Origin of the sequence: Streptomyces sp. NPDC005761 (assembly GCF_040630635.1) — a bacterium.
Taxonomy (GTDB): Bacteria; Actinomycetota; Actinomycetes; order Streptomycetales; family Streptomycetaceae; genus Streptomyces.
The window spans coordinates 169804-227474 of sequence record NZ_JBEXXX010000009.1; the positions used below are offsets into that span (position 1 = coordinate 169804).

Sequence of the window (57671 nt, forward strand, 5' to 3'; positions counted from 1 at the left end):
GTTGACGTCTTTGTGCCGGCCGGCGTCGTCCAGTGCCGCCGCGACGTTCAGGACGGCTTGTCTGTCCACTCGCTCGGTGACGCTGATCAGTATCGCCTCGGCTGCGTCGTCCAGTCCTGCCGTGCGACAGGAGGTGACGGCCTCAACGATGCCAGGGGCGGAGTAGGAAGCGCCCGCCTGCCACAGGAGGAAGCCGGCTTCGTGTTTCTGGCCATCGGCCAGGTATCTGGCCACCAGCTTGGTTTCCGGCCAAGTGAGCTCTGCTGATTCTGTGGGGCGCCGGTCCCCCTCGCGGAGGGGGACCGGCGGCGCGGTGTGTTCCTCTGGCACTGAAATTTCGCGTCGCCGGGAACGGCGGCGCAGGCGTCGTGCCCGTGCCAGCCCGGGATTCGAGACGATGCGGGAAGCCGGCTGTTGGGTGGGCGTCCCCAACTGCTCGGTAGTCGCCGGATAGCCGACGGTGCAGCACGCGCAGTGCTTCGTCTTGGCATCGAGGCGGAGGCACAGAAGGTCTTCCAGGGTGTGAGGCAGGGGACCGTTCCCGGCGGTGGCGGCGTCCTTCTCTACCGTCGCGTAGAAGCCCCGCAGAAGCGATTCGTCGGGGATGCGCCCGGCATTGAGGTGGTTTGAGAGGGTCGTCGGCTCCTGGCAGGCATCCTTCGCGATCTGCGCCTGAGTGCGCGGGCTGCATTCCCGGATCTCACGCAGTGCCTCCGTCAGGGCGCGGTGGGCGGCGCCGATGTGAGGCGGCAGCTCTTTCCAGTTTCTGCGGTTCACGGTCAGGCAGGCCTTCCGTTCACTTTGTGGTGCGGAGCAGACGCTAATTCTGTCGGAACCGAGGGTTCTTCGGGAGCGCGTGGATGTTTTCCGTACGGCCTCGAAACCTTGCGGGACCTGGCGTGATGGGACGTCAGGGGGCCAAGGTGGAGATGTCCGCAAAAGGACCAGCCGCCTGGCACTCGTGGATTGCCATGCACCTGAAGCGAAGGGGCCTCTGGATGACTCTGCCGTCCTGGCAGGACGAAAAACTCGGAACGATGAAGCGCGCAGCGCTGTGGCTGGTGACTGTCGTGGGGGAGGGCAGCATCTTCACCAAGGAGGAGCTCAAGAACGCACTTCCTGGCGTCAGCCAGGTGGATCGCCGGGTCCGTGAGCTTCGGGACCACGGCTGGAAGATCGACACTCACCGTGAGGACGCTCGTCTGGGGCAGCACGAGCAGCGGTTCGTCGCGCAGGGGCAGCCTGTCTGGATCCGCGGCAAGGGGACCAGGGCCAGCTCGTCTCTGACGGAGACCCAGCGTCGGAAGGTTCTGGCCCGTGACGGTCACCGCTGCCGGTCGTGCGGGATCACGCCCGGCCAGACGTACGCCGGCACTTTCGAGTCCGCTCAGATCGACATCGCACGGCGGAGCGTCAAACTGCCTGACGGATCCACTGGCGTGCAGCACATCGCTGAATGCAACCGCTGCCGTGTGGGCGGGCGCTTCCTGGAAGCCGACCTGAAAGCTGTGCTGGACGGCATCTCCAAGCTGAGCGGGCTGAACCGGCAGACCATCATGGGCTGGGTCGCTGCCGATGAGCGCGAGTTCAGCGTTGTTGAGCGGCTCTGGTCCGACATTCGCACGCTGCCGGCGGAGTCGCGTGACGAAGTCCGCAAGGCCCTCGGGCTTCCGCCTGTCTGACCCCGGCTTCGGCTGTTGGCGGGGTCGCTGTAAACGGGCGATCCCGCCATGAGTTGAGATGAACCCTTGAGGATGAGGAGAGAACGGACCGTGACTGAGAACGCCAGGGACTTCGGCCTGCCGCCGCACGCCGCCAAGAACAGGGTGACTGTCGAAGAGCGCCTTCTGGACGCGGCCGCCGGCGGCGGGCTTCAGGAAACCCTGACGATCGAGTGGCGTACGAAGCCGGAGGTGGTGCAGGTCATCGATATGCCGGTGGACTCGCTGTACTACAACCCCGGAACGCACAGGATCCAGGCGCAGCGGAGTTACGATCCGCGGTTGGACCGTCGGCTCGACGAAGACCCGTGGAGCGACGAAAGCCAGGACTACCTGGACAGCCTCCTGAAGGCCGAACCTTCCGATCCTTCCAAGCGGGACAAGGATTTCGACGCGCTTCAGCAGAGCCTCAAGGACTTCCGGCAGAACGAACCGGGGCTGATTACCCGTGAGGGTATTCTCGTCAACGGCAACACCAGGGCCGCGGCCCTGAGGGAGCTCGGGGTAGCCGAGATCAGGGTGGCCGTCCTGCCGGAATCCTGCACGTGGGCAGACATCAACCGCGTTGAGCTGTCCTTGCAGCTGCGCCACGACACCCGCCGCCCCTATTCGTACATCAACCGGCTGCTCACGATCGACGAGCAGGTGGAGGCTGGCCGCCCGTTGAAGGAGGTCGCGCGGGACTTCCGTATCAGGGAATCAACGGCTGATCAGGACTTGTGGGTGCTGAACTGCCTACGAGACCTGACGGAGAGGTCATCTGCAAATGGCGTGCAGCTCAGGCTGCTTGATTTCGAGGATGCCCAGGAGCGGCTGCGCGAGGTGCATCGCGCCTATGCCAAGGAATCCAAGGCCAACATGGAGAGGGCTGAGCTCCTGAAGGAGACCCGCCTTGCCGCCATCGTGATGAACTTCTCCAAGACCGATCTCCGTCTCATCGAACCGGACTTCCGGGACCGCTACCTGGAGACCCGCCTGCCCGAGGAACTGAAGCCGGCGTCGACAGCTGGTCCCGGGCGGGTAATTCCCGGACTCAACCGCGCGGTGAGAGCCGAGGTTCCCCAGGTGGCGGCGGCACGGGCGTTCACCGACTCGGTTCTCCGGGCGAAGGCCGTGGTCAAGGCGAAGGCGGGCAAGGTCCCTGCGGCCCAGCAGGAAGAGGCGTCAGCCCTGTTCGACGCCGCGCACAGCGCGGTCGAGCGAGCGCTTGAGCCGGCTGGCAAGGACGCCCGTGTCCGAAAGCGGAAGCAGGCTGCCCCCGACCGCCTCAACGACGCGTGCGAGGACATCGACCAGTGCATCACCGACATGGTTCTGGCCAGCGCGGCGAACAACCTCGATGAAGAAGCCCTGGACGAGGCCGTTCTCAAGCTGAGGGCGACCTTGACGAGGCTGGCCCAGGCCACCGCCCGGACCATCCAGGTGCCCGGCGATGGAGTCGAGTGGCTTCGTGACGCGGTACAGCAGGACCCGTCGTGATCATGGCGTCTGATGAATCGTCCCTGCACATCGGCCTGGACGTAACGAGGACCAAGGCCGTCCTTCGGGTGGGAGAGCCCTACCGCTCCGATCTGACGCGGCTTGCGGCCCGGTTCCCTGGCGGCAGTCCCCGAGGCCGTCTCGCACTGGAGATGGACCTCGATGACTTCCTCGTGGGCGTCGACGCGCTCGCGGACTGGCCGCACCCCGACTCCGTGGTGTGGTCGGACGAACTCGGCTCCCTGGTCGGGGAGGTCCTCGACGATGCTGATCGGGCTGAGGAACAGCTCCGCTCGCCCAGCCCGGCCGAGGGCTGGGACGACAGCGCTGTGGCAGCGGCGCTTGGCCCGGGCTGGTGCGCTGGCCTCACGGAGTTCCAGCGACGGGATATCGCGCGTCTGCTGTCGCTGCGGCACGGTGCCAACTTCAGTGTTCCTGGTGCCGGAAAGACCCGTGTGGGCCTGGCCGTGTACGCCGCCATGCGTGAACGTGGCGAGGTGCGTCGGCTTCTGGTGGTCAGCCCCAAATCGGCGTACGAGTCATGGCTTTCGGAGAGCGGGTTCTGCTTCAAGCAGCCGCCGCACACGGTTGTGATGGACAAGATCCCTGATCTCAGAGCCGAGATCATGATCGTCAACTACGAACGCCTGGACCGGTCGCTGGCCGCGCTGGCGGACTGGCTGAGGGGCGCACCGTCCATGATCATCCTGGATGAGGCGCACCGGATGAAGCTCGGAGCCCGTGGAACGTACGGAAGCGCCTGCATGGCACTTGGCCCCCTTACCCGCCGACGCCTCATCCTTACCGGGACGCCCGCCCCGAACGGGGCCCGGGACCTTGAGAATCTCCTGTCCTTCGTGTGGCCCGGCCATGGACGCAGAGTGGTGACGCAGGCTGTTGCCGGCGGCGATCTCGCATACGCGAGCTCGGTGCTGCGGCCCCTGTTCACGCGTACGACGAAGAACGAACTGGGCTTGCCCCCCTTCGAGACGCGGATCCGGCGTCTGAGGATGCCGGAAGTGCACCGTGAGGTGTACGACGCGCTTGTGGGACGGTTCAGCGCGCGGGCGGAGGCGTCGCGGGATGACTTCGACGCGCTGGGCAAGTCCATGCTGCGCCTGCTCATGGCGGCAACGAGCCCTGCGCTGCTCATCGAAGGCGAGAGCCGCTACGAGCCGCTGACATACCAGGTGCCACCGCTTGAGGTACCGGAAGGGGGGTCGCTCTACGCGCTCATGAAGAATCTGCCCGCCCATGAGTTGTCCCCGAAGTACAAGGAAGCACTCAGCATCGTCGCGACAAACGCCGCGATGGGGAGAAAGACCCTTGTGTGGACGACCTTCGTGCGCAGCATCACCACGATGGAGCGCCTGTTCGCGGCGTACGGGCCGGCGGTTGTGTACGGCGGAACACCTGACCGGGAGGAACAGATCAGACGGTTCCGTGAGGACCCCGACTGCCATGTCCTCCTGTCCAACCCCGCCACCCTTGGTGAAGGGATCAGCCTGCACCACGTCTGCCATGACGCCGTCTACGTCGACCGCGACTTCATGGCGGGGCGATTCCTGCAGAGCCTTGATCGGATTCACCGGCTTGGGCTGGCCCCTGACACCCAGACGCGTGTCACTGTTCTGGCGGTCGAGGGCACGATTGACGAGGTGGTGGCCATGAGGCTTGAGGAGAAGCTCGAGTTCATGGGCCGGATCCTCGACGACCCTGCCGTGCAGCAGCTCGCTGACCTGGTGGATGAGCCCTCCGGCGCCGCCGGCATGGATATGGCGGACGTCCGAGCCCTGCTGGAACACGTCGATGCCGTCGCTGCCCACTGAGGCGACGCGCCGGGCGGCGCTTCGATGGCTGACTGAACTGCGCGTGGCTGGGGTTCCACGGGTGCGGGCGCTGTTCACGCACCACCCGTGGTATGCGGATCTCACGCCGGCCCAGTACACCGAAGGCCTTGCCTGGCTCAGGCGGGCTGGCATGGTGACCGCCGCAGGCCGACCCGTCGTGGATGTGGGGGACTGTGGGGTGATGGATGGCGGAGGGCAGGCAGCGGTTCCCCGTGTTCTGTGGAGCCAGGAGGCGGAGGACGCGAGGCGAGCTGTCGGGGCCGCGGGTGAACAGGCGCTGCTCCGGCTGTTCCGCGATAACGGGATATCGCATGTCAGGCATGTGGCCGCAGAGTCCGATGCCTACGGATACGACATACAGGCTGCGAGGTCTGTATCGGAGCGGGTGCACATTGAGGTGAAGTCGACCACCGACCCGACCCGTCTGGTGATCCATCTGTCGCGGCACGAGTACGAGGTGATGTCGCGCGACGAAGACTGGTGCCTCGCCGCTGTTCTTGTAGGCAGGGACGGGAGCGCGGTGAACGTGGCCACGGTCAGCAGACAGTGGCTTCACTCGGCTGTCCCCGCCGACCAGACGACGCGCGGCCGTTGGGAGTCGGTGCGTGTCGATGTGCCGGCCCATGCGCTTACTCCAGGGCTGGAGACGCAGGCATGGCGGCCGCTGGACGGCGGTGTGCTGCCTGTGCGCCCTGTTTGGAACTGTCCGCCGGCGGCGGGTGGTATTGAGCGTGGCGGGTGGTCAGCTGGGCAGGAACAGCATTCAGCCTGAATTAGCTCGCACGTTCGATTACAGTCCTCTGTGTGTCTGCCGTGAGTTCTGAGTCGTCAGCCAGGGTCCTGCCATGCGGTCCAGGGATCGCCAGGCCTCGGGCCCGGTAGGCTCTGTCAGTATCGCATTTCAACTTTGGCCCGAAGGGGCTGGCCGGCAGACTCGGCCGTGTGGCCCGCGAGGTCCCGTCGCGAGGCGGAGGTCTTCGCTGCCCATCCGTACGTACAAAGAGGAGACCGGAGCCGATGGGCCTCCAGCCGCACCAGGAAGGCCCGATGGGTCCAAGTGACGACGTGCTGACCTCGATTGAGATCTGCGCGGGGGCGGGCGGACAGGCCATCGGTCTCCACAGGGCGGGTTTCAAGCACCTGGCGCTCGTGGAGATTGACTCACATGCCTCGGAGACGCTCCGGCTCAACATCGGCAGGCTGGCGGAGTGGCGCTGGGAAAAGAAGTACTGCGACGTTATTTCCGGTGACGTCAATGACTTCTCCCCCCTTTCTTCCGAAGAAAAAGAAACAGATGTGAAGAAGGCCCAGGGGTACCTGGGGAAGCCGCTCGCCAAGGGTGACCTTCACCTACTGGCGGGTGGAGTTCCGTGCCCGCCCTTCTCGCATGCGGGAAAGCAGCTTGGCAAGGATGACGAGCGTGATCTTTTTCCGCGAATCCTTGATCTTACCGACGAGCTTCGCCCTCAGGCGGTGATGATCGAGAACGTTCGCGGAATCAAGGACGCGAAGTTCGACGAGTACCGCACATACATCGAGGCTCGTCTTGAGGGCGGACCGGCCAAGCACCCCGTTACCGGCGTCTCCGAGGAGTTCGAGGGCCTGGGCTACCGGGTCTGCGAGTGGGAAGTGCTGGAGGCCAGTGACTTCGGTGTTCCGCAGCTGCGCCCCAGGGCTGTACTGGTGGCCATCCGCGCCGATGTGCTGGGGGATCTCAAGTTCGTATGGCCGACGGCCACAGGGGCTCCCAGGAGTGTCTTCCAGGCGCTGGAGAAGTCCATGAAACTCAGGTATGCGCCATACCTGAAGCAGGGCGGAGAAGTCGCGGACCTCGCGAGGAAATGCCTTGAGCGGTGGAAAGAAATGGCGCAGGGTGCGGAGAGCCGGAAAGATTTCGGCGTGGCCCCCACTCTCGTCGGCGGATCAAAGAAGCACGGTGGCGCAGATCTCGGCCCGAGTCGCGCGAAGGCTGCCTGGAACGCCATGGGAGTCTCTGGTGTTGGTGTCGCTAACACGTACGCGGAAAGCGTCGAAAAGGACAGCCACGTGCGGGATCTCTTCAGGCCAGAAGGGCCGATGCTGACCGTTGAACAGGCGGCGATCATCCAGGGATTTCCGGAGAACTGGGAATTCCATGGCGGGAAGACCGCACGCTACCGGCAGGTCGGCAATGCCTTTCCACCGCCCGTCGCGGCCGCAGTAGGCCAGGCCATCGCGGACGTACTGCGCGCCGCCCACGAGCGTGACCGCGTCGCGTCGGAGTCGCTCGCCGGACTACCTGGACAAGCGCCGTCGGCGCTCACGGACCGTGTCGACGATCCTCAGGGCGCACACGTCTGAGTCCTGGTGCTCCCAGAACCGCAGGACCAGCCAGCCCGCCTCGGTGAGCTGCTGGTCGGTGTCGCGGTCCCGGGCCACGTTCCGGGCCACCTTGTCCGACCAGTAGCCCGGGTTGGTCTTGGGAGCGACGTAGTGCTCGGGGCAGCCATGCCAGTAGCAGCCGTCGATGAATACGGCCACCTTCGCCGGACGGAAGACCAGGTCTGCCGTCCGGCGAAGGTCCGGCAACGGCCGTGCAGCGACCCGGTACCTCAGGCCGTTTGCATGCACGAGCCGCCGGATGAGCCGTTCCGGCTGCGTGTCACGGCTGCGGATTGCCTGCATGTTCCTCCTGCGCGACGCAGAAGAGGCCCACGAACCGTCTGGCGGGGTCCAGTCTGTGGGCTCAGGCACCGCAGTCACTCCAGAATCATCGTCATGGCACTTCAATAGTGGCTTCGCCGCGGCGGGACGAGTCGACCGCTCGGAAGCGAACGTAGGGTACCGACTCTGCTGAGGCGCTGGCGGCCGGGATGAATGCGGCTGCCAGTACCACGTTGGCCGGATCGATACTGCCGCCAGTGACGAGCCCCGCGGGATTGCCGAGATCAGGGTCGACCACCGGATAGAGGAGCACAGCCCCACGGCGCGGCCTGTGCAGCTGGGAAGCGAAGGGGTCGTCATCGCTCAGCGGGTGCAGGCCCGCGATCCGCTCAGCGGACTGGCGGTGGGATACACCAGAGATGCGGTTGAACATGCCTCGGGCGTTCCGCTTGCGCTGTACGAGCGTGACGGGCGATGTTCCGAGGATGCTGGCTGCCACGCTGGTCGGCCCAGAGGTCTGGGGGAGGATCAGCGTCCAGTCATCGGTAGCGCAGCCAGCGTCGCTAGCATCCTTGAGATATGCCAGGTGGGGAGCGAAGAGGTCCGGGCGGCCCCAGGCAAGACCGCTCATGATGCCGAGCAGCTGAGTGTGGCTGAGAACTGCTGTCTTGGCTGGATAGCGGGTATAGCTGCCCTGGGCATCGGCGGAGAGAGTGACGAAGACAGAGAGGTCTTGACCCAGAGCCTCCAGAGCAGGCCGCCATACCTCCGCGTTGTGCCTCAGCTCCCCCACCCCCGTCGGGTAAGCCGTCGGCTCCACCCACTGCCCCGGCGACCTGATCTCCACCAGTTCTGCGTTGAACATCTTGTTGCGCGCCGCCGGCCTGAGCCAGGACAGGTGCTGGGAGACCAGCGGGGGGATCTGGGCCGGGGTGACCTGGGGTTTGCCGTCCACCAGGGTGGAGTACCGGGACAGCTGGGCCCGGAACGTTTCTTCGTCGCGGCAGATGGCCTCGAAGGCCTCGTACAGGTCGACCGTCCTCGACTTGCCCAGCGCTTCCTCGCGGCCGATGTACAGGCGGACCAAGTCGCGGTAGCCGGGACGGAAGCCGAACCAGCGGCCCATCTGCATCAGGGTGTCCGCCTGCTGGGTGGTGCGGCGGTAGTACGTCACCGTGAGGCCCTCGACCGTGAAGCCGCGGGAGAGCTTGGTGCCGCCGACCAGGATCTTCCACACGTGCGGGGTGCGGTCGAAGTCGAGTTCGGGCTGGGCGTAGTCGCGTTCCGTGTCGCCGTTGACCACGAGTACCGGGGTGCCGCCGGAGTTGATGAGCTGGCGGGCGCGCGAGACGTGGGCCTTGAGCTCGTCGTACGACTTCGGCGTGGGCAGGGTGTCGTCCGCGAAGCGGTGGAAGTCGGAGGCGAAGAGCGTCGCCAGGCGGTCGTGGCCCTGCTGGCTCGTGTACGCCGCCCGGTGCCACATGGAGTTGATGCGCAGGGCGAGGGCCGCGTGCTCGGCCATCCGGACCGACTCGTGGACGAGCATCGTGTGGTGGCGGAACGGTTCTTCGTCCACGCCGTGGTCTACGCGGTACAGCTTGAGCGCGCCGGTGAGGACGAAGGCGTCCAGGGCCTCCTGTAGGCGGTCGCCCGTGTCCTCGTAGATGCCGCGGATGTGCGTCTCCGCCGCCGCGCCCTTCGCCGATTCGAGGTCGTGGAAGTCCTGGACGCCCATGTAACCCGTGGGACGAGGCAGCGAGATGAGGAAGTTGCGGGGGAAGATGTCCGCCCCGTCGCCCGGGTCGACGAAGACGTTGGCGAAGGGGGTCGCGGTGTAGCCGACGTACTGGGCGCGCGGCAGCAGGGTGAGCAGCTGGGAGATCTGGCTGTTGATGGCCGTACGGGCCACCTTGCCGTCCTCCCACTTCTTCGGGTCCGTGGTGTTGACCGAGGCCTGGTCCGACTCGTCGTCGATGATCAGTGCCGGGATCTCGGAGAGGATCGGGCCGATCTTCTTGAGGTCCTTGATGAGCTTGGACAGTACGGACTTGTTCTTCTTCACGACCATGACGCGGGCGGCCGCGTGGTGCAGGTTGGCCGGGTCGTGGAGCGGCAGGGTGCGAGCCTGCTTCTCGAACTCCAGGGCTCGGATGCCGTTCAGCAGGCTCTTGTAGTCGTCGTCGCGGGTGGTGAGGCGTTCGATGTCGAACGCGCCCAGGGTGGACGGGCGGCCGCCGTGGCTGACGAACTTCGCCGGCCAGTCCGCGTCGTCCTGGTAGTCGATGCCGACCAGGGCGTCGGGATCCGCCGGGTCGGCGCCGCGCAGGATGTTCTCCCGGCCGATCAGCTCCATGTCCAGGCGGCGCTGCGTCTGGCCGCGCAGGAGGTTCAGGGTGCCGCCGAGCACGATGACGAGGCGGTATCCCGCGTCGATGGCCTTGGCCGTGACACCCGTGAAGTTGGCCGTCTTGCCGGACTGGACATAGCCCACGACGAGGCCGCGGGAGCCGTAGGCCTCGGTCCTCGTCGGGTCGGAGAGCCGCTCGACGACGGCGTGGCTCGCCTCGTCGAGACCGGCGACCGCCTCGTCGGGCCAGCCCTTCCGGCGCAGGAGCTCCTCGTACGACTTCCAGTAGAAGGAGCGTGCGGCCGCGGCGTCGCGCGAGTACCAGGACGTGAACTCCTTGCTGATCACCGCCGGGCCGGGCTCCTTGAACACCGGGACCGCACCGTCGAGTGCCTTGCGCAGATCGGCGCCGAATCCCAGCCGGTCGTACGTGTCCGAGCGGCGGGCGTCGGTCCGGGCCGGGGCGGGCGACCAGTCGGCCTGTTCCGCGAGGTCCCAGGTGGTCAGAGCGCGGTGCCAGAGGGCGGTCAAACCGTCACCGGGGTCCGCGGCCAGGATGCGGTCGCGGAAGTGGCCGAGGGTTGTGTCGGCCGGTTCCTCGGCTTCCGAGAGCACGAACGCCAGCTTGGCGAAGGGCTTGGGTCCCCGTCGCATCGCGGCCAGCACATCGCCGTGCAGGGTGAACAGGTGATCGGTCATGACGTCGCGGCTCTCTCAGGTGGGAACAGGGCGGATGAGGGGCGTTTCAGCGATCGAGCTCGCAGCGCGCCGCTGTCACGAGGACGCTGTTCCACAGCGCCACGTTGTCGGTGTGGACGGCCCGGACCCGTTCCTTCTGGAAGATCTCGTTGACCATGAGGTAGAGCATGCTCTTCACCACGGGCGCGTCGTTCAGGCCCCCGCGGCGGCCCCCGTTCAGCAGTTGTCGGTACTCCTTGTTGAGCCGCACCTCCCTCTGTTCCCGGTCGAGTTCGAAGAACACGTCCGACGGCAGCGTGTCCCAGCGGAAGGCGATCGGGTCCTCGCCCTCCAGCTCCGGAAGCTCGTCGCGCAGGGTGCGCCGCAGCTTGGGGTCCATGCCCTTGCCGGCCGGGAGGACGGCTTTGCGCTGCGGTTCGGTCGCGCGTCTGGCGGCTTCGCGGTACGTGGCCGCCGCCTCCTGCACGTACGCACCGAAGGCGTGTCCCTCGCCGTCCACGGCCTGCTCCAGGCCGCGGGCGAACGCGGGCGTGACCGTCACGCCGTCCTTCTTCACCGTGAGGGCGAAGACGTCGTTCGGCTCGGACGGCAGATCGACGATGATCCGGGCGAGCGCGAGGTGCCCCTCGGGGCTGCGGGTGCTGTTCCAGCCGCCCGCCTGGACGAGCCGGTCGTTGCGGTAGATGTAGAAGCCCTGGCGTTCGGCGAGCGGGCCGATGCCGCGGTAGCTGACCAGGGGCGACTTCGGCGGCCAGATGTGCGCGGTGAGTGTTACCTCGCCGACGCCCTGGACCGGTGCTGTGTACGTCCGGGGGAAGCCGGCCCGGCCCGGCACCCGGTAGCCGAACGGGTCGATCGGCTCGACGCCCCGGTGGTCCAGCTCCTCCTTGGTGCGGACGTCCTCGACGACGATGTCGATGTTGAAGTCCTCACGGGCGAGGAACCGGTGGAGGTGGAGGCCCAGGTGGGTCTCTAGCTTCTCGATCGCGTCGTTGAGGAAGCGGTCGGCCTGGCCGCTGGTGACGGTGTCGAAGGCGCGCACCTTGTCCCAGCGCACGATCGTGCCCTGCCACTCGATGAGGCCGTCGTAACGGTCGACAAGGTCCTGGCAGTAGCCGGGGTCGACGATGTCGCATGTGAAGTCGGCCTGGGCGCGGGCCGTCAGCCAGCGGCGGCCGGTGGACGGGCTGCGTTTGGTGCGGCTGATGACGGTGAGCGAGTCGGCGTGCGAGAGGGAGGCGGCCTTGAGTCCCGCACCGAAGTGCCCGAGGGCGTCGTCCTCGTAGTTCTGGCGGCCGCCGACCGTCATCGCGGTGTCCAGAGCCGCGTCGTCCATGCCGCCGCCGTCGTCGATGACGAGGAGACTGACCAGGCGGTCGTCGTCGCGCAAGAAGCTGACGACGACGTTACGCGCCCCCGCGTCGATGGAGTTGTCGACCAGGTCGGCGATGGCCGCCTCGAATCCGTACCCCTGATGCGTCAGCGACTCGACGTAGCGGGCGGCGGGCGGGAGCCGCTTGGATCCGGTGGTGGGAACCTCGAACTGCCAGTCGGCAGAAGGCTGATACGGCGGCATGAAGACTTCCTCGCGCACACAGAGCTGAGACCTGCGTGGGGAGGTGTGGCCCTGGAATGAGTGTTGGGCTGTGATGATATTGCAAAGGTCGGACAGTGGGGAATCCCGATGACAAAAGCGCTGACGCCTGCCGTCTCAAAGCTGCCTCTGCCCCCCGAACCACGCCCGGCACTCCGGCTGGTTCGGCCGGACGATGAGCAGGATCGCCAGGATGAGCCAGACCAGAACCAGGATCAGGATGGGTGCGAAGGCCCACAGGAAGGCCGTGAAGGCCAGGGCCACCCAGCCATAGGCGATGGCTGAATTGCGCACGTTGGGGTGGCGGGTCGGGAACTTGAGGGCGGTCAGGATGCCCCAGGCGGCCACCGCCAGGATCAGGATGCCCACGAAGACGACCGTGCCGGAGTGTTCCTCTCCGGTGGACCGGCCGGCGTAGAACGACGCGTCTTCCTCGCCCCAGAGGGACTTGGCGATGGCGACGCTGTTGGTCACCAGGGCCAGGCCGAGGATCGCCTGGAGACCGCCGATGACCATCATGAGGGCGCGCAGGCTGCTGACCGGGGCGGGCATCTGACCCCCGGCCGGAGGCGGGTGGCTGCCGAAGCCTCCGGGGCCGGGCGGGTGCGGGGGGCGGGGCGGGCCGCCGGGGCCGGGGTTTCCGTGTGCCCGGGGGCGTTGGGGCTGAGGGTTGCTGTCCGGCGCAGCCGGGTCGTCCGTGCCCATCCGGTGGCCTTCCCCCGAAGCGATCCCTGGTTCAGGAGCCATGGTCGGGGGAGGGGGCGCCATTGGCCAGGGGTAAGTCGGCCAGGTCCAGGGGTTACGCCGCTGGTCCCCCGGCCAACTCCCGTACGTACCCCACCCCCCGCTCCCCGCCCAGCACGGGTTCCTCTCCTGTCGGGACGAACCCGGTCCGGGTCAGGACCGCGCGTGAGGCGGTGTTGGTGGCGGCGGCTGCCGCGCGCAGCTCCGTCAGGGCGTACGTCGTGGTGCAGAGCGTGAAGAGCTCGCGGACCGTGGCGGTCGCCAGGCCGCGGCCCGTGGCCTTCTCGGCCAGTCGGAAGCCCAGTTCGGCCGAGCCGTCCGCCACGTCCACCAGGTTGAAGCGCCCCAGCACCTCGCCGTCCGCCGCCACCAGCACGTGGAAGTGACAGGCACCGGTTGCCTGTTCGGCGAGGCGCTCCGCGAGGTGGGTGTCGAAGTGCGTGAAGTAGTCGTCGCCGCGGTCCGGCACCGAGGCCGCGAAGAAGGCGCGGTTCTCCTGCTCGAACGTGAGGAGGGCCGGGGCGTGGCCGGGGCGCAGGCGTTGGAGCTCGGGCATGACGCCAAGGTATGCAGCCGGGCCGGACCGTTCAGCTGCTTCTCGATGTTCGTCGGCGGGGGTTCGCGGCCGGGGCTTCGCGGACCGCGCGGGCCGGAGGGGCGGGCGACCTCGTCGAAGGCGGTGAGGATGCGGGGGAGTCCGGGTGCTCGGGCCGGTCTGAGGCGAGAGGTCAGCGGGCGGCGGTGACCGTCGTCCGGGTGCGTGGCAGCCGGAAGCAGTGCGGTACGCGCGCCGACTGCCGGACCGGGCCTACGGGTGGTCCCGCACGATGATCTTTCCGGTGTTCTTGCCGCGCAGCATGCCCAGGAACGCGTCCACGATGTGCTCGAACCCGTCCACCACCGTGTGGTCCAGCCCCAGTCGGCCGCTCTGCAGATGGGGGACCGCGAACTCGTACAGCTCGTCCTGCAGGGCGCGGTAGTTGCTGACCAGGAAGCCTTCCATGCGGAGGCTCTTCTCCACGATGTCCGCGTAGTTGAACTGCGGCGGGGGTGCGTCCGGGGTGTTGTAGCGGCTGATGGTGCCGATCCGGACGATGCGTCCGAACTCGCGCAGCGCGCCCACCGCGGCGGCCAGTTGTTCGCCGCCGACGTTGTCGACGAAGACGTCGATGCCGTCCGGTGCGGCCTTGGTGAGGAGTTCGGCGGCGGGGCCGTCGTGGTAGTCGAAGGCCGCGTCGTAGCCCACCTCCCGCTTCAGGTGCTCGACCTTGGCCGCCGAGCCCGCGCTGCCCACGAGCCGGCCGGCGCCCAGCAGCCGGGCGAACCGGCCGGTGGCGGTGCCGACGCCGCCGGCTGCGGCGGAGACGAAGAGGTCGTCGCCCTCGCGGAGCCGGGCGATGCGGGTGAGGCCGACGTAGGCGGTCAGGCCGGTGCCGCCGAGGACGCTCAAGTAGGCCGTCAGCGGGACCCCGTCGAAGCGGGGGAGTGTGCGGATCTCCTCGGGCCGGACCACGGAGTGCGTGCGCCAGCCCTGCCGGTGGAACACGATCTCGCCCTCGGACAGCTCCGGTGTCCGGGTGGCGACGACGCGTCCGAGAGCACGGCCCTCGAGCGGTGTGTGGAGCGCGAAGCCGCCCGGCACGTCGTCCATCATCTCGCGGTGGTACGGGTCGACGGACCAGTAGAGGTTCTCCACGAGCGCCGTGCCGACCGCGGGATCAGGGATCGCGGACTCGACGAATGCGAAATCCTCGGTGGTGGGGAAGCCGTGGGGGCGGGCGGTCTGCTGGACGGTGATCGCGTGTTCGGTCATGACGGGACCGTAGGACGGGAATGGAGCCCCTGGGCAGGCGGTTGGGCTCATGTGTCCCCCCGTTCCATGAGCAGCTCTCATACCCTGAGGTGAGCGTCCTGTGGCCCGCACGATCGATGCCGATCTCGCTCCGCACGAACTGCGCGTTCTCGTGGCGGTCGCGGACGCCGGCGGTTTCTCGGCCGGGGCCGAGGCGCTCGGCCTGACCCAGTCGGCGGTCTCCCACTCGGTGCGCGGGAGCGAGCGCAAGGTCGGCGCCGTTCTGTTCGAACGCGGCCGCAGTGGTGCGACACCCACTCCCGCGGGGGAGCAGGCGGTGTCACATGCGCGCCGTATCCTGCGGCTGCTGGACGTGCTCGTCACCGAGGCGCGCGGAGCCGCACGGTCCGGGGCGACGCAGGGGCCGGAGGGTTCGCTGCGGATCGCGGCCTTCCGCAGCACCGCACTGCACCTGCTGCCGCCGGTCCTGGAGCGGTTGCGCGCCCGGTATCCCGGGATCGAGCCGCAGGTACGGATCGTCCGCGAGCTCGGGCGCGGCACGGCGGGAGAGGTGGCCGACGGGCGGTCGGACCTCGCCATAGCCACCTTGGACGGAGCGCGGCTGCCGACGGGGCTGGTGGCGAGCGGACTCTTCGAAGAGAGCTACTCCCTGGTGCATCCGGCCGGACATGCGGCTCCGCGCTCGCTGCCGCTGGTCGACTGGGTCGAGAACTGCGGCTCGTACACCCGCGCCTGGTGGGACGCGCAGGACTGGATCCCGAAGGCCACGATCGAGGCCGAGGACGACGGAGCAGTGCTCTCGCTCGTGAGCGGGGGGCACGGAATGGCGATCATGCCCGCGCTCTCCCTGGTCGGAGCATCGGACTCGATCGAGATCACTGATCTCGGTCCGGAGCGTCCGACGCGCCGTGTCGGCTATGTGACCACCCCGGAGCTCGCCGGCTCCGCCGTCGTGCGCGCTCTGGTGCGGGAGCTGCGGGCCGCCGGTACCACCATCTGACGGACCTGCGGGCCGGAGGCTCCGCGCTCTGACGGGGCGAGCGGGCCTCCCCCTCCACGGCCTGCGGTCAGAGCTGAACGCGGTTGACATGGCGGTCGGTTGTCCGCCGCGGCCCGGGCAGACGGTCTGCCGCCGCCCGGGCAGACGGGTCTGCCGCCCCTTCAGGTGCGGGGACCCGTGCCGCGCGTACGCGGCTGTCTCGGCACGGGGAAAGGGCGCCCTCGCGAGTGATGCGGGCACGGGCGTTCCCGCTACTCGGACCGGAGGTTGCGGTTGCGGGTACGTGCCCGCACCCGCAACCGGGGACCGACGTCCCGCTACGCGCCCCCGTGGCAGTCCCGGTACGAGCGCCCCGTCCCGCACCAGCACGCCGCGCTTCTCGCCGGGGGCCAGGGGACCGCGCGGCCGCGGGCCGCCAGGGTCGTCGCGTACTGGGGGAGCAGGTCCGGGTCGGACGGGGAGGCGGCCTCGGAGGCGGCGAACGCCTCGTACGAGGGGACCGTGCCCGTCACGATGCCGAGGTTCGGGGTCCCCGTCGCGTGCAGGTCGCGCAGGGCCGCCTCCAGGCGGGCCAGGTGGTCCGGGTGGGAGGCGTACTCCGTGGCGAGTCCGGGATACGCGGTGAGGAGCTCGCGCAGTTCGGGCTCCGGCCAGTGGAGCACCGCCACCGGGAACGGGCGGGAAAGAGCCGTGCGGTACGTGCCCAGTTCGGCGCGGAGGCGGGTGATCTCGGCCCGGAGCTCGCCCGGGTCCGAGGAGCCCAGCGCCCACAGCCGCTTCGGGTCGTGGAGCTCGTCCAGCGGGACGGCCGCCGTGTGGAGGGTGTCGGCGAGCTCGTCCCAGGCGTCGTGCCTGACGCCCATCAGACGGCGTACCCGGTGGCGTCCGGTCAGCAGCGACTGGGTGGCGTACGGGACTTCCTCGCCCGGAGCGATGAGCAGGGTCAGGGCGGTGGAGAAGTAGTCGTGGGCCGCTTCGAGCTCGTCGTGCGCTTCGAGGGTCTCGGCCGCGATCTCCCAGGGGGCCGCCTCCGGCGGGGCGGCCGCGCGGATGCCGTCGATGATCGCGCGGGCCTCCGCCTCGTGGCCGTACTCCCACAGGTTGGCCGCGTTGAGCGCCTTGACCAGGTGGGGGTGTTCGGTGTCGGGGTCGCCGAGCAGCGAGTCGTAGAGGGTGGTGGCGCGGGCGCGGTCCCCGGCGAGTTCCAGATGGGCCGCCGCCTGGAGGAGCAGCGGTTCGTGGTCCTCGGGGTACTGCGCCGCGGTGCGCAGCAGGCGCTCGGCTTCGGTGGTGTGGTCGGCAGGCGTGTCGGGGCGCATGGACCACACGGTACTGCTGTACGGCCGCGGGGCGGAGGGATGTTCCGGCTCCGGCCGGTGGCGCCGGCAGTGAGCCTCGTTACGGCTCTGGAGAGTTGCCGGGCTTGGCCCTATCGTGCGGCCCGTGCGGCAGCGGATACGTGAGCGGATACCGGTGGTGGTGCAGCGTGACGCGCGCGGGAGACGGCTGGCCGCGCGCGGGCTGTGGACGGGCGCGGAGCTGGCGGTGACCCTCGGCGTCGTCCTGCTGCTGCTCGTCGCCCATCAGCTGTGGTGGACCAACCGGCAGGCCCGCGCCGAAGCCGCCGGCACCGTGCAGGCCCTGCAGCGGGACTGGGAGGAGCCGGAGGTGGCAGGGGAGGGGCCCGCGGATCCGGCGGGGGCGGTGGAGGCCTCGCAGGAGCCGGCGGACGGCAGCCCCGCCGTGGCGGAGGAGGGGGGCGGAGAACGGCCCGCCGCCGCGTCCGCGCCCCGCCGGTCCCAGGCGTACGCCGTCATCCGCATCCCGCGCATCGGGCTGACCGCGCCGGTCGCCCAGGGCATCAGCAAGCACGGCGTCCTGGACAAGGGGTACGTCGGTCACTACCCGCGGACCGCGCAGCCCGGCGGCTCCGGGAACTTCGCGCTCGCCGGGCACCGCAACACCCACGGCGAGCCGTTCCGCCACATCGACCGGCTGCGTGCCGGCGACCGGATCACCGTCGAGACCCGGGACGCCGTGTACACGTACACCGTCGACAAGACCCTCGCCCGGACCCTGCCGGGCGACAGCGGGGTCATCGCCGCCGTGCCGCGCAGCAATGCGAAGCCGTACGTGGGCTACCGGGCCGCCGGGTCCTATCTGACGCTGACGACGTGCACGCCCGAATTCACCTCCCGTTACCGGCTGGTGGTGTGGGGGAAGCTGAGCGGCGTACGGGAGCGCTGATCACCGGGGAGAGGTCGTAAGGTTCTCTGACGTGCTCAGACGACGTCCGCAGTTGTTGTGGTTGCTGGTCCCCTACGTGCTCTACCTGGGGGCGCTGCCGTTCGTGAACCGGGTCGATCCCGTCGTTCTCGGGCTGCCGTTCCTCTTCTTCTGGCTGCTCGGGGCGACCCTGCTCACGCCCGTCGCCGTATGGCTGACCAGGCGGGGTGACCGCCGGTGAACGCCGCCGTCGCGACCTCCGTCTTCGGCGTCTTCATGGTCGCGACCGTGGCTCTCGGCCTGCTCGCCGTGCGCGGCCGGCGCGGGCCGGAGGGCGGCGGGCTCGCCGAATGGTCGGTGGGCGGGCGCAGCCTCGGGACCGTCTTCATCTGGGTGCTGATGGCCGGTGAGGGCTACACCAGCTTCAGCTACCTCGGTGCCGCCGGCTGGGGCTACAACTACGGGGCGCCCGTTCTCTACGTGGTCGCGTACATGTCGTGCGGTTACGCCGTCGGCTACGTCGTCGGGCCCATGCTCTGGGCGTACGCGCGCAAGCACGGCCTCGTCGGGATCACCGACATGGTGGCGCACCGCTTCGGGCGGCCGTGGCTCGGCGCACTCGTCGCCGTCCTCGCGACCGTCTTCCTGCTTCCGTACATCCAGCTCCAGATCACCGGCATGGGCGTGGTCGTCTCGACGATCTCCTACGGCGCCATCAGTCTGAACTGGGCCTACTTCATCGCCTTCGCCGTCACCACCGGCTTCGTCGTGGTCAGCGGGCTGCGCGGCAGCGCGTGGGTGTCCGTGCTGAAGGACGTGCTGGTCATCGCCACCCTCGGATTCCTCGCCGTCTACGTGCCGATGCACTACTTCGACGGGTACGGGCCCTTCCTCGACCGGCTCGTCACGGAGAAGAGCGAGTGGCTCACCTTTCCCGGGCACGGGGACAGCGGTCTCGGGCAGGCCTGGTTCATCACCACCTCCTTCCTCAACTCCCTCACCGTCGTGATCTTCCCGACGACCGTCGCCGGGTACCTCGGCGCGAAGAACGCCGACGTGCTCCGGCGCAACGCGATGTGGCTGCCCGCCTACAACGTCCTGCTCTTCGTTCCGATGCTGCTGGGCATGGCGGCGCTCTTCGTCGTCCCCGGGCTCGTCGGGGCCGAGTCGAACCTGGCGCTCTTCAAGCTCGTCGTGGACTCGCTGCCGGCCTGGTCGGTCGGGATCATCGGCGTCGCGGCCGCGCTCTCCTCGATCGTGCCCATGGCCGTCTTCATGCTGGTCATCGGCACGATGTGGGGACGCAGCGTGCTCTCCCTCGTACCGCGCTGGGAGCAGCGGCAGAAGGGCGCGGCGCAGCTGGTCGTCGTGGTCGCGGGGGGCCTTGCGCTGCTGCTCACGTACACCGCGCCGAACACTCTGGTGCGGCTCTCGCTGATTTCGTACGAGGGCATGGCGCAGCTGCTCCCCATGGTGCTGCTGGGGCTGATGTGGCGTCGGCTGACCCTGCTCGGGGCGATGAGCGGGCTGGTCGTCGGGGTGGGTGTGGTCTGCGGCTTCGTGTTCACGGAGAACGACCCGGTGTGGGGCGTGAACGCCGGCATCGTCGCGCTGGGCGCCAATCTGGCCGTCGCGCTCGCGGTGACGTACGCCGGTCCGCGCGAGCACGACGAGCGGCCGGACGACGAGGTGCTCGCGCGGGACGAGATCGGTGACGACGAGGAGCTCGTCCCGGCGGGATGAGTGCGCGCGGTCAGGTCCGCTCCCGCAGCGGGCGTCCGCGTGGGGGAGTCAGGTCCGTTCCCGCAGCAGCAGCACGCTGACCGTCGCCACCAGGGCCAGCCCCACCGACAGCAGCATCGCACCGTCCGCGCCGGAGCCCGTCGTCGCGATGGCGATCGTCAGGGCGACGCCCGCCGAGGAGCCGATGTACCGGGCGGTGTTGTTCGCGCCCGAGCCCATCGCCGCCCGCTCGTGCGGCACCGATTCGATCGCCAGCCGGGGCAGCGCGGCGTTCAGCAGTCCGCTGCCGGCACCGGACACGACCAGGGCCGGGAGCAGCCGGAGCCACACCGTCGTGTCCGGATGCCCTCCGGCGTCCAGTGCGCCCAGCAGGGACACCACACCCACCGCGTGCAGGAGGAAGCCGGCGGCCAGCTGGTGGCGGGCCGCCACCCGGCCCGTCAGCCGGCGCGACTGCAGGGCCACGACGAACCCCGTGCCCGACCAGAGGAGGAACAGCCACGCCGCGTCGATCGTCGACAGCCCGAGCGCCCGCTGGAGCAGCGTCGGCAGGAAGCTGAACAGGCCGATCACCGCGAGGCCCGTGAAGAGCCCGCCGGCCGACGAGGCCAGGAACGTGCGGCTGCGCAGCAGCGCCGGATCGATGAGCGGGGCCGCCGCCCGGCGCTCCACCGCGAGGAACACCAGGGCCAGCGCGAGGGAGGCGAGCAGCAGCAGCCCGACGGGGGCGCGCAGCCAGCCGTCCCGGCCGAGCGTCAGCGCGGTCAGGAGCGCCGTCATCGCCGCCCCCAGCACCGCAGCGCCCGCCAGGTCCGGGCGTCCGCCGCGCGGGGCCCGGGACTCGTCGAGCGTGCGGAAGGCGAAGGCCGCCGTGAGGAGCGCGGCGAGGCCCAGTACGGCGTACGTCAGCCGCCAGTCGATCGAGCCGAGCGATCCCGCCAGCAGCGGGCCGAGCGCGATTCCCGCGCTCACGAACGCGCCCCAGATCCCCGTCGCCCTGATCCTGGCGGCACCGGCCGGGAACGCCCCGACGAGCAGGCCCAGGCTGGTGGCCAGGATCGCGGCGCTCGCCGCGCCCTGGGCGACCCGGGCCAGCGTGAACGTCAGGGTGTCGGTCGCCAGGGCGCCGAGTCCGGTGGTGAGGCCGAGCGCGAGCGTGCCGATCAGGAACAGTCTGCGCCGGCCGTAGTCGTCGGCGAGGCTGCCCGCGACCAGCAGGACGACGGCGAGACCGAGCGGGGTGCCGTTGAGCAGCCAGGCCTGGCCGGAGGGCGGGGTGGCCAGGGCGGCCGAGATGCCGGGGAGCGTCGTCATCGGCGCGGTGTAGTTCATCAGCGCCACGGCGGTGGCCAGGGAGGTGATCGCGAGGGTCGGCCCGGGGCGCGGGTGAGCGGCAGGCGGTGGGGTGGTCGCCGGTGGCGCGGGGCGGGGGCGTACGGGCTGGGCCATGGCATCGCTCCGGGGTTCGCCGGGGTTCGCGCGGGCGTCGTGCGTGCGGGCCACGGGTGCGCGCCACCCCCCGGTAGGTTCGGTGAATGAACTCATGTCGAGGATGCTGACGCTAGCACGTCAGGTTCATTCATCGAACCGTGGAGGAGTAAAGTGATCCCCATGGCACTCGGCAAGGACTACGTGAACCAGCAGTGCTCCATGGCCCGCGCACTCGAAGTGGTCGGCGAGCGCTGGACCCTCCTGGTGGTGCGGGACGCCTTCTACGGCGTACGCCGGTACAACGACTTCCTCGTGCACCTCGGCATCCCACGCGCCGTCCTCGCCACCCGGCTCCAGTCCCTCACCGAGGCCGGAGTCCTGGAGAAGCGCCGCTACCAGGAGTCGCCGCCGCGCGAGGAGTACGTCCTGACCGAAAGCGGCAAGGCGCTCTGGCCCGTCATCGGCACCCTCGGGGTGTGGGGGCGCGACCACCTCCCCGGCACCCTTCCGATGCGTGTCTTCGTCCACGCCGACTGCGGTACGGAACTGAGCGCGTACGGCGCATGCCCGGCCTGCTCCGTGCCCGTACCGCCCGAGGACATCGAGATGAGGCCCGGCGACGGGCTCGACGCGCACGCGGACGATCCGGTCAGCCGTGCACTGCTCACGCCCCGCCGACTCCTGAGGCCCCTGGAAGTCGATCGTGTATAACGGATAACGGTCGAAGTGCCGCGCCACCACGCGGCCACGGGAGAACGGAAGGGGGAGGAACCATGGACGCACGCGCCATGAACCGCGTGCGCGGTGGCCTCACCCGCGTCCTGCGGCCCGCCGGACTCCTGCTCTTCTTCCTCACCGAGGTCCTCCTCGCCGAGGGCGGCAGCCTCTCCGCAGCCGTCGCGCTCGCCGCCACCGCGGCCGCCGGCACCGCGCTCGTCGCCTGCTCGGTCATCAGCGCACGCTGCGCCGCCCCGGTGCCCCGCACCCGGGTCCGTACCGCCATGCGCGACCGGGAGAAACGCACCGCGTTCCTGCCGCAACGGGATCCCGACGCCAAGGGGCGCCGACGCCCCCGAGCCCCCGGCCACGCCCTCCTGACGGCCGCGTAGGGCTCGCCCCCTCCCTCCTTCTCCCGCCCGGATGCGTACACCACCGTGTGCGCGGACGGGAGCGGGCGCCCCGCGCGGATCGTCATGCCGAAGCTGATCCACTCCCGGCACGACGAGACCCCCGGAGGGCTCATCCATGTCCGCCTTCATGTCCGCATTCGCCAGCCTGGTCGGCGCGCTCGCCGACGCGCTCCACCCCCTCTTCCAGAACGCGTCCACCGCCGCCGCGATCGTCCTGTTCACCGCCCTCGTACGACTCGCCGTGCATCCCCTGTCGCGGGCCGCGGCGCGCGGACAGAAGGCGCAGCGCAGGCTCCAGCCGCAGATCGCCGAACTGCGCAAGAAGCACAAGAAGAACCCCGAGCGGATGCAGAAGGCGCTCATGGAGCTGCACAAGGAGGAGAAGGTCTCCCCGCTCTCCGGCTGCCTGCCGAGCCTCCTGCAGATGCCGGCCTTCTTCCTGCTCTACCACCTCTTCTCCAGTACGAAGATCGGCGACGAGGCCAACGAACTCCTCGGCCACCAGCTCCTCGGCGCCCCGCTCGGCGAGCGCTGGCGCGACGCACTCGCGGACGGCGGGATGTTCGGGGCGCAGGGCCTGGTGTATCTGGGGCTCTTCGCGATCGTCGCCGCCGTCGCCACGTTCAACTACGGGCGGACGAAGCGCCAGATGGCCGCCAACCCCGTCACCCCGGCCACCGGCCCCGACGGGCAGCCGGTCCCGGGCATGGGTGCGATGACCAAGGTGATGCCGCTGATGTCCTTCTTCACGCTCTTCACCGTGGGCTTCGTGCCACTGGCCGCCGCGCTGTACGTCGTCACCAGCACCACCTGGACCGCGATCGAGCGGGCCTACCTGTACCGCGACATGCCGGCCGCGGGCGCCGCCATGGCCACTGCGGCGTAAAGGAGCCGACGAGTGCGCCGGTCCAGTGTGTGAACAGGGTCTTGCAGAGTGATCGGATGTCTTGGAGGATCGGACAAGCCTGCGATGGCCGCAACCCATCCGACGGGCCCGATCGAACCAAGGGAGAGAGACCGTTGAAGCTGCTTCGTGTGGGTACGGCGGGCGCGGAACGACCGGCGCTGCTGGATGAGAACGGAACCCTGCGTGACCTGTCGGGAATCGTCACCGACATCGACAGTGCGCTGCTCGCCGACGAGGACGCGCTGGCCCGGGTACGGGCCGCCGCGGCCGCGCCGGGAGAGCTGCCCGAGCTCGACGCCGAGGGGCTGCGGGTGGGTCCGCCGCTCGGCCGGATCGGCAAGATCGTGTGCATCGGGCTGAACTACCACGATCACGCCACGGAGACCGGCGCCCAGATACCGGGCGAGCCGATCCTCTTCTTCAAGGCGCCGGACACGGTCGTGGGCCCCGAGGACACGGTGCTCGTGCCGCGCGGCAGCGAGAAGACCGACTGGGAGGTCGAGCTCGCCGTCGTCATCGGGCGCACCGCCCGGTACCTGGACTCCGCGGAGGACGGGCTCGCGCACGTCGCCGGATACGCGGTGGCGCACGACGTCTCCGAGCGCGCGTTCCAGATCGAGCGCGGCGGCACGTGGGACAAGGGCAAGAACTGCGAGACGTTCAACCCGCTGGGTCCCTGGCTGGTGACGGCCGACGAGGTCGCCGACCCGCAGGCCCTGCCGCTGGAGCTCTGGGTCAACGGCGAGCTGAAGCAGGACGGCACCACGGCCGACCAGATCTTCCCGGTCGGCGAGGTCGTGCGCTATCTCAGCCACTTCATGACGCTCTACCCGGGCGACGTGATCAACACCGGTACGCCGGCGGGGGTGGCGATGGGGCAGCCCGAGCCGAAGCCGTACCTGCGGGCGGGGGATGTCGTGGAGCTGGAGATTGCGGGGCTGGGGCGGCAGCGGCAGGAGCTGAAGGGGGCGTAGGGGGCCTCTGGTCCCGGGTGCGCCCGGGGGCCGCTTCGTCCTCGACCGCTGGACGGGCCGGGTAGGACGTCCTCAAGCGCCGGACGGGCTGTGAAAGATGTCCTCGAGCGCCGGACGGGCTTGCTTTTGCCGATGGTGCCGAGCGCGTAGAGGTCGGAGGGGTGGGCGCTGCCTGATGGCGGTGCCCGCCCCTCCGGTGTGTCAGCCGTTGATCTTCGTGGCGAACTGCTCCAGTGCCTCGACCACCAGTGCGTGGTCCTCCGCCTGGGGCAGCCCCGACACCGTGACCGAACCGATGACGCCCGCGCCCTCGACCGCGATCGGGAACGAACCGCCGTGCGCCGCGTATGTGTCAGGGTCCAGTCGCGAGGCCTCGTCGAAGGTCGTGCCCTTGGCCCGGAACCGGGTCCCGACCAGGTAGGAACTCTCGCCGTACCGCTCGACGACCTTGCGCTTGCGCTCGATCCACGCGTCGTTGTCCGCGCTGGAACCGGGCAGCGCGGCATGGAAGAGCTGCTGGGCCCCGCGCCGGATGTCGATCGCGACCGGGGCGTGCCGCTCCCGGGCCATGGCGACGAGCAGGCCGCCGAGCGCGTACGCGTCGTCGTAGCCGAAATGCGGCAGGGTCAGCCTGCGCTCCTGGGCGATCAGCTCGGAGATGGTCGGAGCGGTGGGGTTCATGCGGACTGCTCCTCGGTGGCGTGAGCGGTGGTCGATACGGACGCGGAGGCCGTGGGCAGGGGGACCGTGACGCCGTCGCGGGCCGAGCGGCGGGCGGCCTCGAGTACGTCCAGCGCGGCGGCTGCCTGGAGGGCGGTCACCGGGTTCTCGCCCTTACCGCGCAGCGCGTCGGCGACCGCCGCGTAGTACGCGGGGTAGTCGCCCGGCAGCGTACGGACCGGGGTGCCGCCGCCCGTGAGCGGGGACTCGCCCGAGCCGAGCCGGCCCCACAGGTCCTCGTCCTCCACGCCCCAGGCCGTGTCCGCCGTCGGGCGCGCGCCTTCGCGCAGGGCCGCCTCCTGGGGGTCGAGGCCGTACTTCACATAGCCGGCGGTGGAACCGAGCACCCGGAAGCGCGGGCCGAGCTGGGCCGTCGTCGCACTGACGTAGAGATGCGAGCGGACCCCGCTGGTGTGGGTGATCGCCAGGAACGTGTCGTCGTCGGCCGCCGCGCCCGGACGGCGTACGTCCGACTCCGCGTACACCTGGGCCGCCGGACCGAACAGGACGAGCGCCTGGTCGACGACATGGCTGCCCAGGTCGTACAACAGCCCGCCGATCTCCTGCGGATCGCCCGACTCGCGCCAGCCGCCCTTCGGCTGCGGGCGCCACCGCTCGAAGCGCGACTCGAAGCGCTGGACCTCACCCAGCTCACCGTCCGCGATCAGCGAACGCAGGGTGAGGAAGTCGTTGTCCCAGCGGCGGTTCTGGAAGACCGAGAGCAGCAGCCCACGCTCCTGCGCCAGGGCCGCCAGCTCCCGGGCCTCGGCAGCCGTCCCCGCGACCGGCTTGTCCACGACCACCGGCAGGCCTGCCTTCAGCGCGGCCGTAGCGAGCGGTACATGGGTCTTGTTCGGCGAAGCGATCACGATCAGGTCGAGCTCGTCCGCACGCGGCCACAGCTCCTGCGGCGAGGCGGCGAACCGCACGGCGGGGAACTCGGCGCGGGCCTGCTCCCGGCGCTCCTCGTTCGACGTGACGACCGTGTCCAGGACGAGGCCCTCGGTCGCGGCGATCAGCGGGGCGTGGAAGACGGAACCCGCCAGGCCGTAGCCGACGAGTCCGACGCGCAGGGGGGTCGGGGCCGTACCGGAGGTCTCGTGAGTCGCGTGGGCAGTCATGCCTTCCACTTTGGCAACGCTGTTGCCAAAGTGCAAGCGCGGGAGACAATGGGTCCGTGAACAGGACCAACAGCGGCGCGAACCTGCCGACACTGCGCAGCCACAACGCGGCGCTCGTGCTGGACCTGCTGCGGGCGGCGGGCGAGCGCGGCATCAGCCGGCTCGAACTGGCCGGGCGGACCGGGCTCACCCCGCAGGCCGTCAGCAAGATCACCGCCAGGCTGCGTGCCGAGGGCCTGGCCGCCGAGGCCGGGCGCCGCGCATCGACGGGCGGCAAGCCGCGCACCGTGCTGCGGCTGGTGCCCGACGCCGGCCACGCGGTGGGGCTCCACCTGGACCGCGACGAGCTGACCGTGGTGCTCGTCGACCTCGCGGGCACGGTGGCCGGGAGCCGTACCGCTCCGCTGGACCTCGGCGCCCCGGCCGACGAGGTGCTCGCGGCGGCGGCCGGGGCGGTCGCGGCGGTGCGGGGCGACCGTGCGCTGCCGGTGCTCGGGGTGGGTGTCGCCGTACCTGGACCGCTCGACCACCGGGGCGGGGTGCTGCACCGCGTCACGGGGTTTCCGCAGTGGGACGGCTACCCGCTCCGGGACGAGCTCGCCGCGCGGACCGGGCTGCCCGTCGTCATCGACAAGGACACCAACGCCGCCGCCCTCGGGCTCGCCCTCCAGGCCCCGGACCCCGCCGACTTCGCCTACCTCCACCTGGGCACCGGCCTCGGCTCCGGGCTGGTGCTCGGCGGGGTGGTGCACCGAGGGGCCAGGACCGGAGCCGGCGAGTTCGGCCACCAGACCGTCCAGCTGGACGGCGTCCGGTGCAGCTGCGGCGGGCGGGGCTGCATCGAGGCGCTGTGCCTGGCCGCCGTCGGCCGGGGCGACGTCGCCGAGGCGGCACGGGTGCTCGGGACCGGCGCCGCCAACCTGGTCGGGCTGCTCGACATCGACCGGGTGGTGCTGGGCGGACGCACGGTCGCGGCCGACCCCGACGCGTACGTCCGCGGGGTAGGCGCGGTGCTCGACGAACGGGCCCGGCGCGACGGGGCCGGCGGGGCGCCCGTACCGGTCGTCGCCGCCGGCGGCGGGGAGCAGCCGGTCGCAGAAGGGGCGGCCCAGCTGATCCTCGCCCCGCTGTTCGGCCGCGTGGGGGGTGCGGACCCGCAGGGGGACGGGGGCCCGTCCGGGGCCTCCCGTCCGGATCGTGCCGGGGCCGGCCACGCACACCTGTCCGGCCTGATCCGCACGGAAGAACCCGGGGCCTCCCGCGCGGAACTGGGCTGATCGAGCGTTTCCCGGCGGCCGGCCGCAGGACTCCGCGGCATGTCGGTGGCGGCCCGTCAGCACCTCCGTGGCAGCGTCGCTCCCAAACCGGTGAACTCCGGGGCCCGGGGCGAGCCGACCATGTCCGCGAGAAGCGAAGGCTGCCCCACGATGCCCCCCACACCGCCCCCGGCGAACTCTTCCCCCGAACCCTCCGTCCCCGCGCGCCCTCCGTCGCCGCCGCCCCCCGCGGGCAGCCGGCCCCGGCACGGTCTCGCGCTCGGACTGGCCGCGGCGAGCGTCATGCCGGCCGTCGTGCTCGGCGGCACCGCGGCCGCGTCCGCCGCCCCGCAACGCAACACCGCCACCACCCCGGCGTCCGGCCTGGCCCCCGCCTCCGCACCCGGCTCCGTCGCCGCCGACCGACGACCCGCCTGCGGTGACCCGGGGGCCGCGGACTTCCCGATCGGCACCCGGATCCACGGTGGCCCGGAGACCTACGCCTCCGGCGGCGGCTACGGCACCTGGTTCCTCGACCTGACCAACACCACCGCGGAGTCCTGCCGCGCGATCCACCCGGTCCTGGTCCTCACCGACGAGGACCGCGCCCTGACCTCGGACCAGATCCAGCTGGAGTTCTCCGAACGCACCCATCCCGGTGTCGAACACCGCGTCAGCTGGGAGACGACCGACCGCGACGAGCACATCGGCGTCTTCGGCGGCGAGGGCGACGACTCCTTCCCCGGCTTCACCGTCCCCGCCGGCCGGACCGTCACCGTGCAGGTCAGGCTGGCGTTCACCTCCGACACCAGCCCCGGCCGGATCACCGCGAACGCCGCGATCGTCCAGCGGCAGCGCACCGACAGCGGTACCGGGAGCCAGGGCCTCGACGGGGAGTGGGTCGGTGAGTCCGAGGACTACCCGTTCACCGTGGTCGAGGACGACGGCAGCGGGACCGTCACGGACGACGACCCCGCCGAGGAACCCGGGGAGACCGAGGAGGCCGGTGAGGTGGGCAAGGAGAAGGAGAGCGACAGCGTCACCGGCCGCGTCCCCGCCAGGCCGGACGCCAGTCCCACCACCGGCACCACCGGCACCCGGCGCCCCGTCGCGCCCGGCCTCGACCCGGCCGCGGTCCCGGAACTCGCCGCCACCGGTTTCTCCGTACCGGTTCCGCTGCCCGCCCTCACCGTCGCCGGCCTCCTGATCGGAGGCGGAGCCGTCGTCATCAGGGCCCGCCGGACCCGCCGCGTCCCGCGCTGAACGAAGATCGGCTCCTGGTGCCCGGCCCTTCCCCCGCCCATTGCCCGACCCCCTAAAATCGGGGGCGTCGGCGCTGCACAACGCGGTGCCGCCGGCGTCCCCGCACCTGGCGTACGGCAACTGGAGTCCCACATGGCAGAGCGCAAGCCGATCTCGTCCTGGCTGACCGACATGGACGGAGTCCTCATCCACGAGGGGACGCCGATCCCCGGCGCGGATGCCTTCATCAAGCGGCTGCGGGACTCGGGGCTTCCCTTCCTGGTCCTCACCAACAACTCGATCTACACCGCCCGGGACCTGCACGCCCGGCTCAGCCGCATGGGCCTCGACGTCCCCGTCGAGAACATCTGGACCTCCGCGCTCGCCACCGCCCAGTTCCTGGACGACCAGCGGCCCGGCGGCACGGCCTACGTCATCGGCGAGGCGGGGCTCACGACCGCGCTGCACGACATCGGCTACGTCCTCACCGACCACGAGCCCGACTACGTCGTCCTCGGCGAGACGCGTACGTACTCCTTCGAGGCGCTCACCAAGGCGATCCGGCTGATCAACAACGGGGCGCGGTTCATCTGCACCAACCCCGACGAGACCGGCCCCTCCGCCGAGGGCCCGCTGCCCGCGACGGGCTCCGTCGCCGCCCTCATCACCAAGGCCACCGGCAAGGCCCCCTACTTCGCGGGCAAGCCCAACCCGCTGATGATGCGGACCGGGCTCAACGCGATCGGCGCCCACTCCGAGTCCAGCGCCATGATCGGCGACCGGATGGACACCGATGTGCTGGCCGGTCTGGAGGCGGGCATGCAGACCTTCCTGGTGCTGACCGGACTCACTACGGTGGCGGACATCGACAAGTACCCGTTCCGGCCGTCCACGGTCGTCGAATCCATCGCCGACCTGGTCGAACTCGTCGACGTGGGCTGACCCGGCGGGGGCGGGGGAGCGGGCAGGTACGGCCGCCTCCCCGCACTCCACCGGCCCAGCGCGGGCCCCTCTGCGGATGCGAGATGCCGCGGCACGCGTGAACCTGCCATTAGGAGGTTCACGATGCGTTCAATATCCCTCACGTTCTGTGCCGCCGCGGTGGCCGCGGCGACCCTGATGCCCGCTTCCGTCGCACTGGCCAACTCCGACTCGGACCACGACGACTCACGGTCCCGGGCCACGCTCTCCGTCTCCCCGTCCTCCGTCTCCCCGGGCGGCGAGGTCGACCTGGAGGTCGACGGCTGCAAGGGCAAGGAGGCCAAGGGCAGCTCCGACGCCTTCGTCTCCGAGGCGCGCTTCTCGCCCGGTGGCGACAGGACGCTCTTCGCCGAGGCCCGCGTCCGCTCGGACGCCGAGCCCGGCGACTACGACGTCCAGGTGGTCTGCAAGGACGACAAGCACACCAAGGCGTCCGCCGTGCTGACCGTCGTCCACCGCAACCGGCCCATGCCGCTGGCCCCGGTCCGGGCGGGCGGTGGCGGCACGGCCGTGCTCGCCGACCAGGCCCAGCAGGACGGTCCCGGCACCGTTCATGCCGTGGTCGGCCTCGCCCTGGCCGCCGTCGCGGCCGTCGCCGTCGCCTTCCGCAGCGTGCGACGACGCCGCCCGGCCACCGACTGACGTGTCCGCCTCGGACCGCTCGGCGGGGCACGGCAGGCTGCTCACCGGAGTGGCCTGGGCCGTACTCCTGCTGGGTCTGTGGCTCTGGGGCCGCGGCATCACCGGTGGCTCCGGCGCCAGTTCCGCGCCGACCACCGGCGACGTCGCAGCGGTCGGCCGACCGCTCGGCGTGCCGCTGCCCCCGGCCCACGACCCGATCGAGGGCGTCGCGCCGAGCAGCGTGGAGATCCCGTCGATCGGGATCCGGGCCCCCGTCGTGTCCCGGGGGCTGGACAAGGACGGGGCGATCGAACCGCCGTCCTTCGACACGCCCCAGACGGTCGGCTGGTACGGGGCCGGCGCCGAGCCCGGTGCCAAGGGCCCGGCCCTCTTCGTCGGCCACGTCGACACCGAGACGAAGCCGGCCGTCTTCTACGGGCTCAGCGCGGCCCGCCCCGGCGCCGAGGTCGAGGTGACCCGGACCGACGGCACCGTCGCCGAGTTCACCATCGACGACGTCCAGGTCTTCACCCGCGAACGCTTCAACGCGCAGAAGGCCTACGGCCCCCGCAAGGACGGCCGGGCCGAACTCCGGCTGATCACCTGCGGCGGCACGTACGACCGTGAGTCGAAGTCGTACACGGCGAACGTGGTCGTCTCGGCCTACCTCACGGGCGAGAAGTCGCGGGAGGAGGCACGGGAGCAGGCCCTGGAGCGCGCGACAGGTGAGGCGGGCGCGCCGATCGGCGGCTGACGCCTTCGGTATCCGGCCCGGCCGGCGCCCGGTTCTCCGGGCGCCGGCCGGGCCGGTCCTCGACCGCGGGGCGCGGGCCGCGGGAGTGGCCCGGCGCGGACACGGGAGGTCGGTGGCGTCCGGGTCCGCCGCACGACCCACTGTAGGGGCGCGAACTGCGGCTCCCCAACCAGTTTCTGACGTTACGTCGATAATCGGTCACGCTCCGCACGCGGACAGGCCGGGCAGAGCGTGGTGAACCCGCCGTAACAGCTCTTCGACGATGTCGTGAGGGGCCGGGCCGGTCCCGGGCCCTGTGCCAGGATGGACGGCGATGCGACAGTGCACCGCCGTCGCAGTCGAGGGGGAGTGGATGTACGGCAGCCACAACGGCCGGTTCGACATGCGAGGGGTGGGCGTGGCCGCGGCGGCCGCCGCACTGCTGCTCGCGGGATGTACCTCTTCCGGCGACGGCGACGGGGAGAACCACGCCGGTTCCGGCGCGGGCGGGAACCCGGCCGCCATCGGCCAGCAGCCCAAGGGCACCGACCCGTACTGGGTCAACCCCGACGGGAACGCGGCCGAGCAGGTCGCCCGCTACACCGGGGACGGCAAGGAGAAGGAGGCCGCCCTCATCCGCCGGATCGCGCGGCAGCCGGTCGGCGAGTGGATCGGCACGGACAATCCGGAGGAAGAGGCGAAGGGCTTCACGGAGGCCGCCGAGAAGGCCGACCGGGAAGCCGTGCTGGTCCTCTACAACATCCCGCACCGCGACTGCGGACAGTTCTCCAAGGGCGGCGCCGCCGACGGCGACGCCTACCGCGCCTGGCTGGACAGCGTCGCCAAGGGCATCGGAGACCGGGGCGCGACCGTGATCCTGGAGCCGGACGCGGTGCTGCACCTGGTCGACGGGTGCACCCCGCAGGAGTTCCACGAGGAGCGCTACGACCTGCTCAAGGGTGCGGTGGAGCGCCTCGGCCAGCTGCCGGAGACCCGTGTGTACCTGGATGCGGGCAACGCGGGCTGGCACACTCCGGACGCGTTGTTCCAACCGTTGCAGCAGGCGGGCATCGGCGCGGCCGACGGTTTCGCGGTCAACGTCTCCAACTTCCAGACCACCGCGGTCAGCAAGGAGTTCGGCAAGCAGCTGTCGGCGAAGGTCGGCAACAAGCCGTTCGTGATCGACACCAGCCGCAACGGCAACGGCCCGTACACCGGCGGCGCCCCCGAGGAGAACTGGTGCAACCCGCCGGGACGGGCCCTCGGCGAGCCGCCGACGACGTCCACGGGCGAAGAGCTGGTCGACGCCTACCTCTGGATCAAGCGGCCGGGCGAGTCCGACGGCGACTGCCGGGGCGGCCCGAAGGCGGGCGACTGGTGGCCCGAGTACGCGCTGGGGCTGGCCCGCGGCACCGAATAGGAGCGTCCTGCCCGGTGCCGCGGTGCAGCCCTCAGGGCACCTCCACCCAGGTGCCCTCGGACGGCGTGCCCTTGTCGTCGGTGACGAACAGCATGTACCAGCCCGAAGGCACCAGCGCCCGGTTCCCGGGCACCGTCACCGAGATCCCGCCGTCGGTCTGCTTCAGGTCCAGCGCCACGGAACGCTGGTCGGTGTCCGTGACATGGGTGACCGCGCTCGGCCGCATCAGCTTCGCCGACTTGATGGACGAGGCCTGGTTGCTGGTGAACACAGCCGTGCTCCCGCGCTCGATCCTCTTCGGTCCGGCGGTCAGCTCGGGCCGTGAGTCGCGGTACAGGTACGGCGGGGTGTAGATCTCGATGCGCTGCTCGAAGACACCCGGCCGGGTGCCGGCCTTGTCGGAGTAGAGCGAGTCGGAGCCGAAGATCATGACCCGGCCGTCGGGCAGGAGCACGGACCCCGAGTGGTAGTTGCGGCCCACCGCCGGGTCGGCGACCCGCTGGTAGGTGTCCGACTTCGCGTCGTACAGCCGGGCCTGCAGCACGTCGGAGCCACCGCGGCCGCGGTAGTCGTTGGAGCCGCCGGTGACCAGCAGGGAGTCGTCGGGCAGCAGGGACGCGCTCGGGTAGCGGGTGCCCTCGTCGAGGGAGGCGCCGTCCTTGAACTCGGGGTCGGCGTCCTTCAGGTCGACCAGCCGGGACTTCTCACTGGACTTGCCGGACTCGCCGACGCCGCCCCCGCCGATCACCATGAACTTCTCGTCCTGAGCCGGGGGCAGCCGTACGGTCGCCGACGTCTCCATCATGTCCGGGTCGCTCAGGCCGGGGACCTCGGTGAACTTGTTCGTCGCCAGGTCCCAGACACCGGGGGCGCGGCCGACGGTGGCGGGCCCGTAGCCGGCGTTCGAGCCGGAGTAGAAGAGCTTGCCGTCGCCGAGCAGGAAGATCGCCGGATAGGTGGGGAACTTCCGGACGATGCCGGTGTACTCCCACTTCTTGGTCTCCGGGTCGTAGACCTCGTCCTTGCCGGGGACGATCTGCCCGATCTCGTCCAGACCGGACAGGGCGAGGACCTTGCCGTCCTTCAGCGTGGTGAGCGTCGGGTACCAGCGGGCCTCGTTCATCGGGTCGACGGTGATGTACTTCTCCGCCACCGGGTCGAACTCGAAGGCCTCACGGATGCCCTGGAAGTCCTTCTTGTCGAGGGCCAGCTTCTGGGCGATCCCGTAGACGTTGCGGGTGTCGGAGCCGGACAGACCCGCTATTCGGTAGTTGTCCTCGGTGCCCGTCTCGTGCTTCGCACCGGACTGCTGCGCCTCGACGTAGATGCGGCCGAGCCCCGGGTCGTTGCGCAGGAAGGCGCCGGTGTTCCTGTCGAAGACCTTGGTCGCCTTCTCCACCAGCACGGGGTCCTTGGAGACGAAGGTCTTGCCGTTCTCCTTGCCGGTGAACCGGGTGCCCGCCGGCAGCGTGACCGGCTTGTCCGGGTCCTCGTTGTGCACGATCATCAGGCCGCCGGCCTTGGTGACGTCACCCCTGAGCTTCTCGTACCGCTTCGTACCGCCGGCTATGAGCAGCTTGCCGTCGGGCAGTTGGGTGTGACCGGCGCAGAACATGTCCTTGGGCGTGGGGATGTCCTTGAAGGCGTTGGTCTCCGGGTCCCACAGCACCGACCGGAAGCTCTTCGCGTCGAAGTTCTTCTGGTTGTTGCCCGAGCCCGCGACGAGCAGGACCTTGCCGGTGTGCAGCAGCGCCGCGTGGATCGTGTTGATCCGGAACTCGGCGGGGATGTCCAGGAAGTCCCAGTGCCCGTTGGACGCCTTGTAGTCCGACTGATCGATCTTGTACGCGTGGTAGCGCTCGGTGCTGAAGCGGTACAGCCACGGCCCGTTCGCTCCCGCGAGCGCGAGAACCACCGCCGTACTGATCGCCATGCGGCGGGTACGGCGGCTCGGACGGTACTTCATCGTTTACGTCCCCCAAGGGCGATCTGCATGGTCTGTTCGTTGCCGGCCCAGTGGGGCTTCTCCTGCTGGGCGTGCGCGGGTGGTCCGCTCGGCGGCGGGCCCGCGCGCCGCTTCTTCTTCTCGGCCCACATGGTGTACCGCCAGCCGAAGATCGGCGCGGCGGTGATCAGCAGCGCCAGCGAGGCCCAGGTGAGCATCGCCGGGTGGCTGTGGCCGAGCACGAGGGAGGCCGTGATGGAGCCGGCGAAGACGAGGATGAAGAAGAGGTGGATGCGGAAGGTCCCGAAGAGGGTGTCCGGACTCGACGAGTCGCCCTTGGGTGTCACGACGAACGAGCTCTTGCGGCGCAGCACGGCGTCCATGAGGGAGCGTGCGTAGACCGGCGCGGAGAGCGCGGACATCATCATGCCGGCGAGGCCGCCGGAACCCTCGGGCTCGTGCGGCGAGACGTTGTGCCGTCGGTTCCAGACGTACAGGCCGATCTGGAGCGCCGAGGCGTTGCCGTACAGCATCATCCAGACGGTCGGGTCGATCTGCACACCGGACGCGCCCATGCCCAGGAACAGCGCGCAACTGAGGGCCGCGAGTATCCAGTTCATGGCGGACATCGGATAGAAGATGATCATCATCGTGTAGTTGAAGAGCTTGCCCGCGGGCAGGGAGAAGAAGCCCTTCCAGTACTGCTTGAGGATCGTCTCGTACGTCCCGCGCGACCAGCGCAGCTGCTGGGTGAAGAAGTCCGTCCACGCGGTCGGGCCCTCGCCGACGGCCAGTACGTCCGGGGTGTAGACCGAGCGCCACTTGCGGCCGGTCCGCGGATTGCGGGCGCGGTGCATCTCGAAGCCGGTCGCCATGTCCTCGGTGATCGAGTCGTAGAGACCGCCGATCTGCTTGAGGGCACTGATGCGCACCGCGTTGCTGGTGCCGACGAACATGGGGGCGCCGTAGCGGTTGCCGGCGCGCTGGATCAGCGCGTGGAAGAGGAACTGCTGGGACTCGGCGGCCTTGGTGACGAAGGTGTCGTAGTTGCCGTAGACCTGCGGACCGATGACGAAGCCGACGTCCGGGTCGCGGAAGTACCCGAGCATCCGCTCCAGGTAGTTCGGCATCGGGACATGGTCGGTGTCGACCGATGCGAAGAAGTCGTACGCGTCGCCGTGGGCGTCGAGCCAGGCGTTGTAGTTGCCGTGCTTGGTCTTCGCCCGGTGCGGGCCCTTGGCCTGGTTCCAGTGCGCCACGCCCTTGCGGGAGAAGTGGTGCACGCCGAGCCGCCGGCAGACCTCCTTCACCGCCGGGTCGTCACCCTCGTCGAGGAGCCAGACGTGCATCGGTCCGCGGTGGCGGATGCGGACGGCGGCCTCCAGGGTCTTCGTCACCATCTCCAGGGGCTCCTTGCCCGGGACGAAGGAGGTGAGGAAGGCGACCCGGGTGCCGGTCTCCGGCACGACCGGGACCGGATCGCGTGCCACCAGCGTGGCGTGCGCGTTGGAGAGGACGTTCAGAGTGCGGAAGAGCTCGATCAGACCGATCGACACCAGCATCACGATGTCGAGGATCAGCAGCGTGTCGTTCTTGAGGTTCGGGTCGCGCTGTGTCCAGTGGCCGGGCTGCATCAGCCAGGCGAAGAGGCCGAGAGAGACGAGCGGCGCGGCCCCCAGCAGAAGTGCCGCACGGATCCGGTGCGGTTCCTGGGAGAGGAGTGAGCGGTACTTCACGGTGTAGGGCCGGGTGGGGTCGGGCTGGGTCAGAGGCCCGGCGAGCCGGCTGTAGTGCTCGTAGTCGTACCGTGGCAGCGCTTTCTTCTGTCGCCGCCGCTGGCCCCCGGACCGCAGCTGGGTGGGTATCCGAAGCTGTGTCGTCCGGGACGGGTCGTGGTCCTGCCGGGCGCCTGGCGGCGTCGACGTCATGGGTCATCCCCCTGCACGCAGGCGAGACTGCGTGGTCGGTCGGTCGGTCGTTTCGTCTCGTCCGCCGCGGGTCCCCCTGGAACGCGGCCGACGGCTCAGTGGCGGGTCACCGTTCCTGAGACAAGGAACGGCATCCTTCCGGTTGCATGATGCCTGCTCGGCGTTTGCTTGTGCACGACGGCTCCCCCGCACGTCGGACACAACCGGAATATTCGTCTCCAAATCCCCCAACTGTCTGCTCCGTCGGCGTGGTTGGTGCCGACGACTCCCAGACAGACTGGCCGACGCCAGCCGTGACCGCAAGGGCGAAAGGGGTTATTACCCGCTCATACGCACGATTTGTGGGGCTCTTGTGAAGTGGCGGAGTGAGGGCGTAAAGGGGTGCGGGCGGGGATCGCCGCGCCGTCGGGACGCCCGGGGGTGGTCGGCCGTCAAGGATGCACAGGCTGTGCGTGAGCAAAGCGCGCGCGGTGTGACGCCTGCGCGGGAGGCGAGGGAAAGCGAGGGAATGTGCGGGAACGAGTAAGGCCCCCTCACGCGTGGTGAGGGGGCCTTACTCTGCGTGCGCCGCCAGGGACTCGAACCCCGGACCCGCTGATTAAGAGTCAGCTGCTCTAACCAACTGAGCTAGCGGCGCCTGCTGACCTGGAGAACTCTACCCGATCTCCGGCCGTGCTCCTGACCATTTCCCCTCTGTTGCGGCCTGTCGGATGGTCGTTTTTTATCTTCTATCCGTCAAAATGCGATATGTCAGGAGAGTTGAGACACTGACGCCCGTACAGATGCGCCCAAAGATCTTGACGAGTGCGGAGGGAATCGCATGACTGTGCCGGCCTTCGAGGAGTACGTGCCCGCCATCGACTGCACCTGTGCGGGATGCGCCGTACAACGGCGCACCGCAGCCGCCGGACTGCCGACGCGGTACGGAGGACACCCGGCCGCCCACGGCGCGCGGCGCGCGATGGTGCTGGTCACCGCTGCGGGAGTGGTGCTGAGCGCCGGTCTCGCGGAGGCGGCGGGTGCGGCGGCCGACCCATCCCCGGTGACGGACCCGGGCCAGGCGGCCGACACCGCCGCGCCCGGACCGGACAGCCCGCAGGGCGGACCGGGACCACTGCAGGGCTCGGGGGCCTCCGGACCACCGGCGTCCCAGGCGTCCACACCGACGCTGCGCACCACCACCCGCGCCGACATCATCAACCGGGCGAAGAAATGGGTCACCGCTCAGGTCCCCTACAGCATGACGAAGTACTGGTCGGACGGGTACCGCCAGGACTGCTCCGGTTATGTCTCGATGGCCTGGAACCTGGCCGGCAACGAGTGGACCGGCAGCCTCGCCACGTTCGGGACGCGCATCGCCCGGGAGGAACTCCAGCCCGGCGACATCCTGCTCTTCCACAATCCGGCCGACCCCGCGAAGGGCTCGCACGTCACGATCTTCGGCGGCTGGACCGACTACACGCACACCCACTACACGGCGTACGAGCAGACCACGCCGCACACCCGTAAGCAGACGACGCCCATGGCGTACTGGACCCACTCGGGCAGCTACGTCGCCTACCGCTACAAGGGCCTGACGAGCGGAACCGGTGACAGCGGCTCGTCGAAGACGCTGTTCCCGGGCGCCTCGAAGTTCGGCCCCGGTACGAAGAACGGCTACGTCACCCGGCTCGGCAAGATGCTCGTCGACCGGGGCGGCAAGCGCTTCTACAAGGTCGGCCCCGGCCCTGCCTGGGGCAGCGCCGACCGGCTGGCCACCCAGGCGTTCCAGAAGGCCCAGGGCTGGAGGGGCAAGGAGGCCGACGGCATCCCCGGCCCCGACACCTGGCGCCTGCTGGTGAACGGAACCGGCCACGACATCCCCGCCGCGGGCGGCTCCACAGCGGTCGGGGGATTCCCCGGGCGGGGCTATTTCCGGCCGGGTCAGTCCAACAGCCATGTCGACAAGCTCGGCAAGCAGTTGGTGAAGAAGGGATACGGCAAGCACTACCTGTCGGGCCCCGGCCCTCGGTGGACCGAGGCGGACCGACGCAACGTCGAGGCCTTCCAGAAGGCCCAGGGCTGGAGGGGCACGGAGGCCGACGGCTATCCGGGCCCGGAGACCTGGCGGCGACTCTTCGCGTGACACGACGCACATGACGGAGGCGGGAATGCGATCCACGGTGTCGGACAGCTCCGGGAACCCGGAGAACCGGGAGGAACCGGAGTACGGGGAGGAGAGGTACGGGGCGGTCCCGGTACGGGAATGGGTGGGCCCGGACGGAGCGGGCCGGGTCACGGACGCCTGGGCCGCGGCGGGGGAGCGGGCCGGGGCGGGGGGCTGGGCGATGGAGGACGAGCCGCACACGCCGGCCGCCGGGACCGGGCGGGCCGGGCCGGGCGGGCAGGCTTTCGGTTCGGACGGGGGGCCGGTGACCCCGGTTTCCGGGCCGGGCGCGGGCCCGGGTGGACCGGTTCTCGGGCCGGGCGCGGGTCCGGGTGGGCCGCTTTCCGGGCAGGGTGCGGGTCCGGGTGGGCCGGCTTTCGGTTCGGGCGCGGGTCCGGGCACGCCTGCTTTCGATTCGGGCGCGGGTCCGGGCACGCCCGCTTTCGGTGGGGACGCGGGTCCGGGCGCGCCGGCTTCGGCGCCCGGGGTGCCGGTGCCCGGGCCGGACTCCGTCGTCGACCTCGTGCTCGACCTGCTGCCGGGCGAGGGGGAACGCGAACACCGGGGCGCCGGATTCGGGGCGACCTCGGCGTCCGTATCGGTTCCGCCATCGATGGCGGGTCCGGCCGTGGAGGCGGCGGAGAGCGCCCCGGCGCCCGAGACCGCGCACCGGGGCCCGGCGTTCCGACCGGCCGCCGAGGCCGACGCCGGCTTCGGGGGGCGGAAGCCGTTGCGCGATGCCGGGGGGCACGTCTCGGAGCTGCGTCCCGCCCCCGCACCGGTGTCCGGTCCGCCGTCCGGTGGGCAGTCCGCGTCCGTTGTCGAGACCGGTGTGCTCGTCATGGCGGGCGCGGGCTCCGGCACGCACGGGCTGGAAGCCTCCGGACGCGGGGTCCTCGAAGTCCCTGAGGTGCACGAAGTCTCTGAGGTGCACGAAGTCCCTGAGGCTCCGGAGCCGGCTGACGTGGCTGAGTACCGTGAGGCCCGCGAAGCTCCTGAGACTGTGGAGATGCCTGAGCTTCGCAGGATGCCTGAGGTCTACGAGGTCTTTGAGGTGCCTGAAGTTCACGAGGTCCGCGAGGTACCCGAGGTTCGTGAGGTCCGCGAGGTACCCGAGGTTCGTGAGGTCCGCGAGGTACCCGAGGTACCCGAGGCCCACGACGTCCTTGAGGCACCCGAGCTCCGCGAGATCCCTGAGGTCCGCGACGTCCGCGAGGCCCCCCTGCCCGCCGAAGTGACCGGCATCCCCTCGTCCGTGCCCGGACCGGAGGCGGCACCCGCCCCCGCCTCTCTCTCCCTGATGTTCACCGGCGAGGACACCGGCGAGTTCCGTCCCGACGCGCGTGTGGACACCGGCCGGCACCAGGCGGTCATCGCCAACGAGCGCACCGCCTCGATCCCCGTGCACCTGCTCTTCCGTGAGGAGTCCGAGGCCGGGGCCGACGCCGCGGGGCTGCCCGCCACCCTCGTGCGCAAGGCCCCCGAAGGTGAGCAGCCGGCCGGTGTCCGGCGGCCGCCGGTGCCGAGGACTCCGCAGGTGCGGCCCTCGACCAGGCCCGCGCCGGTCGCTGACCCCCGGCTCCATGAGCGGCCGGGACCGTCGCTGCCCGGCTGGGTCGCGCTGCTGACCGGCTTCGGCGGGATCGCGGTGACCGGCGGAGCCCTGTGGTGGACCGGCGCGCTGCCGGCCCGGGTGCTGTCGCGGATCGGGATCCCCTCCCGGCCGTACGACGGACTCAACATCGGCACCTGGGCGGGGCTCGCGCTGCTGGTGACCCTGGTGCTCTTCGCGTTCGGCGGTCTGAGCCGGGGGCGGGTCGGGTACACGTGGGTGCTCACCCTCTTCGGCCGGTACCGGGGCAGCGTGCGACGGACCGGGCTGATGTGGGTCAGTCCGCTGCTGCTGCGGCGCCGGGTCGACGTCCGACTGCGGCACTGGCGCAGCGAGCCGCTCCCCGCGATGGACGCCAACGGCACCGCGCTGCGGGTCGTCGTCCTCGTCGTGTGGCGGGTCAAGGACACCGCGCGGGCGACGCTGGGGATCGAGGACCACGAGGAGTACCTGCGCGATCAGGTCGAGGCGGCCATGGCCCGGGTCCTCTCCCAGCTGCCGGCCGACGCCTTCCACGAGGACGCGCACACCCTGCGCAACGCCGAGGCGGTCGGCGACGCGCTGACGCGGATGCTGAAGGCGGACTGCGAAGCGGTCGGTGTCGAGCTGTACTCCGCGCAGCCGACAGGGATCGAGTACGCGCCGGAGGTGGCGGCGGCCATGCAGCGGCGCCGTATCGCGGCGATCGACGCCAAGCACCGCGACAGCGTGCTGACTTCGGTGGTGGATGCCGTGGACGACACCGTCAACCGACTGACCGCCCGGGGCCTCGTGGAGCTCGACGACTACGAACGCAAGTCCCTGGTCAAGGACTTGACGGTGGCCTTCTACACCGGCCGCAGTGGTGGGGACAGCGCCTGAGTCGTTCTGCCCGGCCCCTCGGAGGCGTTCGGAATCCAGCTCACATTGGTCTGGACATGTTCATGCCGCGTCAATAATCTAGGCCTTGGTCTAGACCGCACAACGCGCGCGTAGCAGTGCTCATGGAACCCCCCCCACGTCTCCGAGGAGCGGCAGCAATGCGTATGAAGGCAAGCGCGGCCCTGGTCGGCCTTGCGGTAGCGGGCGTCTCGATGCTCGCGACCAGCAGCGCCAGCAGCCACGGCTACACGGACAACCCCATCAGCCGCCAGAAGCTCTGCGCCAACGGCACGGTGACGGGCTGCGGCAACATCCAGTGGGAGCCGCAGAGCGTCGAAGGTCCGAAGGGCTTCCCGGCGGCCGGCCCCGCCGACGGTGCGATCTGTTCCGCCGGGCACGGTGAGTTCGCCCAGCTCGACGACCCGCGCGGCGGCAACTGGCCCGCCACGAAGGTCACCGCGGGCCAGGGCTTCAGCTTCCGTTGGCAGTTCACCGCCCGGCACGCCACGACGGACTTCCGCTACTACATCACCAAGAACGGCTGGGACCCCACCAAGCCGCTCACCAGGGCGGCCCTGGAGTCGCAGCCGTTCATGACGGTGCCCTACGGCGGCAAGCAGCCGCCGGCCACCCTGACCCAGCAGGGCACCATCCCCACCCAGAAGACCGGCAAGCACATCATCCTCAGCGTGTGGAACGTGGCCGACACGGCCAACGCGTTCTACTCGTGCTCGGATGTTCAGTTCTGACGCCTGGTCGGTTACCGTGCGGCGCCATGGGGAGCGCAGGCACCGTCGCGGAGCTCGTACAGCGCCAATGGGGCGACCATCGAACCGGGTTGCGACATGAGGACACCGTCCTCAGTCACCATCAGGTCGCCTCGGGTGCTGCCGCACGGGCCGCGCTCCTGGCGGATCTGCTGCCCGCGGGCAGCGAACCGCACCTCGGGGTGCTGCTGGACAACACCCCCGAATTCCCGCTGTGGTTGAGCGCGGCGGCCCTGGCAGGGGCCGCCGTCGCGGGTATCAACCCCACCCGTCGCGGCGCCGAACTGGCCCGCGACGTCCTGCACACCGAATGCCGGGTGCTGATCACCGAGCGAGCCCATCTGCCGCTGCTCGACGGCCTCGCGCTGCCGGGCGTACGGGTACTGGTCACCGACACCGACGCGTACGCCGCGCTCCTCGCTCCCTACGCCGGGGCCCGGCCGGGCGACACGGTCCTGGCCCGGCCCGCCCCCGCGACCAGGATGCTCCTGTACTTCACCTCGGGGTCCACCGGTGCGCCCAAGGCCGCGATCTGCACGCAGGGGCGGCTGGCGGCGGCCGGGCGGTCGCTCGTCGACCACTTCGCGATCCGGGGCGAGGACGTCCACTACGTCTGCATGCCGATGTTCCACGGCAACGCGGTGATCGCCGACTGGGCCCCCGCGCTGTCCGCCGGGGCCGCCGTCGCTCTGCGCCGCCGCTTCTCCGCGTCCGGCTTCCTGGACGACGTACGCAGGCACGGCGCCACGTACTTCACTTATGTCGGCCGTGCCGTGCAGTATCTGCTGGCCACCCCCGAGCGCCCCGACGACCGCGAGCACCCGCTGCGGCTCGGCTTCGGCACCGAGGCGGGTGCCGTGGACGCGGCCCGCTTCCGGGAGCGGTTCGGGGTGCGGCTGGTCGAGGGCTACGGCTCGTCGGAGGGCGGCGCGGCGATCCAGCGGACGCCCGACACTCCGCCCGGCGCTATCGGCCGGGCGTCTGACCGCGACGATCTCGCGGTCGTCGACCCGTCGAGCGGCCGGGAGCGGGTCGCCGCTGTCTTCGACGCAGGCGGGACCCTGCTCAACGGGGCCGCCGCGATAGGGGAGCTGGTCAACCGGGGCCGGACCTCCTTCGAGGGGTACTGGCGCAACGAGGCGGCGGACGCCGCCCGGCTGCGCGACGGCTGGTACTGGACCGGAGACCTCTTCTTCCGCGACCCCGACGGCTTCCTGTACTTCGCGGGCCGTACGGAGGACCGGCTGCGGGTCGACAGCGAGAACCTGGCCGCCGCGATGATCGAGAACATCCTGGCCCGCTGGGGTGGCGCGGCGGCCGTGGCGGTCTACGCGGTGCCCGATCCGGTCGCGGGCGACCAGGTCATGGCGGCGATGGCGCTGCGCCACGGGGTGCGGTTCGATCCGGATGCGTTCGCGGCGTTCCTCCGGGACCAGCCCGACCTGGGGACGAAGATGGCCCCCCGGTTCGTACGCATCGTCCCGTCGATGCCGGTGACAGCCACGAACAAGGTGCACCGGGCCGGACTGCGGGCCGAGGGATTCTGGTCCGGGGGGCCACTGTGGTGGAACGGGGGCGGCGGAGCGTACACGCCCTTCGGTGAAGAACAACGCGCCCTGCTGGTACGGGAGTACGAGGAGCACGGGCGCCATGGCCTGCTCACCTCACACGGTGGAGGGGGCTGAGGTGGCCGCCCGCCGCAGATGTGTCACGGCCAGCACCGCACCGGCCAGCAGGAGCAGCCCGCCGGCCACCGAGGCGTACTGCATGCTGTGCACGAAGGCGTCCCGCCCGACCGCGATCAGTGAGCCGTCACCGGTGGACAAGGCCCCCGGAAGCGTCTTGCGGGCCACCTCCGGGGCGGTGTCCGGCATGTCCGCGGTGTAGACCGCGGTCGCCACCGCACCCAGCAGCGCCATGCCCATCGCTCCGCCGAACTCCTGCCCCGTCTCCAGCAGCGAGGCCGCCGAGCCGGCCTTCTCCGGCGGGCTGGTGGACATGGCCAGATCCGAGACGAGCGCCATGACGGTGACGATCCCGCTGCTCATCACGGCCGAGCCGATGAGCAGGAGGGCCAGGGAGTCCGTACCCGACAGAGCGAGGACACCGAAGCCGGCCGCCGCGATGACGAAGCCGGCGCAGATCACCCGCGCCCGCTCGGTCCGCTGGGCGATCGCGGTGGCCGCCGGTGCGGCAGCGCCCACCGCCAGGGACGGGGCCAGGCTCCACAGCGCGGCCTCCATCGTGCTCATCCCGAGCACCGACTGCAGGTACTGCGTGGTGAAGAAGGACGCCCCCATCATGGCGAACGCGGCCAGCGCGTTCAGCCCGATCCCGGCGGCGAAGTTCCGGTCGCGGAACAGCTCCCGGCTGATCAGCGCGTCGGTGCGGGCGCGCTGACGCCGGAGGAAGAGCCATCCGACGACCAGCCCGGCGGCGACGGTCAGGCCGTTGGGCAGATCGGGTCCCCCGGCAGCGGTCTCCTTGACCCCGTAGACCACCGGCAGCACGGCGCCCATGGACAGCGGCACGCTCAGGAAGTCGAAGCGCCCGGGGTAGGGGTCCTTGAACTCCGGCACCAGCACCGGCACCAGGATCAGCAGCAGCACCATCGCGGGCACGTTGACGAGGAAGACCGAGCCCCACCAGAAGTGCTCCAGCATGAATCCGCTGAGCACCGAGCCCAGCGCGATCCCGCCCGCCATGGCACCGGACCAGATGCCGATGGCCCGGCCGCGCTGCCGCTCGTCGCGGAACATGTTCCGTACCAGACCCATGGTCGAGGGCATCAGCGTCGCTCCACCGATACCGAGCAGGGCCCGGGCCGCGATCAGCATCTCGGGGCTGGAGGCGTACGCGGCGCCGACGGATGCCGTGCTGAAGGCGAGCGCGCCCCACATCAGCAGCTTGCGGCGCCCGATCCGGTCGCCGAGCGAGCCCATCGTGATGAGGAGGCCGGCCAGCGCGAAGGCGTACACGTCGAAGATCCAGAGCTGCTGGGTCGCGCTGGGCGCGAGGTCCCGGTCGATGGACGGGATCGCGAAGAAGAGGACGGAGACGTCCATGGAGACCAGGAGGAGCGGGAGGAGCAGGACCACGAAGGCGGTCCACTCCCGACGGCCGGCGAGATCGCCGGAACGGGCGTTTGTGCTCGTAGCGTTCGTCATGCCAGGAAATATACGAGCGTATAAAACAGTTGTCTAGTACGGATGTGTAAAACGTTTGTCTGTCATCGAGGGCAGCAAAAAACACACGAGGTGGTCTCCGTTGAACGGAGACCACCTCGTGTGGTGTCTGTGCGCCGCCAGGGACTCGAACCCCGGACCCGCTGATTAAGAGTCAGCTGCTCTAACCAACTGAGCTAGCGGCGCTTGCTGACTCGAAAATAATACCTGGTCCTCAGGGGTGCTGATGACACGTGCCCATGTCGCCCGCGACGGGCGTCGGGCGGGCCCTGCGATGTGGTACTCGGCCGGCGCCGGGCACGCGCGGCGGCGCTGCTCACCCTGTCGCTGCCGGGCGGGGCGTACGTCTACCGGGGCGACGAACTCGGGCTGCCGGAGGTGCAGGACCTGCCCGACGCGCTGATCCAGGATCCGACGTTCACCCGGTCCGGGGGTCTGGACCGGGGCAGGGACGGCTGCCGCATCCCGCTGCCGTGGCAGGCCGGCGGCCGGTCGCTCGGCTTCTCCCCGGACGGTGCCGAGGCCCCGTGGCTGCCGCAGCCCGCCGAGTGGGCGGACCTGAGCGTCTCGGCGCAGGAGGGGGACCCGGACTCCTTCCTCTCCCTGTACCGGACCGCGCTCGCTCTGCGACGCGAGCGGCTCGGCGCGCTGCCGGACGCTCTCGTGTGGGCGGACGCGGGCCCGGACGCGGTCTGCTTCGACCGCGGTGCCTTCCGGTGCGTGGTGAACCTGGGGGAGGGGGCCCTCGCTCTGCCCGAGGGGGCGGAGATCCTGCTGGCCAGCGGCCCCCTGGACGGGGACGGCCGACTGCCGCGGGACACGGCGGTGTGGCTGACGCGATAGTGCCTCCCGAGTGGTCGGGCGCAGCGGAGATCCGGTCCGCCCGACCACACGCCCCGAGGCGATGCGGTTACAGGGCCAGTGACAGCAGCAGCGGCGCCGCCCGCCGGTTCAGTGCGTCCGCCGCCGCACGAAGGCGGTGTGCGTCCTCGACCGGCAGGGAGAGTGCCAGGCATCCCGCCGACGACCCCGCCGTCAACGGCACCGCGGCGCACACCGTGCCGACCGCGTACTCCTGGAGGTCGAGCATCGGAACGGTCGCCGGCTGGCTGTCCAGCTTGGAGAAGAGGACCTTCTCGCTCGTGATCGTCCGCGAGGTCAGCCGGGCGATCTTGTGCCGCGACATGTGGTCGCGGCGCCCGTTCTGGTCGAGCTGGGTCAGCAGGCACTTGCCGATCGCCGAGGCGTGCGCCGCCGACCGGAAGTCCACCCACTCGTTGACCGCGGGTGTCTGCGGGCCGTCGGCGTACTGGGTGACCCGGATCTCCCCGTCGACGTACCGGCTGATGTAGACAGCGGCGCCCACCGAGTCCCGCAGCTGGGCCAGCGTCTGCTGGAGCCTGGCCTCCAGGGCCTGTCGGCGGGCCGCGCCCGAGCCGAGGAGCAGCAGCGAGGCGCCGGTGACGTACGCGCCGTCGGTGATCTGCTCCACGTACCCCTCGCGGCGCAGCGTGAGCAGCAGGGAGGTGAGGTGCCCGATGGGCAGTCCCGTCTCCCGGGCGATCTGGGCGTCCATCACACCGTTGCCGTGCTTGGAGACCGTTTCGAGAACACGAAGGGCGTACTGCACCGAATGGAACGGCGCGGTCGGTTCGGGCTTCAACGCCACGGTTTCCCCCTACCAGGTTGTGACCGCAAGCTTTTCCACCACGATAGCCGCCAAGAGGCGGTTCAGGGGCGGCTGTTGACTACTGACGGGTGCGCCCCGGCCCTGCCATCTGGGGCGCACCCGTCTGGCATATGCCAGAGTCAATAGCGATCGACGGATGCCGAGGTCACAGGACCGCGTTGAGGAATTCGCGAGTACGTTCGTGTTCGGGATCGGAGAAGATTTTTTCCGGCGAACCCGACTCCACGACCCGCCCGGAATCGAACATCAGTACCTTCTCCGAGACGTCCCGGGCGAAGTTCATCTCGTGGGTCACACACAGCATGGTGATGTCGGTGTTCCTGGCGATGTCGCCCAGCAGCTCCAGCACCCCCGCGACCAGCTCCGGGTCGAGCGCGGACGTCACCTCGTCCAGGAGCAGGATCTCCGGCTCCATCGCCAGCGCCCGGGCGATCGCGACCCGCTGCTGCTGGCCGCCGGAGAGCTGGGAGGGATGCGCGTCCACCTTCGCGGACAGCCCGACGAGGTCGAGCAGCTCCCGGGCCCGGGTCTCCGCCTTGTCCCGGTCCATGCCGAGGACGTTGACGGGCGCCTCGGTGATGTTCTGCAGCACCTTCATGTTCGGGAAGAGGTTGAACTGCTGGAAGACCATCCCGATCTTCTTCCGCGCCTCGCGCAGATGCTTCTCGGACGCCGGCTTCAGCGAGCCGTCCGCCGCCTGCATGTGCGTCAGCGGATCGCCGCTGATCCGGATCACGCCGTCGCTGACCCTCTCCAGCGTCATCAGCAACCGCAGGATCGTGGTCTTGCCCGAGCCGCTGGGCCCGATCAGCGTGACGTGCTCGCCGCGCTCGACCGAGAAGTCCAGCTGGTCCAGGACGACATGGTCGCCGTACCGCTTGACGACCTTGTCGAAGCGGACCAGCGGATGCGCGGTGCCATGGGGAGCGGGGACCGCGACGACGTCCTCGGGGGCCGTGGCCGCGGTCTTCTGCAGGGGGAGAGGTTCAGTGGCCAAGGCGCTTCTCCAGCTTCCTCATCAGGAGTGACGTGGGGTAGCTCGCGACCAGGAAGACCAGTCCGGCGAGTGTGAACACCTCGGTGTACGCGAAGTGGTCACCCCCGTACTTACGGGCTTCGAAGACCATCTCCTGCACCGTGATCACGGCGAGGAACGGGGTCTCCTTGAACATCGAGATCGCGTAGTTCCCGAGTGCGGGCAGCACATTGCGCACCGCCTGCGGCAGGATCACGGCCTGCCAGGTCCGCCGGGGCGTCATCGACAGGGCCCGGCAGGCCTCCCACTGGCCCTTCGGCACGCCGTCGATCCCGGCCCGGTACACCTCCGAGGTGTACGTGGCGTAGTGGATGCCCAGCACGACGATGCCGATGGTCAGTGGCTCCACCGAAGTGAACAGCGCGGCCGCGCCGACCAGCTGGACCAGCAGCGGGGTGGAGCGGATGAACTCCATCACCACCTTCACCGGCACGGTCACGAACCGGGTGGGGGCCCGCCCGGCCACCGCGATGGCCAGCCCGAGCACCGCGGCGACGAGCGTGCCGAGCACCGTGGCCAGCAGGGTGACCTTGAACCCCTGGAGGAGCAGGGGCAGTGCGTCACCGGCGGCGTTCCAGTCGAATCCGTCGTTCACCGGGCACCTCCGGCGGCCGGGGCGGTCACGGCGCTGCGCGACTTCAGCAGGCTTCCTTCGCCACTCGCCAGGCCGAGCCGCCGCTTGGCGGACCGCTCCAGCAGGTTCATCAGCAGGGTCAGCGCGTAGGCCAGTACGAAGTAGCAGGCCAGCAGGGTCACGTACGCGGCGAGGGTCTCACCCGTACGGCTGCGCAGCTTCTCGATCGCCGTCATGAGGTCGGCCGCCGAGATGAGCCACAGCAGCGGCGTGCACTTCAGCAGCTGGATGAGGAGATTGGTGAAGGACGGGATCATCTGCACCCACGCCTGCGGGAGGATCACCTTCCGCATGCGGTGCAGGGGCGTCATGTTCAGCGCGACCGCTGCCTCGTACTGGGCCCGCGGCACGGAGTTGATGGCGCCGCGCACCACCTCGGCGCCGTAGGCGCCGTAGTTGAGTCCGAAGGCGACGACACCGCAGAGCAGCGGTGTCAGCTCGTACCCCGTCAGCGGCGGCATCGCGTAGTAGAACCAGAACAGCTGGACGTACAGCGAGGTGCCGCGGAAGAACTCCACGACCACGCGTGAGACGCCCCGTGAGATCAGTTGCCGGCTGATGGACATCAGACCGAGGACGAACGAAAGGAACAGCGCCAGCAACGCGCCCAGGACGGTGGCCTGCAGCGTCACCCACAGGCCTGAGCGTAGCTGTGGCAGGTCGTCGGCGAAGGCGGAGAAGAAATCACTCATGCGGTGGGCCCCGTCCCTGTCAGCCCTTGCACAGATCGGCCGTCTTCAGCGTGGCCGGCGGGAGTTCGGTGGCCCCGAATCCGTAGTCCCGCAGCAGGTCCACGTAGCGCGACCTGTCGGCGACGATCTTCTTCAGCTCACGGTTGAAGGCGTCCCGCAGCTCCTCGTTGCCCTTGCGGAAGACGGCTCCGCCCGGGCTGTACTGCTTGACCCCGTCGAGCTCCGGCAGGAAGGCCTCGGTCACCTCGGTCTCCGGGTTGGTCTTCGCCAGCCAGCGGAGCGAGATACCCGTCAGCAGGAACGCGTCGACCCGTCCGCCCTTGACCGCGTCCGCGCCGTCCTGCGGCTTCTGCAGCGACTTGATCTTGTCCTTGGCTATCCCCGCGCCCTCGGCGTACGAGCCCTCGACGGCGCCCGCCATCACGCCGACGGTGATCCCGGCGGCCTTCGCGGACGCCAGGTCGGTGACCTTCCTCGGATTGCCCTTCTTCACCATCAGCGCGGTCGGCGAGATGAACTCCGGTTCCGAGAAGAGGGCGTTGGCGCAGCGCTCGGGCGTGATCGCCATGCCGGCGCTGACCACGTCGTACTTACTTGCCTGCAGGCCGGGGATGAGCCCGTCCCACTCGGAGAGTGTGGGGCGCAGTTCGTCGACGCCCAGTGCCTTGAAGATCTCCCGGTGCAGGGTGGGTGCCTCGCCCTTGAGCGTCTTGCCCTCCATGTAGCCGTACGGCGCCTCGTCGGCGTACGCGACCCGGACGAATCCCTGCTTGCGGAGCTTGTCGAGCGCTCCCTCCCCGTCCGCCGAGTCGGCGCCGGTCTTGCTGCACGCGGTGAGCAGGCCGGGGACGACGAGCAGACCGCCCACGGCTGCCGATCGGTTGAGAAAGCCCCGGCGGGACAGGTTCGGGAAGTCAGCCATGGTTCGCAGTCTCCTGGAGGGGTCGAACAGTCCGGACAGGGTTGGTGCCTGCCCGATCCCGTACGCCTATGCAGGAGGCAGGCGCATGTAACCGAACGGTGGCCGGAGGGTGACCTTCCCGTGTCCGGAAGTGGGCGGAGTGCGACGAACTGTGTGCGGGGCGTATCTCCCTACCGTGTAAGGCGAATGACGGGGTGTTATGCCCAGATGTCCGTCATCGGGTGGTGAAGTGGGGCGTGACGGAGGTCGGTTGGGATCATCCCTCCGTGTCCGTTCCCGGGATGTAACCGAGCCGCTTGTCCACCACGTTGGGCAACGGCTGCCCGGCCGCCCACCGTTCATACATCGCGACGAACTGCTCGCCCAGCCGGTCCCGCCAGCCCGCCGCGTCCCCGCTCATGTGCGGCGACACGATCAGACCGGGCACGTCCCACAGCGGGCTGTCCGGCCCCAGCGGCTCCCGGTCGAACACGTCGAGCGCCGCACCCGCGATCCACCGCTTGCGCAGCGCCCCGACGAGATCGGCCTCGACCACCATCGGGCCGCGCCCCACGTTGATGAACCGGGCCGAGGGCTGCATCAGCCCGAAGAACCGGCTGTCGAACATCCCGTACGTCTGCGGCGTCAGTGGCGCCGCGCAGATCACCCAGTCCGCCCGGGCGGCCAGCCGGTCCAGGTCCCCGACGCCGTGGATCGTGCGCCGGGCCGTGCGGCCCACCAGCGCCACCTCGACGCCGAGGGCCATCAGCAGCCGGGTGATCTCCCGCCCCACCGGGCCGGCGCCGAGGACCACCGCACGGGAGCCCGCGACCCGGGCGGTCTCGCGGTGGCGCCACCGCCGGTGCCGCTGGAGGTCCAGGGTGCCGGGGAGGTCCTTGGCGAACGCCAGCACGAGGCCTGCCACGTACTCGGACATCGGCTGCTCGAAGACCCCCCGCGCGTTGGTCACCACCGTGCCGCTCTCCGCCAGCTCCGGGCAGAGCAGCCGGTCCACACCCGCGCTCGCCGTGTGCACCCAGGCGGGGCGTGGTCCACCGCCCGGCCAGGCGGCCCGGACCGCGTCCGAGGTGAAGTCCCAGACCAGAAGGACATCGGCTCGGGGGAGCTCCCCGGCCAGCCCGGCAGCGTCGGTGTGCCGGACCCGCACCTGCCCGGTCAGCGCCCCGAGACGGGGCGGCGGATCGGCGTCCAGGACGAGCAGGACGGGCTCCGGCATGGGGGCGGTTCCTCCGCGTCGGCTGGGGTCGGCTGGGGTCGCGGAAGCACCACGCTCGCAGCCGCGCCCCGGCCCGTCAACAGGCCGGGGCGGTGACCGGGGCGGATGGGGGAATACTGGATGAGAGGCGGGGAAAACGGTCAGTGCCGTCGCCCGCTCCGTGGCGGCCGGTTTGCCGCACTGGAACAGGAAGGGTGGACATGACGACCGTCGGATTCCTCTACCCGGGCCACTTCGCGGAGGACGACTATCCGCGCATGGAGATCCTGCTCGACAGCACCATCAGGCTTGTCGTCCGCCACACCGAGAACCCCGACGACGCCTACCGCGACGACGCCCTGCGCGAGCTCGGCACCCCAGGACGTCTGGCCGCGGGGGTCGAGGAGCTCCAGCGCTCCGGGGTCCAGTCCGTCGTCTGGGCGTGCGACGGCGGCAGCTTCCTGTACGGCCCCGAGGGGGCCCACGAACAGGTCATGGCCGTGGCGCGGGCGGCGGGCGTGCCGGCCTCCAGCACCTCCATCGGCTTCGTCCACGCCGTGCGGAAGCTGGGCGCCAACCGGGTCGCGGTCGCCGCGACCTATCCCGAGGACATCGCCGCGCACTTCACGGCGTTCCTGCGGGCCGCGGGGATGGAGGTGGTCGCCACCCACGCGGCGGGCGTCGCCGGGGCCGCCGAGGCCGCGGGCTGGGGGCTCGACCGGCTGAAGGAGCTGGCCGCAGCGGCCGACCGCCCCGAGGCGGACGTCGTTCTGCTGCCGGACACGGCCCTGCACACCGTCAGCCATCTCGCGGAACTGGAGGAGTTCCTCGGCAAGCCCGTCCTCACCGCGAACCAGGTGGCGGCCCGCGAGGCCCTGCGGCTGGCGGACCGTCCCGCCTGGGCGCCCGGGCTCGGCACCCTCTTCGAGGCCCGCGAGTCGCCGCCCGCCCCGGTGGAGTGGGGGAGCGGACGGTCCTACGCCCACGGCAGGCGGCGCTGAGGCAGGGCGCCCGCCCGGAACGGGCACGCAAGCGGTGCTGGGAAGACGCGGCGCCCGGAATAAACGGAGTCAACCTCCTGTTGGTGTGCTGAGGACCGAAGGACATCACGAGCACCACCGGAGAGGCCAGGACGTGGACGAGATTCGAGGCGACGAGATCCGTGGCAAGGCGGAGGGAACGGCACCCGTGCCCCTCTCCGTCCTTGACCTCGTGACCGTGGGCCAGGGACGCACCGCGACCCAGGCCCTGCGTACGGGTGTCGAGATCGCGCAGCTCGCCGAGAGCCGCGGTTTCCACCGCTACTGGGTCGCCGAGCACCACTCCATGCCCGGCGTCGCCTCCTCCTCGCCGGCCGTGATCCTGGCGCACACCGCCGCCCGCACCGAGCGCATCCGGCTGGGCTCCGGCGGCGTCATGCTGCCCAACCACGCCCCGCTCGTCATCGCCGAGCAGTTCGGCACGCTGGAGGCCATGGCCCCCGGGCGCATCGACCTCGGCCTCGGCCGGGCCCCCGGCACGGACGGCGCCACCGCCGCCGCCCTGCGCCGCACCGAACGGCTCAACGAGGGGGCGGACGACTTCCCGCAGCAGCTCATGGAGCTGACGCGTTTCCTGGACGACGACTTCCCCGACGGCCACCCCTACGCCCGCATCCACGCGGTCCCCGGCCCCGTCCAGGCGACCTCCGAGGGCGGTGTCCAGTCCCCGGGCCGACCGCCGCTGTGGCTGCTCGGCTCCTCCGGCTTCAGCGCCCGGCTGGCCGGCATGCTCGGACTGCCCTTCGCCTTCGCTCACCACTTCTCGGCCCAGAACACCATTCCGGCCCTGGAGCTGTACCGCGAGTCCTTCAAGCCGTCCGCGGTGCTGGACGCCCCGTACGCCCTGATCGGCGTCGCGGCCCTGGCCGCCGACGACGAGCGGGAGGCCCGCCGCCAGGTGCTCACCGGCGCCCTGTCGATGCTCCGCCTGCGCTCCGGCCGCCCCGGCCTGGTCCCGACGCCCGAGGAGGCGGAGGCGTACGCCTTCAGCCCGGCGGAGCGGGAGTTCGTCGACAGCTGGCTCGTCAACATCGTCCACGGCACCGCGGACGAGGTCCGCACCGGCCTGGACGACCTGGCCAAGCGCACCGGCGCCGACGAACTGATGATCACCGCCAACGCCCACGGCGGAGAGGCCCGGCTGCGCAGCTACGGCCTCATCGCCGACGCGTACGGGCTGCCGACCCTCTGACGGACTGACGGACTGACGGACTGACGGGCGCCGGACCGCTGAGAGGCCGCGGACGGCCTCTCAGGCCTTCAGCGCCCGCGCTCCGAGCAGTTCCGCGATGGCTTCCGGGGCGACCGCGCGGGAGTACAGCCAGCCCTGTCCGGTGTCGCAGCCGATCCGCCGCAGCCGTTCCGCCTGGCCGGCCGTCTCCACGCACTCCGCGGTGACGGTCAGGCCCAGGCGGTGGGCCAACTGGACCATGGCCTCGACGATGGTCTCGTCGGCGGGGCTGGGATGCGTACCGTCCTCGTACCGGAAACCGCGCACGAAGGCGCCGTCCAGCTTCAGGACGGAGACCGGCAGACGGCTCAGGTAGGCGAGGTTGGAGTAGCCGGTTCCGAAGTCGTCGATCGCGATCCGGACGCCCATGTCGCTGAGCGCCTGCAGGGCCTGCAGCGGGCGGCCCGCCGATCCCATCACCGCGGACTCGGTCAGCTCCAGTTGCAGCAGCGCCGGGTCCAGACCGGTCTCCGCGAGGATCTCCGCGACATCGGTGACCAGGTCGGAGTCCCAGACCTGCCGTACGGCGACATTGACGCTGATGAACAGCGGCGGCTCGTCCGGGTGATCCAGCTGCCACCGCCGGGCCTGGCGACAGGCGGCCCGCAGCACCCACCGGCCGAGCTGCACGATCGAGCCGTCCTCCTCGGCGATCGCGACGAACCGATTCGGCGAGAGCATGCCGAACTGCGGGTGGTTCCAGCGCACCAGCGCCTCCACCCCCCGTACGACCCCGTCGGCCATGCAGACAAGCGGCTGGTACTCGATGGTGAACTCGCCGCGCTCGACCGCCGGGCGGAGATTGGACGACAGGGCCTGCCGGGTCATGCGGTGCGCGTTGCGTTCGGGGTCGAAGAGGGTCCAGCGCGCCTTGCCGTCCGCCTTCGCCCAGTACAGCGTCGTGTCCGCCGCCTGCATCAGCCCCGTGGCCGAGGTGCCCGCGACGGGCCGCTCCACCACGCCGATCGACGCCGAGACGGAGAGCCGCTGACCGGCCAGGTCGAAGGGCTGCTGCAACGCGGTCAGCACCGTGCGGGCGAGGTCGGTCAGCTGCTGCGTACCGGTGGACTCCTCGACCAGGATCGCGAACTCGTCCCCACCCAGGCGCGCCACCAGATGGGCGCCGGTGGGATGCGGGCCCTCCTGCTCGGCGCAGTCCGTGAGCCGGGCGGCGACGGCGGCCAGCAACCGGTCGCCGACCCGGTGGCCCAGGGTGTCGTTGACGGCCTTGAAGCCGTCCAGGTCGAGGTAGCAGAGCCCGATCCGGCCCCGCCCGGGCATGCTGTCGTCCTGGTAGGGCGCCGTCTCCAGGACCGCCGAGAGCCGCTCGAAGAACAGCGTCCGGTTGGGCAGCCGGGTCACCGGGTCGTGCATCTGAAGGTGGCGCAGCCGCTTCTGGAGCTCGCGCCGGTCGCTGACGTCGGCGACGGAGAGCAGCACCTGGCCGGGGGCTGCTCCGGCCCCCTGCTCCGGGGCTCCGGCCATCGGCACGACGGTGATCTCCGCCCACAGGGCGCGTCCGTCGGGGTGCTTGAGCCGGCGGGTGCAGCGGAAGCGGGAGCGCCGGCCGTGCAGTACTTCGCGGTACGCGTGCCAGGTGCGGCCGTCCGCGGCGAGATCGACCAGATCGGACGCGGACTGCGAGGTCAGCGCCGCCGCCCCGACACCCGCCAGCGCGGCCAGCGCCTCGTTGGCGGTGACGATCAGGCCCTCGTGATCGACGACGGCCATCGGGAGGGTGGCTGCCCGGAAAGCGGCCCGGTAGTCGTGCAGCTCGGTGAGGGGCCCGGCGGACGGCCACGCGCCGTCACGCTCCGTGAGGGGCTGGGGTGGGGAGGGGGCTGCTGTGCCTGCCGCGGGCCTGGGCCCTTCGGAGGTTCCGCTCACCGTTCGCTCCTGCCGTGCAGTTCTGTCCCGGACACCTCTGGTCGGACTGGCCCGCCGCGTGGACCGCCGTCGTCAGAGGCGGAAACCGCGCAGGAAAGCGAGGTGAAGCATAGAGGCTGGCACCTCGGCCGTTCCAGCGCCCCGAGTGTTACGGACCCCGCGTCCGCCGCTCTTGAGCCATTCGCGGGGTGACCCGGTTTGCCCTCGCCCGATTGTTTCTGTGCGGTTCTGTTCTCTCCCGGCGCCTCAGTGATCGATTGTGACTGTCCGTGAAAAGTGTGCTCGGTCCAGCCGCTGACCCGACTGGGGCAGCTCAACAGGACGAGCCCCTCAAAACGCCACAAGGTAGTCAGGAGGGTCCCGGAGTCCGCACCCCGCACCGGAGGTAGATGTGCCGCGTCAGCATGGGCCCGGAGGGGTGGAGAGACCCAGCCCCCGCGCGGTGGCGGCCGGGCTGATCTCCCTCCTTGCGCTGGCCGCCACCTCTCTCGTCGCCGGCCCCGCCGTGGCCGCCGACGGAGGGGCGGGCCCGTGCGCGCTGCCCCGGACCGACGTCCACCACTCGCTCGGCGTGGACGACTGGAACGGCGCCTATCCGCGCCCCGACCACTCCCTCGACGCGGTCATGGTCTTCCTCTCGTTCCCCGACGCGCGGCCCGCCACCACCCCCGCCGAACTCGCCGCCGACCACTTCCCCGCCACCACGCAGTTCTTCCAGCGCGCCTCGTACGGAAAGTTCACCCTGCGCCCGCACCCCGAGCGCCGGTGGATCCGGATGCCCAAGCCCTCGGTCTGGTACGGGATACAGCGCGACTGGGACAACGACCGGCGCAGTGCCTATCTGCGCGACGCGATCGACGCGGCCGATCCCACCGTCGACTTCTCGAAGTACGACATCGTCTATCTCGTCGCGGACCCCGACGCACCGGGGGTCGACTCCGACGCCACCAAGGTCGTCAATTTCGACCGCCCGCTGCATGCCGACGGGAAGGACATCAGGCGGGTCGTCACCGTTTTCGAACAGCACCCGCCCGACCACAACGTGCTCGCCCATGAGACCGGACACGTCTTCGACCTTCCCGACCTCTACCACCGGCCCTCGGACGGCAAGGGGGACTGGGACACCTACGTCGGCGACTGGGACGTCATGGGCAGTCAGTTCGGCCTCGCGCCGGACCTCTTCGGCTGGCACAAGTGGAAGCTGGGCTGGCTCGACGACCGGCAGGTGACCTGCATCCAGAGCGACCGGGTCGTCACCCTGGAACCGATGGCGGCCGTGCCCGTGCCCGGTGCGTCCATCGGGACCCGGCTCGCCGTGATCAGGACCGGCGAGGGCAGCGCCGTGGCCATCGAGGCCCGCAGCGCCACCGGCAACGACAGTGCCACCTGCACCGAAGGCGTCCTGCTCTACCGGATCCGCAACGAGACCCCGTCCGGCGGCGGGCCGGTCGACGTCCTCGACACCCACCCCGACACCGATGCCTGCTGGGACCGCTCGGTCTACCCGCCGCTCGCGGACGCCCCGCTGAGGGTCGGCGAGACGTATTCCGTCCCCGGCGGCCACACCACGATCGAAGTCGCCGACCGGACACCCTCGGGCGCGTGGACGATCCGGATCACCACGGGTACGTGAAATCGCCCGACGACACGAAGAAGCCCCCTCGCTCTCGCGAGGGGGCTTCTTCCGTCTGTGCGCCGCCAGGGACTCGAACCCCGGACCCGCTGATTAAGAGTCAGCTGCTCTAACCAACTGAGCTAGCGGCGCCTGCTGACGTCGTAGACCTTAGCACCCTGATCCGTGGGAGGAAAAATCGAAATCCGGGGCGCCGGAGCCGGCACCGACCGGGCCACCCGGACGCAGGCCCAGAGCAGTACGTCCGGCCCCGGGAGCCACGGGTTACGGGTGTCGGGAGCGACCAGCCAGCGGGGCCCGGAAGCGGACGGGCCGCAGGTCAGCGGCGGGACCGTCACGGCGTCCCCGGCGCCGTGACAGAGCAGCGGCGGCACCTTCGGGCCGACGTCCTGCGGCTCCAGCGGATCCCTGACCGACCGCGTGCCCGGGCTGGATCCCCACTCCTCCCAGTCCAGCAGCGAGGGCAGTCGCTGGGCGGTGCCGGGGGAGGCGAAGAGCAGCATCCGGCCGCGGTGAGTGGCGACCGGGCCGGAGCCCGGACCATCGGCCCACAGGTGCTCCAGCATCCGCCGCCCGAAGAGCGTGGGCACGTTCACCACGTCGAAGGCGGAACCGCACGGCAGGACCCCGGGCGCGGAGGGATGCGACTCCCACTGGGCCAGGGTGCTGCGCGGGTAGGCGGCCGCCCCGGCCAGCCAGGCGGCGCCGGCCGCGGTCACCTGTGCCGTCTGATTCCCGGCCTGCTCGCGCAGGACGGCGAAGATGTCGGCCTCCCCGGCGGTGTGATGACGGGGGCCGTCGCCGTGATGCAGGGTCGTTTCGTCTGGCAGCCATGCGGTCATATGCACAGGTCTACCCGGAGTGATCACCCG

The 57671-nt window shown here is 70.3% G+C and carries 48 protein-coding genes, 3 tRNA genes and 1 pseudogene (1 of these 52 running past the window's edge); 27 read left to right on the forward strand and 25 right to left on the reverse strand.

Translation table 11 applies throughout. The features are described from left to right. A protein-coding gene (locus ABZ434_RS11870; protein ID WP_359134445.1) for a hypothetical protein crosses the window boundary here: on the reverse strand, positions 1-777 show its 5' portion. Its footprint begins 36 nt before the window's first position; only the first 777 of its 813 coding nucleotides appear in the window; the start codon lies at positions 775-777; the stop codon falls past the left edge of the window. Positions 778-998: 221 nt separating this feature from the next. Here ABZ434_RS11870 and ABZ434_RS11875 point away from each other — a divergent pair, with 221 nt between their 5' ends. The 5 genes from ABZ434_RS11875 to dcm all read left to right on the forward strand — a co-directional run bounded on the left by ABZ434_RS11875 (position 999) and on the right by dcm (position 7390). After that, complete coding sequence (locus ABZ434_RS11875; RefSeq protein WP_359134447.1) at positions 999-1682, forward strand: hypothetical protein; 684 nt, start codon at positions 999-1001, stop codon at positions 1680-1682. Positions 1683-1772: 90 nt separating this feature from the next. Further along, complete coding sequence (locus ABZ434_RS11880) at positions 1773-3200, forward strand: transcriptional regulator (RefSeq protein ID WP_359134449.1); 1428 nt, start codon at positions 1773-1775, stop codon at positions 3198-3200. Positions 3201-3202: 2 nt separating this feature from the next. After that, positions 3203-5029, forward strand: coding sequence for a DEAD/DEAH box helicase (locus tag ABZ434_RS11885; protein ID WP_359134571.1), 1827 nt, complete (start codon positions 3203-3205; stop codon positions 5027-5029). Next, on the forward strand, positions 5010-5822 hold the full coding sequence (locus ABZ434_RS11890; RefSeq protein ID WP_359134451.1) for a DUF3883 domain-containing protein: 813 nt from the start codon (positions 5010-5012) through the stop codon (positions 5820-5822). Before ABZ434_RS11885 ends, ABZ434_RS11890 begins: the two co-directional genes overlap by 20 nt. A gap of 245 nt (positions 5823-6067) precedes the next feature. Then, entirely contained in the window at positions 6068-7390 is a 1323-nt protein-coding gene (gene dcm / locus ABZ434_RS11895) for a DNA (cytosine-5-)-methyltransferase (protein WP_359134453.1), read from the forward strand. Here the strand turns inward: dcm and ABZ434_RS11900 are convergent. The 6 genes from ABZ434_RS11900 to ABZ434_RS11925 form a co-directional block, all read right to left on the reverse strand. Then, on the reverse strand, positions 7325-7783 hold the full coding sequence (locus ABZ434_RS11900; protein WP_359134455.1) for a very short patch repair endonuclease: 459 nt from the start codon (positions 7781-7783) through the stop codon (positions 7325-7327). The genes dcm and ABZ434_RS11900 overlap by 66 nt on opposite strands. Before the next feature lie 22 nt (positions 7784-7805). After that, positions 7806-10739 carry a Z1 domain-containing protein gene (locus tag ABZ434_RS11905; RefSeq protein WP_359134457.1) on the reverse strand — a complete coding sequence of 978 codons (2934 nt, stop codon included), beginning with the start codon at positions 10737-10739 and terminating at the stop codon, positions 7806-7808. 46 nt (positions 10740-10785) lie between these two features. After that, the gene (locus tag ABZ434_RS11910) at positions 10786-12315 is read right to left on the reverse strand and encodes an ATP-binding protein (RefSeq protein ID WP_359134459.1); all 1530 of its coding nucleotides are present in this window, start codon (positions 12313-12315) and stop codon (positions 10786-10788) included. 135 nt (positions 12316-12450) lie between these two features. Continuing rightward, complete coding sequence (locus ABZ434_RS11915) at positions 12451-12885, reverse strand: hypothetical protein (RefSeq protein WP_359134461.1); 435 nt, start codon at positions 12883-12885, stop codon at positions 12451-12453. Between the two features lie 247 nt (positions 12886-13132). Next, positions 13133-13633 carry a GNAT family N-acetyltransferase gene (locus tag ABZ434_RS11920; RefSeq protein WP_359134463.1) on the reverse strand — a complete coding sequence of 167 codons (501 nt, stop codon included), beginning with the start codon at positions 13631-13633 and terminating at the stop codon, positions 13133-13135. A 252-nt stretch (positions 13634-13885) separates the two neighbouring features. Beyond that, entirely contained in the window at positions 13886-14890 is a 1005-nt protein-coding gene (locus tag ABZ434_RS11925; protein ID WP_359134464.1) for an NADP-dependent oxidoreductase, read from the reverse strand. Positions 14891-14990: 100 nt separating this feature from the next. On the opposite strand from ABZ434_RS11925, the gene ABZ434_RS11930 reads away from it, so the two are divergent. Next, positions 14991-15890 carry a LysR family transcriptional regulator gene (locus ABZ434_RS11930; RefSeq protein WP_359134466.1) on the forward strand — a complete coding sequence of 300 codons (900 nt, stop codon included), beginning with the start codon at positions 14991-14993 and terminating at the stop codon, positions 15888-15890. A gap of 317 nt (positions 15891-16207) precedes the next feature. On the opposite strand, the gene ABZ434_RS11935 is transcribed toward ABZ434_RS11930, so the two are convergent. Next, on the reverse strand, positions 16208-17209 hold the full coding sequence (locus ABZ434_RS11935) for an SEC-C domain-containing protein (RefSeq protein WP_359134468.1): 1002 nt from the start codon (positions 17207-17209) through the stop codon (positions 16208-16210). A gap of 157 nt (positions 17210-17366) precedes the next feature. On the opposite strand from ABZ434_RS11935, the gene ABZ434_RS11940 reads away from it, so the two are divergent. From ABZ434_RS11940 to ABZ434_RS11950, 3 genes are all read left to right on the forward strand, one after another. Continuing rightward, positions 17367-18137 (forward strand): class E sortase, encoded by a 771-nt coding sequence (locus ABZ434_RS11940; RefSeq protein ID WP_359134573.1) that lies wholly within the window; start codon positions 17367-17369, stop codon positions 18135-18137. A gap of 61 nt (positions 18138-18198) precedes the next feature. After that, a complete protein-coding gene (locus ABZ434_RS11945; protein ID WP_356321379.1) occupies positions 18199-18357 on the forward strand; it encodes a DUF3311 domain-containing protein in 159 nt (52 codons plus the stop codon). Beyond that, on the forward strand, positions 18354-19859 hold the full coding sequence (locus tag ABZ434_RS11950) for a sodium:solute symporter family protein (protein WP_359134470.1): 1506 nt from the start codon (positions 18354-18356) through the stop codon (positions 19857-19859). The genes ABZ434_RS11945 and ABZ434_RS11950 overlap by 4 nt, the downstream gene beginning before the upstream one ends. A 48-nt stretch (positions 19860-19907) precedes the next feature. On the opposite strand, the gene ABZ434_RS11955 is transcribed toward ABZ434_RS11950, so the two are convergent. Continuing rightward, positions 19908-21308, reverse strand: coding sequence for an MFS transporter (locus tag ABZ434_RS11955; RefSeq protein WP_359134575.1), 1401 nt, complete (start codon positions 21306-21308; stop codon positions 19908-19910). A 162-nt stretch (positions 21309-21470) separates the two neighbouring features. On the opposite strand from ABZ434_RS11955, the gene ABZ434_RS11960 reads away from it, so the two are divergent. The 4 genes from ABZ434_RS11960 (at position 21471) to ABZ434_RS11975 (ending at position 24301) form a co-directional block, all read left to right on the forward strand. Beyond that, on the forward strand, positions 21471-22001 hold the full coding sequence (locus ABZ434_RS11960; RefSeq protein ID WP_359134472.1) for a helix-turn-helix domain-containing protein: 531 nt from the start codon (positions 21471-21473) through the stop codon (positions 21999-22001). Positions 22002-22063: 62 nt separating this feature from the next. Beyond that, on the forward strand, positions 22064-22399 hold the full coding sequence (locus ABZ434_RS11965) for a DUF6412 domain-containing protein (protein ID WP_359134474.1): 336 nt from the start codon (positions 22064-22066) through the stop codon (positions 22397-22399). Positions 22400-22535: 136 nt separating this feature from the next. Then, positions 22536-23306, forward strand: coding sequence for a YidC/Oxa1 family membrane protein insertase (locus tag ABZ434_RS11970; RefSeq protein ID WP_359134476.1), 771 nt, complete (start codon positions 22536-22538; stop codon positions 23304-23306). A gap of 134 nt (positions 23307-23440) precedes the next feature. After that, on the forward strand, positions 23441-24301 hold the full coding sequence (locus tag ABZ434_RS11975) for a fumarylacetoacetate hydrolase family protein (protein WP_359134477.1): 861 nt from the start codon (positions 23441-23443) through the stop codon (positions 24299-24301). A gap of 201 nt (positions 24302-24502) precedes the next feature. Here ABZ434_RS11975 and ABZ434_RS11980 read toward each other — a convergent pair whose 3' ends face one another. After that, complete coding sequence (locus tag ABZ434_RS11980) at positions 24503-24982, reverse strand: heme-degrading domain-containing protein (RefSeq protein WP_359134479.1); 480 nt, start codon at positions 24980-24982, stop codon at positions 24503-24505. Then, positions 24979-26142 carry a Gfo/Idh/MocA family oxidoreductase gene (locus ABZ434_RS11985; protein WP_359134481.1) on the reverse strand — a complete coding sequence of 388 codons (1164 nt, stop codon included), beginning with the start codon at positions 26140-26142 and terminating at the stop codon, positions 24979-24981. Before ABZ434_RS11985 ends, ABZ434_RS11980 begins: the two co-directional genes overlap by 4 nt. 56 nt (positions 26143-26198) lie before the next feature. Between ABZ434_RS11985 and ABZ434_RS11990 the strand changes: the two genes are divergently transcribed. The 6 genes from ABZ434_RS11990 (at position 26199) to ABZ434_RS12015 (ending at position 32395) form a co-directional block, all read left to right on the forward strand. Next, a complete protein-coding gene (locus ABZ434_RS11990) occupies positions 26199-27419 on the forward strand; it encodes an ROK family transcriptional regulator (protein ID WP_359134483.1) in 1221 nt (406 codons plus the stop codon). 282 nt (positions 27420-27701) lie between these two features. Further along, the gene (locus tag ABZ434_RS11995; protein ID WP_359134485.1) at positions 27702-28661 is read left to right on the forward strand and encodes a hypothetical protein; all 960 of its coding nucleotides are present in this window, start codon (positions 27702-27704) and stop codon (positions 28659-28661) included. A 132-nt stretch (positions 28662-28793) separates the two neighbouring features. Beyond that, a complete protein-coding gene (locus tag ABZ434_RS12000) occupies positions 28794-29582 on the forward strand; it encodes an HAD-IIA family hydrolase (RefSeq protein ID WP_359134487.1) in 789 nt (262 codons plus the stop codon). 123 nt (positions 29583-29705) lie between these two features. Continuing rightward, the gene (locus ABZ434_RS12005) at positions 29706-30263 is read left to right on the forward strand and encodes a hypothetical protein (RefSeq protein WP_359134489.1); all 558 of its coding nucleotides are present in this window, start codon (positions 29706-29708) and stop codon (positions 30261-30263) included. 1 nt (position 30264) lies between these two features. Further along, on the forward strand, positions 30265-30996 hold the full coding sequence (locus ABZ434_RS12010) for a class F sortase (protein ID WP_359134491.1): 732 nt from the start codon (positions 30265-30267) through the stop codon (positions 30994-30996). A gap of 352 nt (positions 30997-31348) precedes the next feature. Further along, complete coding sequence (locus tag ABZ434_RS12015) at positions 31349-32395, forward strand: glycoside hydrolase family 6 protein (protein ID WP_359134577.1); 1047 nt, start codon at positions 31349-31351, stop codon at positions 32393-32395. 31 nt (positions 32396-32426) lie between these two features. Here the strand turns inward: ABZ434_RS12015 and ABZ434_RS12020 are convergent, their stop codons facing one another. The 3 genes from ABZ434_RS12020 to ABZ434_RS12030 form a co-directional block, all read right to left on the reverse strand. Next, positions 32427-34361 (reverse strand): galactose oxidase-like domain-containing protein, encoded by a 1935-nt coding sequence (locus tag ABZ434_RS12020; protein ID WP_359134493.1) that lies wholly within the window; start codon positions 34359-34361, stop codon positions 32427-32429. Beyond that, on the reverse strand, positions 34358-36268 hold the full coding sequence (locus ABZ434_RS12025; RefSeq protein WP_359134494.1) for a glycosyltransferase: 1911 nt from the start codon (positions 36266-36268) through the stop codon (positions 34358-34360). The genes ABZ434_RS12020 and ABZ434_RS12025 overlap by 4 nt, the downstream gene beginning before the upstream one ends. 563 nt (positions 36269-36831) lie before the next feature. After that, positions 36832-36905, reverse strand: a tRNA-Lys gene (locus tag ABZ434_RS12030). Between the two features lie 183 nt (positions 36906-37088). Here ABZ434_RS12030 and ABZ434_RS12035 point away from each other — a divergent pair. From ABZ434_RS12035 to ABZ434_RS12050, 4 genes and pseudogenes are all read left to right on the forward strand, one after another. Beyond that, entirely contained in the window at positions 37089-38393 is a 1305-nt protein-coding gene (locus ABZ434_RS12035) for a peptidoglycan-binding protein (RefSeq protein WP_359134496.1), read from the forward strand. Between the two features lie 1351 nt (positions 38394-39744). Continuing rightward, positions 39745-40887 (forward strand): annotated as a pseudogene (locus tag ABZ434_RS12040) (SPFH domain-containing protein); the annotation flags it as partial. 158 nt (positions 40888-41045) lie between these two features. After that, a complete protein-coding gene (locus ABZ434_RS12045; RefSeq protein ID WP_359134498.1) occupies positions 41046-41636 on the forward strand; it encodes a lytic polysaccharide monooxygenase in 591 nt (196 codons plus the stop codon). Between the two features lie 26 nt (positions 41637-41662). After that, the gene (locus tag ABZ434_RS12050; RefSeq protein ID WP_359134500.1) at positions 41663-43339 is read left to right on the forward strand and encodes an AMP-binding protein; all 1677 of its coding nucleotides are present in this window, start codon (positions 41663-41665) and stop codon (positions 43337-43339) included. Here the strand turns inward: ABZ434_RS12050 and ABZ434_RS12055 are convergent. Together ABZ434_RS12055 and ABZ434_RS12060 are read right to left on the reverse strand one after the other, a co-directional pair. After that, positions 43319-44821, reverse strand: a complete 1503-nt coding sequence (locus ABZ434_RS12055; protein ID WP_359134501.1) for an MFS transporter — start codon at positions 44819-44821, stop codon at positions 43319-43321. The genes ABZ434_RS12050 and ABZ434_RS12055 overlap by 21 nt on opposite strands. A 130-nt stretch (positions 44822-44951) precedes the next feature. Further along, positions 44952-45025: transfer RNA gene (locus tag ABZ434_RS12060), tRNA-Lys, on the reverse strand. 90 nt (positions 45026-45115) lie between these two features. Here ABZ434_RS12060 and ABZ434_RS12065 point away from each other — a divergent pair. Further along, positions 45116-45682: a DUF3459 domain-containing protein gene (locus ABZ434_RS12065; RefSeq protein ID WP_359134503.1), complete on the forward strand. Its 567-nt coding sequence runs from the start codon at positions 45116-45118 to the stop codon at positions 45680-45682. 67 nt (positions 45683-45749) lie between these two features. On the opposite strand, the gene ABZ434_RS12070 is transcribed toward ABZ434_RS12065, so the two are convergent. The 6 genes from ABZ434_RS12070 to ABZ434_RS12095 form a co-directional block, all read right to left on the reverse strand. Further along, the gene (locus ABZ434_RS12070; RefSeq protein ID WP_359134505.1) at positions 45750-46508 is read right to left on the reverse strand and encodes an IclR family transcriptional regulator C-terminal domain-containing protein; all 759 of its coding nucleotides are present in this window, start codon (positions 46506-46508) and stop codon (positions 45750-45752) included. Between the two features lie 166 nt (positions 46509-46674). Further along, the gene (ehuA, locus tag ABZ434_RS12075) at positions 46675-47526 is read right to left on the reverse strand and encodes an ectoine/hydroxyectoine ABC transporter ATP-binding protein EhuA (RefSeq protein WP_359134507.1); all 852 of its coding nucleotides are present in this window, start codon (positions 47524-47526) and stop codon (positions 46675-46677) included. After that, positions 47516-48160: an ectoine/hydroxyectoine ABC transporter permease subunit EhuD gene (ehuD, locus tag ABZ434_RS12080; protein ID WP_359134510.1), complete on the reverse strand. Its 645-nt coding sequence runs from the start codon at positions 48158-48160 to the stop codon at positions 47516-47518. The genes ehuA and ehuD overlap by 11 nt, the downstream gene beginning before the upstream one ends. Then, on the reverse strand, positions 48157-48891 hold the full coding sequence (ehuC, locus tag ABZ434_RS12085; RefSeq protein ID WP_359134512.1) for an ectoine/hydroxyectoine ABC transporter permease subunit EhuC: 735 nt from the start codon (positions 48889-48891) through the stop codon (positions 48157-48159). Before ehuC ends, ehuD begins: the two co-directional genes overlap by 4 nt. A gap of 19 nt (positions 48892-48910) precedes the next feature. Further along, positions 48911-49813 carry an ectoine/hydroxyectoine ABC transporter substrate-binding protein EhuB gene (gene ehuB / locus ABZ434_RS12090; RefSeq protein ID WP_359134514.1) on the reverse strand — a complete coding sequence of 301 codons (903 nt, stop codon included), beginning with the start codon at positions 49811-49813 and terminating at the stop codon, positions 48911-48913. Between the two features lie 256 nt (positions 49814-50069). After that, positions 50070-51029 (reverse strand): D-2-hydroxyacid dehydrogenase, encoded by a 960-nt coding sequence (locus ABZ434_RS12095; RefSeq protein WP_359134516.1) that lies wholly within the window; start codon positions 51027-51029, stop codon positions 50070-50072. A gap of 200 nt (positions 51030-51229) precedes the next feature. On the opposite strand from ABZ434_RS12095, the gene ABZ434_RS12100 reads away from it, so the two are divergent. Both ABZ434_RS12100 and ABZ434_RS12105 read left to right on the forward strand, forming a co-directional pair. Next, positions 51230-52009 carry a decarboxylase gene (locus tag ABZ434_RS12100; protein ID WP_359134518.1) on the forward strand — a complete coding sequence of 260 codons (780 nt, stop codon included), beginning with the start codon at positions 51230-51232 and terminating at the stop codon, positions 52007-52009. A gap of 133 nt (positions 52010-52142) precedes the next feature. Then, positions 52143-53240 carry an LLM class flavin-dependent oxidoreductase gene (locus ABZ434_RS12105; RefSeq protein WP_359134520.1) on the forward strand — a complete coding sequence of 366 codons (1098 nt, stop codon included), beginning with the start codon at positions 52143-52145 and terminating at the stop codon, positions 53238-53240. Between the two features lie 60 nt (positions 53241-53300). Here ABZ434_RS12105 and ABZ434_RS12110 read toward each other — a convergent pair whose 3' ends face one another. After that, positions 53301-55166 (reverse strand): EAL domain-containing protein, encoded by a 1866-nt coding sequence (locus ABZ434_RS12110; RefSeq protein WP_359134522.1) that lies wholly within the window; start codon positions 55164-55166, stop codon positions 53301-53303. Positions 55167-55584: 418 nt separating this feature from the next. On the opposite strand from ABZ434_RS12110, the gene ABZ434_RS12115 reads away from it, so the two are divergent. Next, entirely contained in the window at positions 55585-56799 is a 1215-nt protein-coding gene (locus ABZ434_RS12115; protein WP_359134524.1) for a M6 family metalloprotease domain-containing protein, read from the forward strand. Between the two features lie 58 nt (positions 56800-56857). On the opposite strand, the gene ABZ434_RS12120 is transcribed toward ABZ434_RS12115, so the two are convergent. Both ABZ434_RS12120 and ABZ434_RS12125 read right to left on the reverse strand, forming a co-directional pair. After that, a tRNA-Lys gene (locus ABZ434_RS12120) sits at positions 56858-56931 on the reverse strand. Continuing rightward, positions 56922-57641: a bifunctional DNA primase/polymerase gene (locus ABZ434_RS12125; protein WP_359134526.1), complete on the reverse strand. Its 720-nt coding sequence runs from the start codon at positions 57639-57641 to the stop codon at positions 56922-56924. Before ABZ434_RS12125 ends, ABZ434_RS12120 begins: the two co-directional genes overlap by 10 nt. Between the last annotated feature and the right edge of the window lie 30 nt (positions 57642-57671).

Coding starts and splice junctions, on each gene's coding strand:
- ABZ434_RS11875 (WP_359134447.1), top strand. CDS start 999: ATGACTCTGCCGTCCTGGCAGGACGAAAAACTCGGAACGATGAAGCGC.
- ABZ434_RS11885 (WP_359134571.1), top strand. CDS start 3,203: ATGGCGTCTGATGAATCGTCCCTGCACATCGGCCTGGACGTAACGAGG.
- ABZ434_RS11890 (WP_359134451.1), top strand. CDS start 5,010: ATGCCGTCGCTGCCCACTGAGGCGACGCGCCGGGCGGCGCTTCGATGG.
- dcm (WP_359134453.1), top strand. CDS start 6,068: ATGGGCCTCCAGCCGCACCAGGAAGGCCCGATGGGTCCAAGTGACGAC.
- ABZ434_RS11905 (WP_359134457.1), bottom strand. CDS start 10,739: ATGACCGATCACCTGTTCACCCTGCACGGCGATGTGCTGGCCGCGATG.
- ABZ434_RS11910 (WP_359134459.1), bottom strand. CDS start 12,315: ATGCCGCCGTATCAGCCTTCTGCCGACTGGCAGTTCGAGGTTCCCACC.
- ABZ434_RS11915 (WP_359134461.1), bottom strand. CDS start 12,885: ATGCCCGCCCCGGTCAGCAGCCTGCGCGCCCTCATGATGGTCATCGGC.
- ABZ434_RS11920 (WP_359134463.1), bottom strand. CDS start 13,633: ATGCCCGAGCTCCAACGCCTGCGCCCCGGCCACGCCCCGGCCCTCCTC.
- ABZ434_RS11925 (WP_359134464.1), bottom strand. CDS start 14,890: ATGACCGAACACGCGATCACCGTCCAGCAGACCGCCCGCCCCCACGGC.
- ABZ434_RS11935 (WP_359134468.1), bottom strand. CDS start 17,209: ATGCGCCCCGACACGCCTGCCGACCACACCACCGAAGCCGAGCGCCTG.
- ABZ434_RS11955 (WP_359134575.1), bottom strand. CDS start 21,308: ATGGCCCAGCCCGTACGCCCCCGCCCCGCGCCACCGGCGACCACCCCA.
- ABZ434_RS11960 (WP_359134472.1), top strand. CDS start 21,471: ATGGCACTCGGCAAGGACTACGTGAACCAGCAGTGCTCCATGGCCCGC.
- ABZ434_RS11965 (WP_359134474.1), top strand. CDS start 22,064: ATGGACGCACGCGCCATGAACCGCGTGCGCGGTGGCCTCACCCGCGTC.
- ABZ434_RS11970 (WP_359134476.1), top strand. CDS start 22,536: ATGTCCGCCTTCATGTCCGCATTCGCCAGCCTGGTCGGCGCGCTCGCC.
- ABZ434_RS11980 (WP_359134479.1), bottom strand. CDS start 24,982: ATGAACCCCACCGCTCCGACCATCTCCGAGCTGATCGCCCAGGAGCGC.
- ABZ434_RS11985 (WP_359134481.1), bottom strand. CDS start 26,142: ATGACTGCCCACGCGACTCACGAGACCTCCGGTACGGCCCCGACCCCC.
- ABZ434_RS11995 (WP_359134485.1), top strand. CDS start 27,702: ATGCCGGCCGTCGTGCTCGGCGGCACCGCGGCCGCGTCCGCCGCCCCG.
- ABZ434_RS12000 (WP_359134487.1), top strand. CDS start 28,794: ATGGCAGAGCGCAAGCCGATCTCGTCCTGGCTGACCGACATGGACGGA.
- ABZ434_RS12005 (WP_359134489.1), top strand. CDS start 29,706: ATGCGTTCAATATCCCTCACGTTCTGTGCCGCCGCGGTGGCCGCGGCG.
- ABZ434_RS12015 (WP_359134577.1), top strand. CDS start 31,349: ATGTACGGCAGCCACAACGGCCGGTTCGACATGCGAGGGGTGGGCGTG.
- ABZ434_RS12020 (WP_359134493.1), bottom strand. CDS start 34,361: ATGAAGTACCGTCCGAGCCGCCGTACCCGCCGCATGGCGATCAGTACG.
- ABZ434_RS12025 (WP_359134494.1), bottom strand. CDS start 36,268: ATGACGTCGACGCCGCCAGGCGCCCGGCAGGACCACGACCCGTCCCGG.
- ABZ434_RS12035 (WP_359134496.1), top strand. CDS start 37,089: ATGACTGTGCCGGCCTTCGAGGAGTACGTGCCCGCCATCGACTGCACC.
- ABZ434_RS12045 (WP_359134498.1), top strand. CDS start 41,046: ATGCGTATGAAGGCAAGCGCGGCCCTGGTCGGCCTTGCGGTAGCGGGC.
- ABZ434_RS12050 (WP_359134500.1), top strand. CDS start 41,663: ATGGGGAGCGCAGGCACCGTCGCGGAGCTCGTACAGCGCCAATGGGGC.
- ABZ434_RS12055 (WP_359134501.1), bottom strand. CDS start 44,821: ATGACGAACGCTACGAGCACAAACGCCCGTTCCGGCGATCTCGCCGGC.
- ehuC (WP_359134512.1), bottom strand. CDS start 48,891: ATGAGTGATTTCTTCTCCGCCTTCGCCGACGACCTGCCACAGCTACGC.
- ehuB (WP_359134514.1), bottom strand. CDS start 49,813: ATGGCTGACTTCCCGAACCTGTCCCGCCGGGGCTTTCTCAACCGATCG.
- ABZ434_RS12095 (WP_359134516.1), bottom strand. CDS start 51,029: ATGCCGGAGCCCGTCCTGCTCGTCCTGGACGCCGATCCGCCGCCCCGT.
- ABZ434_RS12100 (WP_359134518.1), top strand. CDS start 51,230: ATGACGACCGTCGGATTCCTCTACCCGGGCCACTTCGCGGAGGACGAC.
- ABZ434_RS12125 (WP_359134526.1), bottom strand. CDS start 57,641: ATGACCGCATGGCTGCCAGACGAAACGACCCTGCATCACGGCGACGGC.